This window comes from Streptomyces sp. NPDC054849, assembly GCF_053610945.1.
Window position 1 is genome coordinate 1 of record NZ_JBSGZI010000056.1, and the last position, 49,472, is coordinate 49,472.

43 protein-coding genes are annotated in these 49,472 nt (G+C 72.9%); 17 read left to right on the forward strand and 26 right to left on the reverse strand.

Translation table 11 applies throughout. The features are described 5' to 3' along the window. Together ACWGIF_RS23020 and ACWGIF_RS23025 are read right to left on the reverse strand one after the other, a co-directional pair. Positions 1-842, reverse strand: an 842-nt coding sequence (locus ACWGIF_RS23020; RefSeq protein WP_453500225.1) for an alpha/beta fold hydrolase, incomplete at its 3' end; no start/stop codon positions are given. A 330-nt stretch (positions 843-1,172) separates the two neighbouring features. Further along, the gene (locus ACWGIF_RS23025) at positions 1,173-1,865 is read right to left on the reverse strand and encodes a metal-dependent transcriptional regulator (protein ID WP_453500227.1); all 693 of its coding nucleotides are present in this window, start codon (positions 1,863-1,865) and stop codon (positions 1,173-1,175) included. Between the two features lie 245 nt (positions 1,866-2,110). Here ACWGIF_RS23025 and ACWGIF_RS23030 point away from each other — a divergent pair, with 245 nt between their 5' ends. Both ACWGIF_RS23030 and ACWGIF_RS23035 read left to right on the forward strand, forming a co-directional pair. After that, entirely contained in the window at positions 2,111-2,866 is a 756-nt protein-coding gene (locus tag ACWGIF_RS23030; RefSeq protein ID WP_453500229.1) for an SIS domain-containing protein, read from the forward strand. Between the two features lie 83 nt (positions 2,867-2,949). Next, positions 2,950-3,633: a serine hydrolase domain-containing protein gene (locus ACWGIF_RS23035; protein ID WP_453500231.1), complete on the forward strand. Its 684-nt coding sequence runs from the start codon at positions 2,950-2,952 to the stop codon at positions 3,631-3,633. 12 nt (positions 3,634-3,645) lie between these two features. On the opposite strand, the gene ACWGIF_RS23040 is transcribed toward ACWGIF_RS23035, so the two are convergent. The 3 genes from ACWGIF_RS23040 to pdxH all read right to left on the reverse strand — a co-directional run bounded on the left by ACWGIF_RS23040 (position 3,646) and on the right by pdxH (position 6,728). Next, the gene (locus ACWGIF_RS23040) at positions 3,646-4,959 is read right to left on the reverse strand and encodes a PAS domain-containing protein (RefSeq protein ID WP_453500233.1); all 1,314 of its coding nucleotides are present in this window, start codon (positions 4,957-4,959) and stop codon (positions 3,646-3,648) included. Between the two features lie 170 nt (positions 4,960-5,129). Continuing rightward, a complete protein-coding gene (locus tag ACWGIF_RS23045; RefSeq protein WP_453500235.1) occupies positions 5,130-5,741 on the reverse strand; it encodes a PH domain-containing protein in 612 nt (203 codons plus the stop codon). A gap of 324 nt (positions 5,742-6,065) precedes the next feature. Next, positions 6,066-6,728: a pyridoxamine 5'-phosphate oxidase gene (gene pdxH / locus ACWGIF_RS23050; protein WP_453500236.1), complete on the reverse strand. Its 663-nt coding sequence runs from the start codon at positions 6,726-6,728 to the stop codon at positions 6,066-6,068. Positions 6,729-6,928: 200 nt separating this feature from the next. Here pdxH and ACWGIF_RS23055 point away from each other — a divergent pair, with 200 nt between their 5' ends. Next, entirely contained in the window at positions 6,929-8,035 is a 1,107-nt protein-coding gene (locus ACWGIF_RS23055) for a citrate synthase 2 (RefSeq protein WP_453500238.1), read from the forward strand. A gap of 124 nt (positions 8,036-8,159) precedes the next feature. Here the strand turns inward: ACWGIF_RS23055 and ACWGIF_RS23060 are convergent, their stop codons facing one another. The 7 genes from ACWGIF_RS23060 to ACWGIF_RS23090 all read right to left on the reverse strand — a co-directional run bounded on the left by ACWGIF_RS23060 (position 8,160) and on the right by ACWGIF_RS23090 (position 17,109). Continuing rightward, positions 8,160-8,756 (reverse strand): TetR/AcrR family transcriptional regulator, encoded by a 597-nt coding sequence (locus ACWGIF_RS23060; protein WP_453500240.1) that lies wholly within the window; start codon positions 8,754-8,756, stop codon positions 8,160-8,162. Continuing rightward, a complete protein-coding gene (locus ACWGIF_RS23065; protein ID WP_453500242.1) occupies positions 8,744-9,481 on the reverse strand; it encodes an enoyl-CoA hydratase family protein in 738 nt (245 codons plus the stop codon). Before ACWGIF_RS23065 ends, ACWGIF_RS23060 begins: the two co-directional genes overlap by 13 nt. 297 nt (positions 9,482-9,778) lie before the next feature. Then, entirely contained in the window at positions 9,779-10,948 is a 1,170-nt protein-coding gene (locus ACWGIF_RS23070) for an acyl-CoA dehydrogenase family protein (protein ID WP_453500244.1), read from the reverse strand. Then, on the reverse strand, positions 10,945-12,900 hold the full coding sequence (locus ACWGIF_RS23075) for an ATP-binding protein (protein WP_453500246.1): 1,956 nt from the start codon (positions 12,898-12,900) through the stop codon (positions 10,945-10,947). The genes ACWGIF_RS23070 and ACWGIF_RS23075 overlap by 4 nt, the downstream gene beginning before the upstream one ends. Positions 12,901-12,908: 8 nt before the next feature. After that, positions 12,909-14,507 (reverse strand): acyl-CoA carboxylase subunit beta, encoded by a 1,599-nt coding sequence (locus tag ACWGIF_RS23080; RefSeq protein ID WP_453500248.1) that lies wholly within the window; start codon positions 14,505-14,507, stop codon positions 12,909-12,911. Then, complete coding sequence (locus ACWGIF_RS23085) at positions 14,504-16,228, reverse strand: acyclic terpene utilization AtuA family protein (RefSeq protein WP_453500307.1); 1,725 nt, start codon at positions 16,226-16,228, stop codon at positions 14,504-14,506. Before ACWGIF_RS23085 ends, ACWGIF_RS23080 begins: the two co-directional genes overlap by 4 nt. A 68-nt stretch (positions 16,229-16,296) precedes the next feature. Further along, a complete protein-coding gene (locus ACWGIF_RS23090) occupies positions 16,297-17,109 on the reverse strand; it encodes a TIGR03084 family metal-binding protein (RefSeq protein WP_453500250.1) in 813 nt (270 codons plus the stop codon). A 343-nt stretch (positions 17,110-17,452) separates the two neighbouring features. On the opposite strand from ACWGIF_RS23090, the gene ACWGIF_RS23095 reads away from it, so the two are divergent. Continuing rightward, the gene (locus ACWGIF_RS23095; protein WP_453500252.1) at positions 17,453-19,075 is read left to right on the forward strand and encodes a CocE/NonD family hydrolase; all 1,623 of its coding nucleotides are present in this window, start codon (positions 17,453-17,455) and stop codon (positions 19,073-19,075) included. A 180-nt stretch (positions 19,076-19,255) separates the two neighbouring features. Next, positions 19,256-19,780: a hypothetical protein gene (locus ACWGIF_RS23100; RefSeq protein WP_453500254.1), complete on the forward strand. Its 525-nt coding sequence runs from the start codon at positions 19,256-19,258 to the stop codon at positions 19,778-19,780. A gap of 9 nt (positions 19,781-19,789) precedes the next feature. Here ACWGIF_RS23100 and ACWGIF_RS23105 read toward each other — a convergent pair whose 3' ends face one another. From ACWGIF_RS23105 to ACWGIF_RS23130, 6 genes are all read right to left on the reverse strand, one after another. After that, positions 19,790-22,180, reverse strand: a complete 2,391-nt coding sequence (locus ACWGIF_RS23105) for an ATP-binding cassette domain-containing protein (protein WP_453500256.1) — start codon at positions 22,178-22,180, stop codon at positions 19,790-19,792. A 214-nt stretch (positions 22,181-22,394) separates the two neighbouring features. Continuing rightward, positions 22,395-22,811 (reverse strand): VOC family protein, encoded by a 417-nt coding sequence (locus ACWGIF_RS23110; protein ID WP_453500258.1) that lies wholly within the window; start codon positions 22,809-22,811, stop codon positions 22,395-22,397. A gap of 10 nt (positions 22,812-22,821) precedes the next feature. After that, on the reverse strand, positions 22,822-23,241 hold the full coding sequence (locus ACWGIF_RS23115) for a helix-turn-helix transcriptional regulator (protein WP_453500260.1): 420 nt from the start codon (positions 23,239-23,241) through the stop codon (positions 22,822-22,824). 91 nt (positions 23,242-23,332) lie between these two features. After that, positions 23,333-23,689, reverse strand: coding sequence for a DUF1801 domain-containing protein (locus ACWGIF_RS23120; RefSeq protein ID WP_453500262.1), 357 nt, complete (start codon positions 23,687-23,689; stop codon positions 23,333-23,335). Next, complete coding sequence (locus tag ACWGIF_RS23125; protein ID WP_453500264.1) at positions 23,689-24,648, reverse strand: EamA family transporter; 960 nt, start codon at positions 24,646-24,648, stop codon at positions 23,689-23,691. Before ACWGIF_RS23125 ends, ACWGIF_RS23120 begins: the two co-directional genes overlap by 1 nt. Before the next feature lie 73 nt (positions 24,649-24,721). Beyond that, entirely contained in the window at positions 24,722-27,598 is a 2,877-nt protein-coding gene (locus ACWGIF_RS23130; RefSeq protein ID WP_453500266.1) for an FAD-binding and (Fe-S)-binding domain-containing protein, read from the reverse strand. A 50-nt stretch (positions 27,599-27,648) separates the two neighbouring features. Here ACWGIF_RS23130 and serC point away from each other — a divergent pair, with 50 nt between their 5' ends. Together serC and ACWGIF_RS23140 are read left to right on the forward strand one after the other, a co-directional pair. After that, a complete protein-coding gene (gene serC / locus ACWGIF_RS23135) occupies positions 27,649-28,767 on the forward strand; it encodes a phosphoserine transaminase (protein WP_453500268.1) in 1,119 nt (372 codons plus the stop codon). Positions 28,768-28,856: 89 nt separating this feature from the next. Next, positions 28,857-32,054 carry a sacsin N-terminal ATP-binding-like domain-containing protein gene (locus ACWGIF_RS23140; RefSeq protein WP_453500270.1) on the forward strand — a complete coding sequence of 1,066 codons (3,198 nt, stop codon included), beginning with the start codon at positions 28,857-28,859 and terminating at the stop codon, positions 32,052-32,054. Here the strand turns inward: ACWGIF_RS23140 and ACWGIF_RS23145 are convergent. Next, complete coding sequence (locus ACWGIF_RS23145) at positions 32,051-32,845, reverse strand: SGNH/GDSL hydrolase family protein (protein ID WP_453500272.1); 795 nt, start codon at positions 32,843-32,845, stop codon at positions 32,051-32,053. The genes ACWGIF_RS23140 and ACWGIF_RS23145 overlap by 4 nt on opposite strands. Then, positions 32,832-33,401 carry a PadR family transcriptional regulator gene (locus ACWGIF_RS23150; RefSeq protein ID WP_453500274.1) on the reverse strand — a complete coding sequence of 190 codons (570 nt, stop codon included), beginning with the start codon at positions 33,399-33,401 and terminating at the stop codon, positions 32,832-32,834. The genes ACWGIF_RS23145 and ACWGIF_RS23150 overlap by 14 nt, the downstream gene beginning before the upstream one ends. A gap of 98 nt (positions 33,402-33,499) precedes the next feature. On the opposite strand from ACWGIF_RS23150, the gene ACWGIF_RS23155 reads away from it, so the two are divergent. After that, complete coding sequence (locus tag ACWGIF_RS23155) at positions 33,500-33,940, forward strand: nuclear transport factor 2 family protein (RefSeq protein ID WP_453500275.1); 441 nt, start codon at positions 33,500-33,502, stop codon at positions 33,938-33,940. Here the strand turns inward: ACWGIF_RS23155 and ACWGIF_RS23160 are convergent. Continuing rightward, on the reverse strand, positions 33,937-36,408 hold the full coding sequence (locus ACWGIF_RS23160) for an HAD-IC family P-type ATPase (RefSeq protein WP_453500277.1): 2,472 nt from the start codon (positions 36,406-36,408) through the stop codon (positions 33,937-33,939). The genes ACWGIF_RS23155 and ACWGIF_RS23160 overlap by 4 nt on opposite strands. A 207-nt stretch (positions 36,409-36,615) precedes the next feature. Continuing rightward, the gene (locus ACWGIF_RS23165) at positions 36,616-36,915 is read right to left on the reverse strand and encodes a DUF2530 domain-containing protein (RefSeq protein ID WP_453500279.1); all 300 of its coding nucleotides are present in this window, start codon (positions 36,913-36,915) and stop codon (positions 36,616-36,618) included. Between the two features lie 128 nt (positions 36,916-37,043). Between ACWGIF_RS23165 and ACWGIF_RS23170 the strand changes: the two genes are divergently transcribed. Beyond that, positions 37,044-38,504, forward strand: a complete 1,461-nt coding sequence (locus tag ACWGIF_RS23170) for an NCS2 family permease (RefSeq protein WP_453500281.1) — start codon at positions 37,044-37,046, stop codon at positions 38,502-38,504. A 76-nt stretch (positions 38,505-38,580) separates the two neighbouring features. On the opposite strand, the gene ACWGIF_RS23175 is transcribed toward ACWGIF_RS23170, so the two are convergent. Then, entirely contained in the window at positions 38,581-38,763 is a 183-nt protein-coding gene (locus ACWGIF_RS23175; protein WP_453500283.1) for a ribbon-helix-helix protein, CopG family, read from the reverse strand. A 129-nt stretch (positions 38,764-38,892) separates the two neighbouring features. Here ACWGIF_RS23175 and ACWGIF_RS23180 point away from each other — a divergent pair, with 129 nt between their 5' ends. The 3 genes from ACWGIF_RS23180 to thpR all read left to right on the forward strand — a co-directional run bounded on the left by ACWGIF_RS23180 (position 38,893) and on the right by thpR (position 41,444). Continuing rightward, positions 38,893-39,330 (forward strand): MarR family winged helix-turn-helix transcriptional regulator, encoded by a 438-nt coding sequence (locus ACWGIF_RS23180; protein WP_453500285.1) that lies wholly within the window; start codon positions 38,893-38,895, stop codon positions 39,328-39,330. Between the two features lie 25 nt (positions 39,331-39,355). Continuing rightward, positions 39,356-40,747 carry an MFS transporter gene (locus ACWGIF_RS23185; protein WP_453500287.1) on the forward strand — a complete coding sequence of 464 codons (1,392 nt, stop codon included), beginning with the start codon at positions 39,356-39,358 and terminating at the stop codon, positions 40,745-40,747. Between the two features lie 142 nt (positions 40,748-40,889). Next, complete coding sequence (gene thpR / locus ACWGIF_RS23190; RefSeq protein ID WP_453500289.1) at positions 40,890-41,444, forward strand: RNA 2',3'-cyclic phosphodiesterase; 555 nt, start codon at positions 40,890-40,892, stop codon at positions 41,442-41,444. A 137-nt stretch (positions 41,445-41,581) separates the two neighbouring features. Here the strand turns inward: thpR and ACWGIF_RS23195 are convergent, their stop codons facing one another. Beyond that, on the reverse strand, positions 41,582-42,571 hold the full coding sequence (locus ACWGIF_RS23195) for an aldo/keto reductase (protein WP_453500291.1): 990 nt from the start codon (positions 42,569-42,571) through the stop codon (positions 41,582-41,584). 59 nt (positions 42,572-42,630) lie between these two features. Further along, positions 42,631-43,323, reverse strand: a complete 693-nt coding sequence (locus ACWGIF_RS23200; RefSeq protein WP_453500293.1) for a GDSL-type esterase/lipase family protein — start codon at positions 43,321-43,323, stop codon at positions 42,631-42,633. A 76-nt stretch (positions 43,324-43,399) separates the two neighbouring features. Here ACWGIF_RS23200 and ACWGIF_RS23205 point away from each other — a divergent pair, with 76 nt between their 5' ends. After that, positions 43,400-44,410, forward strand: a complete 1,011-nt coding sequence (locus ACWGIF_RS23205; protein ID WP_453500295.1) for a WD40 repeat domain-containing protein — start codon at positions 43,400-43,402, stop codon at positions 44,408-44,410. A gap of 122 nt (positions 44,411-44,532) precedes the next feature. Here ACWGIF_RS23205 and ACWGIF_RS23210 read toward each other — a convergent pair whose 3' ends face one another. After that, entirely contained in the window at positions 44,533-45,456 is a 924-nt protein-coding gene (locus tag ACWGIF_RS23210) for a DUF3027 domain-containing protein (protein ID WP_453500297.1), read from the reverse strand. Between the two features lie 328 nt (positions 45,457-45,784). On the opposite strand from ACWGIF_RS23210, the gene ACWGIF_RS23215 reads away from it, so the two are divergent. From ACWGIF_RS23215 to ACWGIF_RS23230, 4 genes are all read left to right on the forward strand, one after another. Further along, positions 45,785-47,158 (forward strand): MFS transporter, encoded by a 1,374-nt coding sequence (locus ACWGIF_RS23215; protein ID WP_453500299.1) that lies wholly within the window; start codon positions 45,785-45,787, stop codon positions 47,156-47,158. A 193-nt stretch (positions 47,159-47,351) separates the two neighbouring features. Then, positions 47,352-47,843 carry a DUF2771 domain-containing protein gene (locus ACWGIF_RS23220; protein WP_453500301.1) on the forward strand — a complete coding sequence of 164 codons (492 nt, stop codon included), beginning with the start codon at positions 47,352-47,354 and terminating at the stop codon, positions 47,841-47,843. A 14-nt stretch (positions 47,844-47,857) separates the two neighbouring features. After that, positions 47,858-48,589, forward strand: a complete 732-nt coding sequence (locus ACWGIF_RS23225) for a futalosine hydrolase (RefSeq protein WP_453500303.1) — start codon at positions 47,858-47,860, stop codon at positions 48,587-48,589. Beyond that, positions 48,570-49,427 carry a 1,4-dihydroxy-6-naphthoate synthase gene (locus ACWGIF_RS23230; RefSeq protein WP_453500305.1) on the forward strand — a complete coding sequence of 286 codons (858 nt, stop codon included), beginning with the start codon at positions 48,570-48,572 and terminating at the stop codon, positions 49,425-49,427. The genes ACWGIF_RS23225 and ACWGIF_RS23230 overlap by 20 nt, the downstream gene beginning before the upstream one ends. Positions 49,428-49,472: the final 45 nt, after the last annotated feature.

Genomic DNA, 49,472 nt, shown 5'->3' on the forward strand with positions numbered 1-49,472 from the left:
GGTTCCACGGCCGCGCGCCAGGCCGTCGGCTGGTCGTAGTGGAGGTAGTGGCCGGCGTCGGGGATTTCCGCGTAGCGGCCGGCCGGGAGGACGCGGACCATTTCCTGCGCTTCGGCCCGGCCCAGTTCGCCGTCGAGGCCGCGGACCACCAGGGTCGGGCAGCGGACCTGGGCCAGTTCCTCCCAGTGGGCGTCGTAGACCCAGGTCTCACGGGCCGTCAGCATCTGGCGCCGGGAGAAGACCGGTCGCCAGCCGTCCTGGGCCTCGTGCATGACCTCGGCGAAGAAGGCGCCGCGGCCGGGGTCGGGCCGTTCCACCCGGGGGTCGTCCTCGCCGAACCAGCGGCGGGCCGCGTCCTGCGTGGGGAAGGGCAGGGGCCAGTGGTGGAACCAGTCCTCCCAGTCCTGCTGGGAGGCCGCACCGAGGGCCGAGGCGCGCATGTCGCAGATGACCAGGGCTGCGACCAGGTCCGGGCGGCGGGCCGCGAGCTGCCAGGCGGTGAGCGCGCCCATGGAGTGGCCGATCAACGTCACGGGGGCGAGGCCGAGCTGCTCGACGGCGGCCTCGGCGTCGGCCACGAAGGCCTCGCGCCCCAAGGAGGTGTGGACCTCGGGACCGGTGGACGGGCGGTCGCTCTGGCCGTGTCCGCGCTGGTCCAGGGCCACGACGCGGTGGCGCTCGCGGAGCCAGCGGGCGGTGCCGGTCCAGTGGAAGGCCCGGCCCATCAGACCGTGCAGTAACAGCACCCCGGGGCGTGGGTCGGCCTCTGCCGGTGCGTCGCGGAACTCCCAGGCGGCAAGGCGGACACCGTCGGCTCCCGTCACATCGATGCGCTGTACCACCGCAGATGCACCCCCTTCGCTCCCCGCCAGACTATCGAACCCGTATTCGAAAACGGGGTTCTCGCCCACAACACCGCTCTTTCGAGTGACCTTGCTCAAGGATTGGCCGCCGCTGCCGATGGAGATCCTTTCAACAGGGAGGCGGGCCGCTCGGGGAAGACGGTCCGAGGGGATGACCTTGAGAGCTCGGGGCTCCAGGTCGCAAAGGGGAGGACCGGTCCCGGCGCCGCAAGGCGCCGGGACCGCCCACACCACAACCGATCCGTAAGGCCCGCAGGGGTGAGGTCCCTTACGGACGGATCCACGCCGGCGCGAACGCCGACCGCAGGATCAGCGCTTCGCCACGAACACGTGCGAGGCGACCTCCGCATCCAGCTCGGCGGCCTCGCCGCCACTGCCGACCAGAACACCCCCCGGAGACTCGGTCACACTCACCACCGAGCCGGGCTGTACCCCGGCCCGCCGGAGCGTATACATCAGCTGCGCGTCCGTCTGGATCGGCTCACCGATCCGGCGCACGACCACGGTCTTGCCCTCGCTGCCCGCGTCGAGCTCGGACAGGCTGACCATGCCGTCCTCCAGGAAGGGGTCGGCCTCCGCCTTCTCCCCCAGCTCCTCCAGCCCGGGGATCGGATTCCCGTACGGCGACTCGGTCGGGTGGCGCAGCAGCTCCAGCACCCGCCGCTCCACCGCCTCGCTCATCACGTGCTCCCAGCGGCAGGCCTCGGCGTGCACCTGCTCCCACTCCAGGCCGATGACGTCGACGAGCAGGCACTCGGCGAGCCGGTGCTTGCGCATCACGCGCGTCGCCAGCCTCCGCCCCTCGTCCGTCAGCTCAAGGTGCCGGTCGCTGGCGACGGCCACCAGGCCGTCCCGCTCCATCCGCGCCACCGTCTGGCTCACCGTCGGACCGCTCTGGTCGAGCCGCTCCGCGATACGGGCGCGCATGGGGACCACACCTTCCTCTTCCAGCTCAAGGATGGTGCGGAGATACATCTCCGTGGTATCGATCAGTCCGGACATTCGTGCCCCTCGGATTGCGTGCGCTGGCCCTGCCCCCAATTCTGACGCATCGGACAGACAACCGTCCCGTGCCCGGGGTCAAGAGCGGCCCGGGACATCGGGGAGGAAGATCGCCCGGATGTCGCCGGCGGGCGCCGCCCGGACGTTTGACGCGGGATTGACGTTCGTATTGACACGCCCTTGGTCCAGACCGCACGGTGAGCGGCGGACACGGACGCACCCACCTCTGGAAGGGCCAACGGCGTATGAGCGAGAGCAAGCTGGCCGGTCAGTTCTTCGACGCCGCCATCGGCCTGCTGGAGCGGGTGCGGGACCAGGAGGCCGCGCACATCGCCGAGGCCGGCTCCCTCATCGCCGACGCCGTCGCCTCCGGCAACCGGCTCTTCGCCTTCGGCGCCGGGCACTCCTCGCTGCCCGCGCAGGACGTGGTCTACCGGGCCGGCGGCCTGGCCCTGATGAACTTCCTCGCCGTCCCGGGCACGGTCGGCATCGACGTCATGCCCGCGACGCTGGGCAGCGCCCTGGAACGGGTCGACGGCCTCGCCGGCGCCGTCCTGGACAGCAGCCCCGCCTCCGACGGCGACGTCCTCGTGATCATCTCCCTCTCCGGGCGCAACGCCCTGCCCGTCGAGATGGCCATGAACGCACGCGCCATCGGCCTCAAGGTCATCGGCGTGACCTCGGTGGCGTACGCGACGGAGACCAAGTCACGGCACGTCTCCGGCACCTTCCTCAAGGACCACTGCGACGTCGTCCTCGACAGCAAGATCGCGGTCGGCGACGCCGAGCTGAGCATCGACGGCATCGACGCGCCCTTCGCCCCCGCCTCCACCGTCGTGACCAGCGCGATCATGCAGGCGGTCATGGCGGCGGCGGCCGGCGAGCTCGCCGACCGAGGAGTGGAGCCGCCGCTGCTGCGCTCGGGCAACGTCGACGGCGGCCACGAGTGGAACGGCCGCGTGCTGCAAGAGTACGGCGACCGGATCTTCTTCCGGCACTGATCCCGGCCGGTCGCCGGGCGCGGGCCCCGTTCCTACGATGGGTGGGAAGAACTCGGGGCCCCGGAGATCAGAGGTGACCGGGTATGTCCGCCACTCCCGCCCCGAACCCGACACCCACCGCGTCGCACGCCTCCCGCCGGGCCCTGCGGGCCGGTGCGGCCTCGCTCCTGCTGCTCGTGACGGGCGGCGTGGCGGCCCCGGCCGCCGCGAGTACACCGGCGGCCCAGGCCGTCCAGGCCGCGGCCTTCTCCGCCGCCGGGCGTCAGGACGACGGTCGGCAGGACGCCCCCGACCGGGATCACGTCACGCAGGACCTCGACCCGGCCACCGTCGCCCGGCTCGACGCCGCGATCACCGCGGCGATGAAGAAGGACGCCATCCCCGGCGTGATCGTCGGCCTGTGGATGCCAGGCCGCGGCGACTACGTGAAGTCCTTCGGCGTGGCCGACCGGCAGTCCGGCACTCCCATGAAGTCCGACCTCCACATGCGCATCGGCAGCGTCACCAAGACGTTCACCGTCACCGCCGTCCTCCAACTCGTCGACCAGGGACGCCTCAAGCTCGACGACCCGATCTCGAACTACGTCGACAAAGTCCCGGGCGGCGACCGGATCACCCTGCGGCAGCTCGCCGCCATGCGCAGCGGCCTGTACGACTACACCGCCGACCCGACGTTCCTCGAAGCCCTGCGCAGCGACCCGCAGCGCGCCTACACCCCGCAGCAGCTGCTCGACCTCGCCTTCGCCCACCCGGCGGACCGCGACTAGGGCGACAGGCCCTCAGGGCGCGGAGCCTCCCGCCGCCAGGTCCAGGTCGGCCGCGACGCGGGCCGCGACCTCCTCCGCGTACGCCGCGTCCGCCCGCTCGAAGGCGACCCGCGACGGGCCGCGCAGGAACGTCAGCGCCCCCAGGGTCCGCCCCCGGCTCCGCAGCACCGTGCACAGCACGTGCGCCGCGCCCTCGGGCCACTGACGGGCCCGCGCCCACTGCGCGTCCGCCTCCCCGCGCGGGGCGCTGGTCCGCACCGAGCCGATCCGGTCCAGCGCCTGCAGCGCCGGATGTCCGGCCGCGTACCGCACCGGGATCGACCCGGGCCCCGACAGCGCCGGCGGCGACGCGACGGACCGTACGAGCCTTCGCCGCTCGGGACCGGCCGCCGGATCCAGTACGTCCAGCAGTACGTGCTCGGCGAAACCGGCGAGGGCGAAGTCCAGGCGTACGGCGGCCGCCTCGGCCGGGTCCTCGCACTCGGCGGCGGCCCGCCCCGCCCGGTGCAGCTGGTGCGACCGGAACCGCAGCTGCGCCGTGTCCAGCTGCTCCTGCCGGGCCTCGGTGACGTCCTGGAACAGCCAGCCGACACCCAGCGGCACCGGCTCCTCCGCGAGCGGCGAGGCCAGCCGCAGGAACCCGCACCGCCAGCACCTGCGGCGCACCCCCTCCGGCGTGCGCACCGCGACCCACATCTCCACCGGCGTGGGCGGCGCCCCCTCGGCGAGTACGTGCTGCAGAGCGCCTTCGAGTTCCTCCACGCCCTGGGTGAGCAGTTCTCCGAGCGGCCGCCCGAGCAGCGCGGTACGGCCGGTCCCGAAGGCGCGCGCGGCGTGTGCGTTGACCACGGCGGGCCGCAGGTCGACGTCGACGAGGACGACGCCCCACGAGGCGTCCTCCATCAGGGCCTCGCTCAGCGCGATCGACCGCTCCAGGTCGATCTGCGCGTGCACCTCGGTGAAGGCGCAGTACACCCCGGCCGGTTTCCCGTCCGCGCCCGGCACCCCGGCGGACTGGGTCCGTACGAGCACGCGCCCGCCGTTCTTGGTCAGCAGCGCGAACTCGTTGACCTGCCGGCCGGGCACGTGCTGGGCCGCCATGAGTCTGTCCTGCACGTCCTGCGCGTCGGCGGCCCGTACCGCCCACCCCGCGAACCCCTTGCGCCCCACGGCCTCACCGGCGGACCAGCCCAGGATCCGCTCGGCCTCACGGTTCCAGTGGGTGATCACACCGTCGGCGTCGAACGCGCACAAGGCGGCGTCCATCCCGTCCAGCAGCGCGGCGAGCAGATCGTCGGTGGTCTCGTTACGCCCGGAAGCAGTCACCTGGCACCCCCAGCAGGCGTTCGCGTGTGCGGCACGTCAGATCATTCAACTGGAACGTGACGCACCCCACACCGCTTTCCCCGGATTGGGTACGAGAAATCCGGTGACCCTCCGCCCCGCGTCCGGCCCGGGTCCGTTCCGAGTCTCACCGGGGTCCGGCCCGGCTCCGCTCAGGAGGGGCCGGGGAACGCGGCGTAGCCCAGGACGCCGGCCATGATCGCGACCACGATCCCGCCCCCGATCCACCACGCGGTGGACGGCCGGTACAGCCTCTCCCACCGCGCGTTCTGCCGGGCGATCCGCGCCTCGGCCTGCGCATCCGGTGTCCAGTCGGCCCCGCGCAGCTCCTCCAGGAGGGACCGCAGGACGAGGGCTTCCCGTTCGGCGTCCGGCAGCTCCTCGTCGTCCACGCACGGCAGCAGCAGCCGCCGGCCGTCGCCGAGGTAGGCGTAGGTGACGATCGAGGCCCCGGCGTTCGGCTGCGGAACGGTCACCGTACGGATGTCATGGAGCTCGCTCCAGGCCAGACGGCGCACGCCCAGCCCGTTGCAGCGGGTGACGCCCTGGCCGTCGACGCGCGTGAACTGGCGCGGTCTCGCGGCGATGGCCAATGCGACGAAGGCCGCGAACAGGGCCAGGATCAGCCCCTTCAGCCAGCCGGGCCAGGGCAGCTCCAGGGAGAGGATGCCGAGCAGGACGAGTTTGCCGACCAGCAGAACGATCACGGCGGTCGAATGGCGCCGGTCGTGCCGGTACTCGCGCGGCAGCGCGGCTTCTTGCATGGTTTCCCCCCACAGCTCCTGGACCCGTCGCGTCGCCGGCCCGCCGCGCACACGGCCGTCGGAGATAAACGGTTGTGGCTGCCGCGATGCCTGCCTAGGCTCGGACGTACACGAGAAGGGAGGTGGTTCCCGCAATGTACGGAAACCGGACGCGTGAGGTGGCTGCGGGCTAAGCGCCCGTCGTCGCACGCACCCAGTGCGGTGCCCGGCGGGATCGCCAGGCGCCAATCCACAGCAGTCACCCGACCCGCGGGCTCGCCGGTACGTCCGGCCGGCTTCTCCCACTGCAGGGGAGAGACCCGAGCCCGCGGGTCGTCTGCTTCCCTAGGGGCAGAGCCTCTCGATGCGCCACTTGTCCGCGTCCAGGACGTAGCGCAGGCGGTCGTGCAGGCGGTTCTCGTGGCCCTGCCAGAACTCCACCGCGTCCGGGACCACACGCAGACCGCCCCATTCCGGCGGGACCGGGACCTGCTCGCCCTCCGGGTACCGGGCGGCGAGCTCGGCGTAGCGGCGGTCCAGCTCCGCGCGGGAGCCGATCACGCTGGACTGCTCGCTCGCCCAGGCGCCCAGCTGGGAGCCGTGCGGGCGGGAGCGGAAGTACGCCGCCGTCTCGTCGCGGCCGATGCGGGTCGCCGTGCCGGTGACGACCACCTGGCGGGAGATCGGGTGCCAGGGGAAGAGCAGGGAGACGTACGGGTTCTCGGCGATCTCGCGGCCCTTGCGGGAGGCGTAGTTGGTGAAGAACACAAAGCCCCGCCCGTCGAACTGCTTCAGCAGCACCGTGCGCGAGCTGGGCCGTCCGTCCGCGGTGGCCGTCGACACGATCATGGCGTTCGGTTCGAAGAGGTGCGAGTCCGCGGCCTGCTGGAACCACAGGGCGAACTGGTCCATCGGGCCCTCGGCGAGGGTCTCCTCGTGGACGATCTCCGAGCGGTACTGCTTGCGCATCATGGCGGGGTCAATGTCCTGATCGGTCACGCGTGCCATCCTGCCGCAGCGGGACCGGTGACGGTGTGCCGTATGTCACGCTTCCGCAGTCGCGGCGGAGCGGCCAAAATCTTGGGGCCGGTCCGAAGGTGCCCAAGCGGGTGACCATCGGCCCTGCCGGGCATCAACGGGGATGACCGCGCCGGACCGCGAGTCACGCCGGGAGCCGCGCGTGTTCGCACTATCTGAGGAGCCGCCTGATGTCCGACTTCGTACCCGGGCTCGAAGGGGTCGTCGCGTTCGAGACGGAGATCGCCGAGCCCGACAAGGAAGGCGGATCGCTCCGCTACCGGGGCGTCGACATCGAAGACCTCGTGGGCCACGTCTCCTTCGGGAACGTCTGGGGTCTTCTGGTCGACGGTGCTTTCAACCCCGGCCTGCCGGCCGCCGAGCCCTTCCCGATCCCGGTCCACTCGGGTGACATCCGCGTGGACGTCCAGTCCGCGCTGGCCATGCTGGCCCCCGTGTGGGGTCTGAAACCGCTGCTGGACATCGACGCGCAGACCGCCCGCGACGACCTGGCGCGCGCGGCCGTGATGGCGCTGTCGTACGTCGCCCAGTCCGCCCGCGGCCAGGGCCTGCCCATGGTGCCGCAGCAGGAGATCGACAAGGCCGAGTCCGTGGTGGAGCGGTTCATGATCCGCTGGCGGGGCGAGCCGGACCCGAAGCACGTCAAGGCCGTCGACGCGTACTGGACCTCCGCCGCCGAGCACGGGATGAACGCCTCCACCTTCACGGCGCGGGTGATCGCCTCCACCGGTGCGGACGTCGCCGCGGCACTGTCCGGAGCCGTGGGCGCGATGTCGGGACCGCTGCACGGCGGGGCGCCGTCCCGCGTGCTCGGCATGATCGAGGAGATCGAGCGCACCGGCGACGCCGTCGCGTACGTGAAGAAGGCCTTGGACAAGGGCGAGCGCCTGATGGGCTTCGGGCACCGCGTCTACCGCGCCGAGGACCCGCGCGCCCGCGTGCTGCGGCGCACCGCCAAGGAGCTGGACGCCCCGCGCTACGAGGTGGCCGCCGCGCTGGAGAAGGCCGCGCTGGAAGAGCTGCACGCGCGCCGCCCCGACCGGGTGCTGGCCACCAACGTGGAGTTCTGGGCCGCGATCATGCTGGACTTCGCCGAGGTGCCGGCGCACATGTTCACGTCGATGTTCAGCTGCGCCCGTACCGCGGGCTGGTCGGCGCACATCCTGGAGCAGAAGCGCACCGGCCGCCTGGTGCGGCCGTCGGCCCGTTACACGGGGCCGGGCCGGCGCAACCCGCAGGAGATCGAGGGCTACGCGGACATCGCCGAGACCGCGTGATCCCGTAACGGGCAGCCGCTGGGCGCCGTATCCCGTACCGGGGGTGCGGCGCCCTGCCGTTTCGCCGGCCGTGCCCCCTGCCCGTTCCTCGGCGGGGGTCTCAGGCCAGGGCCCCGCCGGGGTCTCAGACCAGGGCCCCGTCGAGGATGCGGGACCACTGGGCCACCACGCGGGCCCGGCGGGCCGTGTCGTCGGTGAGGACGTTGGCCAGGCCCAGGCCGCGGGCCATGTCGAGGAGGCCTTGCACGGTCTCCCGTACCCCCGGCACGGACTCGTCCGCGCCCAGCAGCTCGACGGCGATGCGGTGGGTCTCGCGGCCGACCCTGGCCTCCAGTTCGGTGACCCGGGGGCGCAGCTGCTCCTCGTTGGATGCGGCGACCCACAGCTGCAGCGCGGCCCGGAAGAGAGTGCCCGTGTACAGGTCCACGAGTGCCTCCACCACGGCCGGGCGGGCCGCCGGGCCGGCGTGGAACAGGTCGCGCAGGGCCGTGGACCGCTCCTCGGCCACGTACTCGACGGCCGCGGTGAACAGGTCCTCACGGGTTGGGAAATGGTGCTGGGCGGCGCCGCGCGAGACGCCGGCCCGTTCGGCGACGACGGCGACGGTGGAACCCGCCCACCCGTGTTCCGCCAGGCAGGACACGGCCGCCTCCAGGAGGTGGCGGCGGGTGACGCGGCTGCGCGCCTGCTTGGGGCCGGTCGCGCCGGTCACAGTGCCCATGACGGTTCCCGGCGCTCGAAGCGGGCGGTGATGCCCTCGCGGCCTTCGGGGGAGGCGAACAGTCCCGCGGACAGCACCGTCAGGCGGGCGCCGTCGCGCTCCAGGGCCTCGCGCACGGCGGCGGCCGTCAGCGCCTTGGTCGCGGCCAGGCCCTGCGGGGAGGCCTTGCGCAGGCCGGCGAGTACGGGAGCCAGGGCCTCGTCCACGTCCTCCGCGTGCAGGGTGAGCAGGCCGATCCGGGCGGCTTCGGCGGCGTCGAAGGCCTCGGCGGTGAGGAAGTAACGGGCGGCGGCGCGCGGGTCGAGGCGCGGGAGCAGCGGGATGGAGATCACCGTGGGGGCGAGGCCGAGATGGGTCTCGGTGAAGGCGTACGAGGACTGCGGTCCGCCGGCGGCGATGTCGCAGACGCCGAGCAGGCCGAGGCCGCCGGCCCGGACGTGGCCGGTGACCCGGGCGATGACGGGCTTGGGCAGCCCGGCGATCTCACTGAGCAGGGCCACGAAGTCGGCCGGGTCGAAGGGGGCCTTGAGGTCGGCCCCGGAGCAGAAGGTGGTGCCGGTGTGGGTGAGGACGACGGCGCGGACCGCCGGATCCGCGCCCGCCGCGGCGAGGGCGGCCCGGAGGTCTGCGAGGAGCTCTGCGGAGAGGGCGTTGCGGTTGGCCGGGGAGTCCAGGGTGAGGGTGGTGACTCCGGCCGCGGTTGCGGTGTGTACGGGTGTGGCCATGTCTCCTCCGGAACGGTGTGCGGGGCGTACGAGATGGGCCGGTCCTCCCGGTGAGGGTATGCGGGCCGCCTGCGGCTCGGCCGCCTGGGCTCCGCCGAAGCCCGGCTCACCGGGGCCTGGGGCTCCGCCTCACCCCGCTCCTCGAACGCCGCCGGGCTGAGCGGCATTTGAGGCGCGGGGCTCGGGGCGGAGCCCCGGTCATTGAGCCCCGCCGGCGATTGAGGCGCGGAGCTCGGGGCGGAGCCCGGGGAACGGTCGAAGGGTGGGGCGGGGAGAGGCTCCGCGCAGCGGACCCGCCTAGTACGACTTCGGCAGGCCCAGGGTCTGGTGGGAGACGAAGTTGAGGATCATCTCCCGGCTGACGGGGGCGATCCGGGCGACTCGGGACGCGGTGATCAGCGAGGCCAGGCCGTATTCGCGGGTGAGTCCGTTGCCGCCGAGGGTGTGCACGGACTGGTCCACCGCCCGCACGCACGCCTCCCCCGCGGCGTACTTCGCCATGTTCGCGGCCTCCCCCGCCCCCATGTCGTCGCCCGCGTCGTACAGCCCGGCGGCCTTCTGCATCATCAGGCGGGCCAGTTCCAGCTCGATGTGTGCCTGGGCCAGCGGATGGGCCACGGCCTGGTGGGCGCCGATCGGCTCCCTCCACACCTGGCGGGTCTTCGCGTAGTCCACGGCCTTGGCGAGGGCGTAGCGGCCCATCCCGATGGCGAAGGCGGCGGTCATGATCCGCTCGGGGTTGAGTCCGGCGAACAGCTGGAGCAGGCCCGCGTCCTCGTCGCCCACGAGTGCGTCGGCGGGCAGGCGCACCTCGTCGAGGACGAGTTCGAACTGCTTCTCCGCGGCCTGGAGTTCCATGTCGATGACCGTGCGGGAGAAACCGGGGGTGTCGCGCGGGACGATGAAGAGGCAGGGCTTGAGGCGTCCGGACCGGGCGTCCTCGGTGCGGCCGACGACGAGGGTGGCGTCGGCGATGTCGACGCCGGAGATGAAGACCTTGCGGCCGGTGAGGACCCAGTCGTCGCCGTCGCGGCGGGCCGTGGTGGTGATCCGGTGGGAGTTGGATCCGGCGTCGGGTTCGGTGATGCCGAAGGCCATGGTTCGGCTGCCGTCGGCGAGGCCGGGGAGCCAGGCCTGCTTCTGGGCCTCGGTGCCGAAGCGGGCGATGACCGTGCCGCAGATGGCGGGCGACACGACCATCATGAGCAGCGGGCAGCCCGCGGCGCCGAGTTCTTCGAGGACGATGGACAGTTCGGCGATGCCGCCGCCTCCGCCGCCGTACTCCACGGGGAGGTTCACCCCGAGGTAGCCGAGTTTCGCGGCGTCGGCCCACAGCTCGTCGGGGTGGCCCCCCTCGCGGGCGACGCGGGCGAGGTACTCGCGGCCGTAGCGCTGCCCGAGGGCGGCGACGGCGGCGCGCAGGGCCTTGTGCTCTTGGGTCTCGACGGTGCTGGTGGCGGAGCTCATGACGGCGGTTCCTCCTGGACTACGGCGAGCAGGGCGCCGAATTCGACCTGTTGGCCGGTGACGGCGTGGAGCGCGGTGAGCGTGCCGGAGGCGGGAGCGACGATGCGGTGCTCCATCTTCATGGCCTCCAGCCAGAGCAGGGGCTGCCCGGCGGTGACGGGACGGCCGGGGGCGAGGCCCTCGGCGATGCGGACGACGGTGCCTGGCATGGGGGCGAGCAGGGAGCCCGGTTCGGTGCGGTCCTGGGGGTCGGGGAACCGGGGGACGGGGGTGAGGGTGTGGGCGCCGAGCGCGGAGTCCACGTAGATCTCGGTCCGGTCGGTCCTGCCGGGGTTGTTCGAATTACGTTTCACGTGGAACACCCGCCGGATGCCCTCGACTTCGAGGGTGACGAGGGTGGGGGTGGCGGCCAGGACCCGGATGCCGGGGTGGTCGACGAGGCGGGGCGGGAGACGGGGGCAGGAGCGGTAGCGGACCTCGTACTCGGTGCCGGCCGCGGTGTAGCGGCGGACCTGCGGCCGGGAGGGGACGTTGCGCCAGCCGCCGAGGCGGGAGGCGAGGGGGGCGTCCGGTGCCGGGGCCGCTTCGGCGAGGGCCGCGGCGAGGGCGGCCGGGGTGGCGTCCGGGGTGCCCTCGGTGAGCGTGGTGAGGTGGCGCTCGTAGAAGCCGGTGTCGGGCTGCCCGGTGGTGAACTCCGGGTGGCGCAGGGACCGTACGAGGAGCTCGCGGTTGGTGGTGAGTCCGTGGATGCGGGCTCCGGCGAGGGCGTGGGCGAGGGTGCGGACCGCCTCGGCGCGGGTGGGGGCGTGGGCGACGACCTTGGCGAGCATGGGGTCGTAGTGGATGCCGACGGTGTCCCCGTCGGTGAAGCCGGTGTCCACACGGACCTCGCCGGGGATGGCGAGGGTGTGCAGGACGCCGGTCTGCGGACGCCAGTCCTGGGCGGGGTCCTCGGCGTAGAGGCGGGCCTCGACGGCGTGGCCGGTGGGCTCCGGGGCCGCGGGAGGCAGTGCCTCGCCCTCGGCGACCCGCAGCTGGAGTGCCACGAGGTCGAGGCCGAAGACGGCTTCGGTGACGGGGTGTTCGACCTGGAGGCGGGTGTTCATCTCCAGGAAGTACGGGCGTCCGTCGGCGGTGACGAGGAACTCGACGGTACCGGCGCCCTGGTAGGAGACGGCGCGGGCGGCGGCGACGGCGGCGGAGTGGAGGTTCTCGCGCAGTTCTTCCGGCAGCCCGGGCGCGGGGGCCTCCTCGATGACCTTCTGGTGCCGGCGCTGGAGTGAGCAGTCGCGGGTGCCGAGTGCCCAGACGGTGCCGTGGGCGTCGGCGAGGATCTGCACCTCGACGTGGCGGCCCCGCTCGATGTAGGGCTCGGCGAACACCTCGCCGTCACCGAAGGCCGATCGGGCCTCGGCGCGGGCCCCGTCGAGGGCCTCTCCGAGGCGGTCGAGTTCGCGGACCACGCGCATCCCGCGACCACCGCCCCCGGCCGCGGCCTTGAGCAGGAGGGGCAGGTCGGCGGGGGTGGCGGCGGCCGGGTCGACAGGGTCGAGGAGCGGTACGCCGGCGGCGCGCATCAGCTCCTTGGCCCGGGTCTTGGAGGCCATGGCCTCGATGGCCTCGGGGGGCGGGCCGATCCAGGTGAGCCCGGAGGCCCGGACCTCGCGGGCGAAGTCGGCGTTCTCGGAGAGGAAGCCGTAGCCGGGGTGGACGGCGTCGGCGCCGGCGGCGAGGGCGGCCTTGATGATCAGGTCGCCGCGCAGGTAGGTGTCGGCGGGGGCCGCGCCGGGCAGGCGGACGGCCGCGTCGGCGTCGCGGACGTGCAGGGCGTCGGCGTCCGGGTCGGAATGGACGGCGACCGTGGCCAGGCCGAGGGCCCGGGCGGTGCGGAAGATCCGGGCGGCGATCTCGCCCCGGTTCGCGACGAGCAGGGAGGTGATCAGCTGAGTCATGTGCGGGCTCACATCCGGAAGACGCCGAAGCCGCCACGGGCGCCCTCGACGGGGGCGTTGTGGACGGCCGACAGGCACAGGCCGAGGACGGTGCGGGTGTCGCGGGGGTCGATGACCCCGTCGTCGTACAGCCGCCCGGACAGGAACATCGGCAGGGACTCCGACTCGATCTGCGCCTCCACGAAGGCGCGCATCCCGGCGTCGGCCTCCTCGTCGTACGGCTGCCCCTTCGCGGCGGCCGACTGCCGCGACACGATGGAGAGCACTCCGGCCAGCTGCTGGGGCCCCATGACGGCGGACTTGGCGCTGGGCCAGGCGAAGAGGAAGCGGGGCTCGTAGGCGCGGCCGCACATGCCGTAGTGGCCGGCGCCGTAGCTCGCCCCGATGAGCACGGACAGGTGCGGGACCTTCGAGTTGGAGACCGCGTTGATCATCATCGAGCCGTGTTTGATGATGCCGCCCTGCTCGTACTCCTTGCCGACCATGTAGCCGGTGGTGTTGTGGAGGAAGAGGAGGGGGATGTCGCGCTGGTTGGCGAGCTGGATGAACTGCGCGGCCTTCTGGGACTCGGAGCTGAACAGCACGCCCTGGGCGTTGGCGAGGATGCCGACCGGATAGCCGTGGAGGGTGGCCCAGCCGGTGACGAGGCTGGTGCCGTAGAGGGGCTTGAACTCGTCGAAGTCGGAGGCGTCGACGATCCGGGCGATGACCTCGCGCGGGTCGAAGGGCGTCTTCAGGTCGGGCGGGACGATGCCGAGGAGTTCCTCGGGGTCGTAGAGGGGTTCCTCGGCCTTCGGCGGGTCCTGGTACGGCTTGCGGTGGTTCAGGCGGGCCACGACGCGGCGGGCCTGGCGGATCGCGTCGTGCTCGTCGAGGGCGTAGTAGTCGGCGAGGCCGGAGGTGCGGGCGTGCATGTCGGCCCCGCCGAGGGACTCGTCGTCGCTCTCCTCGCCGGTGGCCATCTTGACCAGGGGCGGACCGCCGAGGAACACCTTGGAACGGTCCTTGATCATGATGGTGTGGTCGGACATGCCGGGGATGTACGCGCCGCCGGCGGTGGAATTGCCGAAGACGACGGCGACGGTCGGGATGCCGTCGGCCGAGAGCCGGGTCAGGTCGCGGAAGATCGCACCGCCCGGGATGAAGATCTCCTTCTGCGAGGGCAGGTCGGCGCCGCCGGACTCGACGAGGCTGATGCAGGGGAGGTGGTTCTGCCGGGCGATCTCGTTGGCCCGCAGCGCCTTCTTCAGCGTCCAGGGGTTGCTGGCGCCGCCGCGGACCGTGGGGTCGTTGGCGGTGACCAGGCACTCCACGCCCTCGACCGTGCCGATGCCGGTGACCATGGACGCCCCGACGGGGTAGTCGCTGCCCCAGGCGGCCAGCGGGGACAGCTCCAGGAACGGTGTGTCCGGGTCGATGAGCAGCTCGATGCGCTCGCGGGCCAGGAGCTTGCCGCGCGCCTGGTGGCGGGCCGTGTACTTCTCACCGCCGCCCTGCAGGGCCTTGGCGTGCTCGGCGTCGAGGGCGGCGAGGCGTTCCAGCGCGGCGGTACGGGCCTGCGCGTGCTCGGGGGCGTGCGGATCGACGGTGGTGCGGAGGCGGGTCATGGGCCGGTCCCCTCCGGGGCGGGTGCGGGGCCCTGGGCGGGCCGCAGCAGGTGGGTCGGGATGTCCAGGTGGCGGGCGCGGAGCCATTCGCCGAGGGCCTTCGCCTGGGGGTCGAAGCGGTGGCCGGAGGCGACGCCGTCGCCGAGGATGCCGGTGATGGTGAAGTTCAGCGCGCGGAGGTTGGGGAGCGGGTGGCGGTGCACTGCGTGCGCGCGGGTCTCGGGGAGCAGGTGCTGGAACAGCTCCGTGGTGAGGGTGTCGTGCAGCCAGGCCCAGGCTGCGTCGGACTCGACCCATACGCCGACGTTGGCGTCGCCGCCCTTGTCGCCGCTGCGGGCCCCGGCCAGTGTCCCGAGGGGCGCGCGGGTGGTGGGCCCTGCGGGGCTCTCCCCCACCCCGCCCCTTCCCGAACCGGGGCTGCGCCCCAGACCCCCGTCCCGTGGCTCCGCCCCGGACGCTTCGGGGGCTCCGCCCCAGGACCCCCGCGCCTCAAACGCCGGCGAGGCTGGATCTGCAGCGGTCATCTGCAGTCGGGTGCCGTCCGGGAGGGCCGCGGTGTGGGGGACCTCGGCGGCCGGGACGAGGGCCGACGTGAAGACCCCGTACGGCTGGGCCGGGCCCGGTGGGGCGGTGACGTGGAAGCCCGGGTAGCTGCCCAGGGCCAGCTCGATCGCCGTGGAGCTGAGGGCGCGGCCGACGCGGTCCGGGGAGGGGTCGCGGACCACCAGGCGCAGCAGTGCGCTCGCCGTCTCCTGTGTCGGGGCGTCCTCGTGGTCCGTGCGGGCCAGGGTCCAGTCGGCGGTGGCCACGCCGTCCAGGGCCTCGGACAGCTGCGCGCGGACCAGGGCCGCCTTGGCCTCGATGTCCAGGCCGGTCAGGACGAAGACGACCTCGTTGCGCCAGCCGCCGAGGCGGGTGACGCCCACCTTGAGGGTGGGCGGCGGGGGTTCGCCCTGTACTCCGGTGATGCGTACGCGGTCGGCGCCCTCGTCCGTCAGCCTGACGGTGTCCAGGCGGGCCGTGACGTCCGGGCCGAGGTAGCGCACGCCCTGGGTCTCGTAGAGGAGTTGGGCCGTGACGGTGCCTGCGGTGACGGCTCCGCCCGTGCCGGGGTGCTTGGTGATCACCGCTGAGCCGTCCGCGGAGATCTCCGCGAGGGGGAAGCCCGGGCGGCGGACGTCGTGCGCGGTGAAGAAGGCGTAGTTGCCTCCGGTGGCCTGGGTGCCGCACTCCAGGACGTGGCCCGCGACGACCGCCCCCGCCAGCCGGTCGTAGTCGTCCGGAGCCCAGTCGAACCACCAGGCCGCCGGGCCGCTCACCAGCGCCGCGTCCGTGACCCGGCCGGTCACGACCACGTCGGCGCCGGCCCGCAGGCAGGCCGTGATCCCCGCGCCCCCGAGGTAGGCGTTGGCGGTCAGTGCCCCGTCCTCGCCCGGTGTGAGGTCGTCGCCCTCGACGTGGGCCACGCGGACGGGGACACCGGTCTTGGCGGCCAAGGCCCTTACCGCGTCGGCGAGTCCGGCCGGATTGAGACCGCCGGCGTTCGCGACGATCCGTACGCCCCGCTCGTGCGCGAGCCCGAGCCCTTCCTCCAGCTGGCGCAGGAAGGTCTTGGCGTAGCCGAGGCCGGGGTTCTTCAGGCGGTCGCGGCCCAGGATCAGCATGGTCAGCTCGGCCAGGTAGTCCCCGGTCACCACGTCCAGGGGGCCGCCGGTGAGCATCTCGCGCAGGGCGCTGAAGCGGTCCCCGTAGAAGCCGGAGGCGTTGCCGATCAGGAGCGCCCGGCGCGTCACCGCGAGGTTCCCGGGGTGCGGCCGGGTCCCGACGGGCCCGCGAAGGCCTGGGCGATGTCCAGCCAGCGGTCCGCGTCGGCGCCGACGGCGGTCAGGGCCAGGTCGGCACGGTGCGCCCGCCGGGTCACCAGGAGGCAGAAGTCGAGCGCCGGGCCGGTGACGCGCTGCGGAGCGCCGGGCGGGCCGTACGCCCACACCTGCGCGCCGTCGGGGGCGGTCAGCTCCACCCGGAATTCCCCGACAGGCGCGGGCAGGCCGTGTACGGCGTAGGCGTAGTCGCGGGCCCGTACGCCGATCCGCGCCACGTGCCGCAGCCGCCCGGTCGGGGTGCGGCGCACTCCGAGGGCGTCGGCGATGTCCTGGCCGTGCGCCCAGGTCTCCATCAGCCGGGCGCCGGCCATCGAGGCGGCCTTCATCGGCGGGCCGTACCAGGGGAACCGGGTGTCGGGCGAGGCCGCGGCGAGTGCCTCGTCGAGGGCGGCGCGGGTGGCCCGCCAGCGGGCGAGCAGCTCGACGGGCGGCAGCGTCGCGCCCTCCTCCGCGCCCTCGTCGACGAAGGAGTCGGGGGCCTTCAGTGCCTGCTCGACCATGCTGCCGAAGCCGGTGGGGTCGGTGAGGGAGAGCAGCGAGGCCCGGTCGGTCCAGTGCAGGTGGGCGATCTGGTGGGCGACGGTCCAGCCGGGCGCGGGGGTGGGCCGGGCCCAGTCGGCGGCGGACAACTCCGCCACCAGGGCGTCGAGTTCACGGCCCTCCTCGCGCAGATCGGCAAAGACGGCGACGACGGCGTCGGCGGCGGACGGATCGGTCACGGTGCGCTCCCCTCTCGGCGTGAGGGGAAGACTGGCAGCACGCGAGAAAACAATCAAGCGTGCTTGCATGATTTTCTCGGGGGGCGGCGCCTTCCCGCCACGCCCGCCAAACCCCGGCGGGCTACGGGGAGTTGCCATGGGGTGCGCCGACCGCAGGTCCCGCCGCGCGGCGGCCGGCGGGAACGGAGGGCGCGATTCAGGCCGTAAGCCGGAAACTCGCGATACGTCACCGGATGTCCCGTCGATACTGAACGTTCCGCTCCGGGCCCCGCCACGCACCACTCCCCACGTTCGTGTCACTCGACGAAGACGACTCAGACGACGACGAAGAGGATGGACTGACGTGACTCCAGCCGCCCGAACCCCCTTCTCCCTCTATCCCGAACTCGACGGGACCGCCCTCCGCGCCTTCGTCACCGCCCTGGAGAGCGGCGACGTCACCGGCCTCGCCCCCGCCCGCGCCGCCGAGATCGCCGAAGTCCGCTCCCTCGCCGTCTTCACCCGCGGCAAGGTGACCGGCGCCGACGGCGACGTCCTGGACGCCGCGCTCTGGCGCCACACCGGGGCACAGCCGCGCCCGGTGGTCGTCATGCCCTCGCCCTGGACGAGCCTGGGCTGGCTCACGTACGCCGTCCAGGCCACCCGCTTCGCGACCCACGGCTACAACGTCCTGGCCTACTCCGCCCGTGGCTTTGCCGGCTCCGAGGGTCAGGTCGACGTGGCGGGCCCGCTCGACGTCGCCGACGGCAGCCGGGCCTTGGACCACATCATCGAGCGCAGCACCGGCCCCGTGACGAAGATCGGCTTCCTCGGGGACTCGTACGGCTCCGGCATCAGCCAACTGGTCGCCGCACACGACACCCGCATCGACGCCGTGGTCGCCCTCAGCACCTGGGGCGATCTCGGGGAGGCGTTCTACGAGAACTCCACGCGCCACATCGCAGCCGTACGGGCGCTGCTCACGGCCGCCGCGAAGGCGCGGCTGAGCCCGCAGACCCAGAGCGTCTTCGACAACATCCTTACCGGCCGCGACGTCCAGGGCACCCTGCGCTGGGCGGAGGCGCGTTCGCCCTTCGGTCACATCAAGGAGCTCAACCGCCGGCAGGTGCCGGTGTTCTTCTCGCACGCCTGGCACGAGACGCTCTTCCCGGCCAACCAGACCCTGAAGATGTTCAACGAGCTGACCGGCCCCAAGCGCCTCGCCCTCTCCATCGGCGACCACTCCGGCCCCGAGACGAGCGGCATGCTCGGTCTGCCCAACCGGATCTGGAGCGACGCCCACCGCTGGTTCGACCATCACCTCAAGGGGATCGACAACGGCATCGGCGACGAGGGGCAGGTGCTCGGCGAGGTCATGTGGAGCAAGACCCTCGAACCCCGTCCCACCTGGCCCTCCCTGACCGAACAGGTGTACCGGCTGCACCTGGCGGACGACGGCGAGCTCGGCGAGGATCCGCAGGCCGGCTGGACGGCGACCGTGCTGTGCGGGATGGACACCCCGGCGACCGTCGCCGACAGGATCGTCGAGTCGGGCCATGCGGAGATGGCCGGCCGCCCGAAGGTCTATCCGACCCACGACATCGACCGCACGGTCGCCGCGGTGTGGACCGCGGACCCGGCCGCGGAGACCGTGCGGCTGCGCGGCATACCGCGGCTGCGCGTGACGTACCGGGCGGCGAACCCCGGGTCCACCTTCGTCGCATACCTCCTCGACGTGGCGCCAGACGGCGACGCGCACCTCGTCACGCACGCCCCGTTCAGCGATCTCGACTCGCCGCCCGACAGCCTGATCAGCGCGGACATCGAACTCCAGGCGACGGCGTACGACGTGCCGCGCGACCACCGGCTGATGCTGGTGATCGACGCGCGCGACCCCTTCTACGGCGACGCCAACCTGCCGCGCGCGTCGCTGGCGTTCACGTCACCGGAGGCGACCCCCTCCTATCTGGACCTGCCACTCGGATAGGGACGCACACCCGCCCGCCCGGGCGCGGGACCCGCGGCCGGGCGGGACCCGCGGCCGACAGCCGCCCTCCGCGCCTGACTTCGGCGTATCGGGGGCACCGGCAGGCTCCGGGGAGCGCAGACTTGACGGCCGGGGCCGTGCGCGCTGGGCACACGGCCGGAGAAGTCACGGGGTGCGTCGGTGGAGCTCAGCTCGGTGGTCATCGCGGTGGCGGGTGTTGCAGGAACCCTGGGAGGAGCGCTCCTCACCCAACGCGGCTCCGAACGCGCCAAACGCCGGGAGATAGAACTCGTCCGCGGCCACGACGAGGTCCGCGAGAACCGCGCCCTGAGGCGCACGTGCTACGCGGAACTCAACCGGGACGCCAGGCAGTTCACCACGGCGCTCAACCGCCACCTGCACGTCCTGCGGGAACGCGGCGTGCAGGAGGCGGACGTCGACGCGCTCGAGGAGGCGAAGAACACCCACCGCGACCGCTACTCGGAAGCACAGATGATCGCCCCCGACGAGGTGCTCGTCCGGGCGAAGGACGTCAACCGGGCGCTGACCGCGGTCTACGGGCAGGTCAAACGCCTCGAACGCGGTGCCCCCGAACCGGGCGAGACCCTGGAGACGGCGGGCAGGGCCCAGTACGGCATCTGGGCGCTGCTCGCCGCCATGAGGACCGCCATGCGGGAGGACCTGGGTGTCTCACGGGCGGATTGAGGGGCTCGGTCAGGCGGTGACGTAGGCCGCGAGGTGTTCGCCCGTGAGGGTGGAGCGGGCGGTGACGAGGTCGGCGGGGGTGCCCTCGAAGACGATCTTTCCGCCGTCGTGGCCCGCGCCGGGGCCGAGGTCGATGATCCAGTCCGCGTGCGCCATGACCGCCTGGTGGTGCTCGACGACGATGACCGACTTGCCGGAGTCGACGAGCTGGTCGAGCAGGCCGAGCAGCTGCTCGACGTCGGCGAGGTGCAGGCCGTTGGTCGGCTCGTCGAGGACGTAGACGCCGCCCTTGTCCGCCATGTGCGTGGCCAGCTTGAGGCGCTGGCGCTCGCCGCCGGACAGGGTGGTCAGCGGCTGGCCGAGGGTGAGGTAGCCGAGCCCGACGTCGGCGAGCCGGCGCAGGATGCGCTGCGCGGCCGGAGTGTGCGCCTCGCCCGCGGAGAAGAACTCCTCGGCCTCGGCCACCGGCATCGCGAGGACCTCGCTGATGTCGCGCCCGCCGAGGCGGTAGTCCAGGACCGACGCCTCGAACCGCTTGCCCTCGCAGTCCTCACAGGTCGCGGAGACGCCCGCCATCATCCCCAGGTCGGTGTAGATGACGCCCGCGCCGTTGCAGGTGGGGCACGCCCCCTCGGAGTTGGCGCTGAACAGCGCCGGCTTGACACCGTTGACCTTCGCGAAGGCCTTGCGGATCGGGTCGAGCAGGCCGGTGTACGTCGCCGGGTTGCTGCGGCGCGAACCCTTGATCGGGGTCTGGTCGACCGACACCACACCCTCGCCCGCCGGGATCGACCCGTGCACGAGCGAGCTCTTGCCGGAGCCGGCGACTCCGGTGACGACGCACAGCACCCCGAGCGGGATGTCGACGTCGACGCCCTGCAGGTTGTTCGTCGTCGCGCCGCGGATCTCCAGCGTGCCGGTGGCGCTGCGCACCGTCTCCTTGAGGGAGGCCCGGTCGTCGAAGTGGCGGCCGGTGACGGTGCCGCCGCCCCGCAACTCCTCGACGGTCCCCTCGAAGCAGACGGTGCCGCCCGCGCTGCCGGCGCCGGGGCCGAGGTCGACGATGTGGTCGGCGATCGCGATCGTCTCCGGCTTGTGCTCCACGACGAGCACCGTGTTGCCCTTGTCCCGCAGCCGCCGCAGCAGGCCGTTCATGCGCTGGATGTCGTGGGGGTGCAGGCCCGCGGTGGGCTCGTCGAAGACGTAGGTGGTGTCGGTGAGCGAGGAGCCGAGGTGGCGGATCATCTTGACGCGCTGGGCCTCGCCGCCCGACAGCGTGCCCGACGGCCGGTCGAGCGCGAGGTAGCCGAGGCCGATCTCCACGAACGAGTCGAGGGTCTGCTGCAGCGCGGTGAGCAGCGGCGCCACCGAGGGCTCGTCGAGACCGCGGACCCACGTGGCCAGATCGCTGATCTGCAGCGCGCAGGCGTCGGCGATGCTGACCCGCTTGATCTTCGAGGACCGGGCCCCCTCGCTGAGCCGGGTGCCCTCGCACTCGGGGCAGGTGGTGAAGGTGACCGCCCGCTCCACGAACGCCCGGATGTGCGGCTGCATGGCGTCCTTGTCCTTGGACAGGAACGACTTCTGGATCTTCGGGATCAGCCCTTCGTAGGTGAGGTTCACGCCGTTGACCTTCACCTTGACCGGCTCCCCGTAGAGGAAGGCCTGCATCTCCTTCTTGGTGTACTTGCGGATCGGCTTGTCCGGGTCGACGAAGCCCGACTGGGCGTAGACCTGCACGGTCCACTGGCTGTCGGACTTCCAGCCGGGGATGGTGAACGCGCCCTCGGCGAGCGACTTGGAGTCGTCGTAGAGCTGGGTGAGGTCGATGTCGGAGACCGAGCCCCGGCCTTCGCAGCGCACACACATGCCGCCGGTGCGGTTGAAGGTCGCCTTCACCGCCTTCTGCGCCCCGCGCTCGACGGTGATCGCGCCGCTCGCCCGGACCGAGGGGACGTTGAAGGCGTACGCGCTGGGCGGGCCGATGTGGGGCTTGCCGAGCCGGCTGAAGAGGATGCGCAGCATGGCGTTGGCGTCGGTGGCGGTGCCGACCGTGGAGCGGGGGTCGGCGCCCATGCGCTGCTGGTCGACGATGATCGCCGTCGTCAGCCCCTCCATGACGTCGACCTCGGGCCGTCCCAGCGTCGGCATGAAGCCCTGGACGAACGCGCTGTAGGTCTCGTTGATCAGCCGCTGCGACTCCGCGGCGATCGTGTCGAACACCAGCGAACTCTTGCCCGAGCCGGAGACGCCGGTGAACACCGTCAGCCGGCGCTTCGGGATCTCGATGCTGACGTCCTTGAGGTTGTTCACGCGCGCGCCGTGCACGCGGATCAGGTCGTGGCTGTCGGCAGCGTGCGGCTCGGGCGCCTGCGTGCCCGTCCTCTTGGCCTTGCTCATCGTGTCTCCATCTGTGGGGCGGGCCGCCTCGGCGCTCGCCGTCGGCGTCGCCGGACCGGTCGGGGCCGCCCCGAGCCGTACGTCTGGTGTCTGGTTCGGATCGTCTTCGTGCCGCGGGGCGGTGCGGTGCCGCGCGGCGCGGTCGCAGCGACGCACGGTCGCAGCGGCGGCCCGGCCCACCATCCGTGGGCCGGGCCCCTGCCGTGGGCGGTGACTACCGCTTGCGCGGCTGGTTGAAACGCAGCATGTTGCCGGCCGGGTCACGGAACGCGCAGTCGCGGACGCCGTAGGGCTGGTCGATCGGCTCCTGCAGCACCTCGCCGCCGGCCGCCCGGATACGTTCGAAGGTGGCGTCGACGTCGTCGGTGGAGAAGATCACCCCGCGCAGCAGGCCCTTGGCCAGCAGTTCCGCCATCGCCTGCCGGTCGGCGGGGGAGGCGTTGGGGTCGGCGAGCGGCGGTTCGAGGACGATCTCCACGTCCGGCTGGCCGGGCGAGCCCACGGTCACCCAGCGCATCCCCTCGAAACCGACGTCGTTGCGGACCTCCAGGCCGAGGACGTCGCGGTAGAAGGCGAGCGCTTTGTCATGGTCGTCGACTGCGATGAAGCACTGTGCGAGCTTGATGTTCATGCCTTCGACGCTACGAGGCGACGCCGGTTTCCGCTCCTCCGTTCCTGACTGGTCTCGTGAAGATCTTGGCGACGCATGCCGGGATCGCGGCGCCGGCGTCGTGGCGGCGGGCCCGGTAGACGCTCGGGCTCTCGCCGACCAGCTCGGTGAAGCGGGTGCTGAACGACCCGAGCGAGGTACAGCCGACCGCGAAGCACACGTCCGTCACGCTCAAGTCGCCCCGCCGCAGCAGCGCTTTGGCCCGCTCGACGCGGCGGGTCATCAGGTAGCTGTACGGCGTCTCCCCGTAGGCGGCACGGAAGCTGCGGGAGAAGTGCCCCGGCGACATGAGGGCGACGTTCGCCAGCGCGGGAACGTTCAGGGGCTGGGCGTAGTCACGGTCCATCACGTCCCGGGCGCGGCGCAGCCGTACCAGGTCCTCCAGGGTCATGCGCCCAGCATCCCACGGCGTCCGGGGCGTGACCTGCGGGGGGACCGGGGACGGAGCCGGGGGGCGAACGCCGGGGGCAGGCCGGGGGCTCTCAGCAGATCCGGCCCGGTGCCGCCGCGGCCGTCGCCCGCAGGAGGTCGCGGACCAGGGTGAAGTCCATGGTGTCCGGGCGGCGGAAGCGGAGGCAGCCCTTGCCCATGTCGTGGACGGCCAGACGGTCCGCGAAGGCGTCCCGTACATCCGTGCGCAGCAGGTAGAAGGAGATGTACTGCTTCTGATTCGCCCAGGCGATCTCCCCGGCGGTCTCGCCCGGCCGTACGTACACGGGCATTCCGTACGCGATCGACTCCTCGAAGCCCGTCAGCTCCGCGAGGCACAGCTCCCGCAGGCGGACCAGGGCCGGGCGGCGGACCTCCGGGGTCCCGGCCAGGTAGGTGACGACGTCCATCAGGGGGCCTGCTTCCGGATCTGGGAGCGGACCGCGCCCATGCTGGCCGCGATCACGAGGGCGATGGCCAGGGCGTCCAGCGCGGACATGGCCTGGTGGAGGACGAGGAAGCCCGCACTGGCGGCGATGGCCGGCTCCAGGCTCATCAGGATCGCGAAGGTCGGGGCCGGAATCCGCCGCAGGGCGAGCATTTCCAGCGTGTAGGGCAGCACGGACGACAGTACGGCCACGCCGACGCCCAGCGCGAGGGTGCTCGGCACCAGCAGGTCGGAGCCGGCCTCGACGACGCCCAGCGGCAGCGAGAGGACAGCGGCCACCGCCATCGCCAGGGCCAGGCCGTCCGCCTGCGGGAAGCGGCGGCCCGTACGCGCGCTGAACACGATGTACGCCGCCCACATCGCGCCCGCCCCGAGCGCGTAGGCCGCGCCCAGCGGGTCGAGCGAGCCGAAACCGAGACCGCCCCCGCCGTGCCCGGACAGCAGCACCACACCGCCGAGGGCGAGGCCGGCCCACAGCACGTTCACCAGGCGCCGGGAGACGACGACGGAGAGGGCGAGGGGCCCGAGGACCTCCAGGGTGACGGCCGGGCCGAGGGGGATCCGGTCGATGGCCTGGTAGAAGAGCCCGTTCATCCCGGCCAGGGTGACGCCGAAGGCGAGCACCGTGCCCCAGTCGGAGCGTGAGTAGCCGCGGACCTTGGGACGGCACAGGAGCAGCAGCACGAGCGCGGCGGCCGCCAGGCGCAGCGTGACCACGCCCGCCGCGCCCGCCCTCGGCATGATCATGACCGCGAGGGCGGCGCCGAACTGCACCGAGATCCCCGCCGAGATCACCAGCGCGACGGGACCGAGGCCGCGGCCGCGGCCCTGGGCGGGCAGCGGGGCCGACCCCGAGGCGGGCGCGGAGGCGGAGGCGGTCTCGGCGGCCGGGGTGGAGGACGAGGAGGAAGGCGCGGGCATGTATCCAGGTTAAGGGGTCCGTAAGGAGTGTGACTGCATGTCTTGCCTTACAGATGCTCCTGGCAGCCCCTCCTCACAGGCCCTCCGCCAGCAGTTCCGCCAGGTGGCGGGCCCGGACTCCGCCCAGCTGGGCGATCTGCGTCCGGCACGAGAATCCGTCCGCCTGGACCAGGACGTCCCGCCCGGCCGCGCGCAGGGACGGCAGCAGCTGCTCTTCCGCGCAGGCCACCGCGACGTCGTGGTGGCCGGGCTCGAAGCCGAAGTTCCCCGCCAGGCCGCAGCAGCCGCCGCTGAGCTCGCCGACGAGCCCGGCCCGCTCGCGCAGCCGCCGGTCCGCCGCGTCACCGAGGACCGCGTGCTGGTGGCAGTGGGTCTGGCCGGCCACCGCCCGGTCGAGGCGGGGCGGCTGCCAGGTGGGCGCGTACTCCTCCAGGGTCTCGGCGAACGTGCGGACGGCTGCCGCGAGGCGGGCCGCGCGGGGGTCGTCGGGCAGAAGGGCGGGAAGGTCCGTGCGGAGGGCCGCGGCGCAGCTGGGCTCCAGGACGAGGACCGGCGCGCGCAGGTCTCCGACGGTGTCCAGGGTGCGGCGCAGGACCTTGCGGGCGCGGTCCAGGCGGCCCGTGGAGAGGTAGGTCAGGCCGCAGCAGACCGTGCCCCCGCGGGGGACGTCGACGTCCAGGCCGGCCGCCTCGAGGACCCTTGCCGCTGCGCGACCGGTCTCGGGGGCGAGGTATTCCGTGAAGGTGTCGGGCCAGAGGGTGACGAGGGGGGCGGGTGTGGGGGTGGGGGGAGTGGGCGCTGCCCCGACCCGCGCCTGACACGCCGGCGGGGCTGAGAGGGGGCCCGGCCCGGCGGGAAGGTGCGGCGAGCGCGGCGCAGCGTGCGGCGCCGCGCGCTGTGCGCGCCACCAGCGGGTGAACGGCTGGGTGGCCAAGGGCGGCAGGGGGCGTTCGCGGGTCAGGCCCGGGAGGGGGAAGAGGCGGGTCACCGCGTTCGCGGCGGAAGCCATCCGCAGCGCGGCGATCAGGCGGAGCCAGCCCGGCAGGCCACCCAGGGTGTAGTGGGCGAGCGGGCGGACGCGGCCCGCCCAGTGGCGGTGCAGGAACTCCGACTTGTACGCGGCCATGTCCACGCCCACCGGGCAGTCGCTGCGGCACCCCTTGCAGCCCAGGCACAGGTCCAGCGCCTCGGCGACCTCCGCCGAACGCCAGCCGTCCCGCACGATCTCGCCCGCCAGCATCTCGTGCAGCAGCCGGGCCCGGCCACGCGTGGAGTGCTGTTCCTCGCCCGTGGCCCGGTACGAGGGGCACATCACCCCCGGCCCGCCGCTCCCGCCCGCACCCCCGCCCACGGTCCGGCATTTCGCGACGCCGACGCACCGGGCGACCTCGCCCGCGAAGGTGGTGGCCGGCAGCACCGCGAAGCGGAGGTTCTCGTCCAGCCGCGCCGGCCGGACGAGCATCCCCGGGTTCATCCCGCCCGCCGGGTCCCACACGTCCTTGTACGCGCCGAAGAGCCGGATCACCTCCGGCCCGTACATCTTCGGCAGCAGTTCGGCCCGCGCCTGGCCGTCGCCGTGCTCACCCGACAGGGAGCCCCCGTGCGCGACGACCAGATCGGCCAGGTCGGTCGAGAAGGCGCGGAAGCGGGCCAGCCCGTCCGCCGAGACGAGGTCGAAGTCGATCCGCACGTGGACGCACCCCTCGCCGAAGTGCCCGTACGGCGTCCCGTGCAGCCCGTGCTGCGCCAGCAGCGCGCGGAACTCCCGCAGGTACGCGCCCAGCCGGGCCGGCGGCACCGCGCAGTCTTCCCACCCCGGCCAGGCCATCCCCCCTCCCGGCATCCGCGTCGCCGTGCCCGCCGCGTCCTCGCGGATCCGCCACAGCGCCCGCTGCCCCGCCGGGTCCGTGACCACGACCGCGTCGAGCGCGTCGGCGGCCCGTACGAGCGACCGCGCCCCGCCCTCGTCGCGCATCTCCACGAACAGCCAGGCCCGGCCGCGCGGCAGCCCGGCCCGGGCGGCCGCGTCCCCGACCAGGTCCTCGGCCATCCCCTCCACCGTCAGCGGCCCGTACGGGAGCAGACCCGCAGCCGCCTCCGCCGCCGCGCTCTCGTCCGTGTACCCGAGGACGGCCAGGGCCGGCGCGGCCGGCAGCTCCACCAGGCGCACCACCGCCTCCGTCACCACCCCGAGCGTGCCCTCGCTGCCGCAGAACGCCCGCGCGAGCCGCACCCCGCGCTCGGGCAGCAACACGTCCAGGCCGCCGTAGCCCGAGATGCGGCGCGAGAAGCCGGGCGGCATCCCGGTCCGCAGCAGGCCCAGGTGCCCGGCGACCAGTTCGGGCAGACCCTCGGGGGCGCCCGCCCAGCCGGTGGAGATCCGGTGGGAGGTGCCCCCGTAGGCGGTCACCGCCAGCTCGGCCACGTTGTCCGCCGTGGTGCCCCACGCCACCGAGTGGGCTCCGCACGCGTTGTTGCCGATCATGCCGCCGAGGGTGCAGCGGGAGTGCGTGGAGGGGTCCGGCCCGAAGGTCAGCCCGTACGGGCGCACCGCCTCCCGCAGGCGGTCGAGGACCAGACCCGGCTGGACCACGGCCGTGCGGGCGGCCGGATCCACCGAGACGAGGGCGTTCATGTGCCGGGTGAGGTCGAGGACGACCCCGGTCCCGGTGGCCTGCCCGGCGATGGAGGTGCCGCCGCCGCGCGGGACGACGGGGACCCCGGCCTCGGCGCACACGCGCAGCGCGGCCGCCACGTCCTCGTCGTCGCGCGGGGCCACCACGCCCAGAGGTACGCGGCGATAGTTCGAGGCGTCCATGGTCACCAGGGCCCGTGCCGCGGCGCCGAAGTCCACCTCCCCGCGCAGCTGCGCACGCAAGGTCCGCTCGACTTCCCCGGGTGACGTCACGGCTCCCAGCCTGCCACCGTCCACCGTCCCGGTGCGTCTCATCGGGTGGACGCGCTTCCAAGCCGCGGACCTGGACCCGATACGCTCCGCTCGTGGCTGAGATCCAGATTCCCGCTGACATCAAGCCCGCCGACGGACGCTTCGGCGCGGGCCCCTCCAAGGTGCGGACCGAGGCGCTGGACGCCCTCGCCGCCACCGGTACCTCCCTGCTCGGAACCTCACACCGCCAGGCTCCGGTCAAGAACCTGGTCGGCTCGGTCCGCCAGGGCATCCGGGACCTCTTCTCCCTCCCCGAGGGCTATGAGGTGATCCTGGGCAACGGCGGCTCCACCGCCTTCTGGGACATCGCGACCCACGGGCTGATCGAGCAGAAGTCCCAGCACCTGACCTTCGGCGAGTTCTCGTCCAAGTTCGCCAAGGCCGCGAAGCTCGCGCCGTGGCTGGACGCGCCGTCCGTGATCTCCTCCGAGCCGGGCACGCACCCCGAGCCGGTGGCCGAGGCGGGCGTGGACGTGTACGCGTACACCCACAACGAGACCTCGACGGGTGTCGCGGCGCCGGTCAAGCGCGTCGCGGGCGCGGACGCCGGGTCCCTCGTTCTGGTGGACGCGACGTCGGGCGCCGGCGGTCTGCCGGTGGACATCACCGAGTCGGACGTCTACTACTTCGCCCCGCAGAAGTCCTTCGCCTCGGACGGCGGCCTGTGGCTGGCGGCGTTCTCGCCGGCGGCCCTGGAGCGCGCGCAGCGCGTGCACGCCTCCGGCCGGCACATCCCGGAGTTCTTCTCGCTGCCGACGGCGATCGACAACTCGCTGAAGAACCAGACGTACAACACCCCGGCGCTGGCCACCCTCTTCCTGCTGAACCAGCAGCTGGAGTGGATGAACAGCCAGGGCGGCCTGGAGTTCACCACCGGCCGTACGGCGGCCAGCGCGCGCAATCTGTACGGCTGGGCGGAGGCGTCCAAGCACGCGACCCCGTTCGTCGTGGACGCCGACAAGCGCTCCGCCGTCATCGGCACGATCGACTTCTCGGACGACATCGACGCGGCGGCCGTCGCCAAGGTGCTGCGCGCCAACGGCATCGTGGACACCGAGCCGTACCGCAAGCTGGGCCGCAACCAGCTGCGCGTCGCGATGTTCCCGGCGGTCGACCCGGCGGACGTGCAGGCGCTGACGGCCTGCATCGACTACGTGATCGAGAAGCTCTAAGGGCCGGCCTTGGAGCCCTCGGTGACCTCGTGTCGCCGGGGGCTCCGTCGTTCCCGGCGCCGACGTCGTCGTGTTCGCCCACCTCACGGATGGGGCGTGGTCCGTCACGCGCTACCTTCAGGAGTTCGGGTACGGCAATTCTTGGAGGCAGCGGCGTGAGCGTGCGAGTGACGGCGGCCCAGAGCGGCGTGGACCCCTTCGGCACGGCCCGGCTGCGGCGCGGGGTGCTCGACGCCTGGGGTGCGGGTCCGGCCCGTTTCCGCGAGGACGCCAACGCCGAGGAGGACCTCGCGCTCGGCGGCTACCGGGACCGGCTCGTCGTCGAGCTGGCGCAGAACGCCGCCGACGCCGCGGCCCGGGCCAAGGTGCCCGGCCGGCTGCGGCTCACCCTGCACGAGGGCGTGAACGGGCACGCGCTGCTGGCCGTCGCCAACACCGGTGCCCCGCTGGACGCGACGGGCGTGGAGTCGCTGAGCACCCTGCGCGCCTCCGCCAAGCGGGAGTCCGCCGGAGACAGCGTCGGCCGCTTCGGCGTCGGCTTCGCGGCCGTGCTGGCCGTCTCCGACGAGCCCGCGGTGCTCGGCCGCCACGGCGGGGTCCGCTGGTCCCTGGCCGAGGCCCGCGAGCTGGCCCGGGAGGCCGCCGTCGGCAGCCCCGGCCTCGGCGACGAGCTGCGCCGCCGTGACGGGCACGTCCCGCTGCTGCGGCTCCCGCTGCCCGCCGAGGGCACCGCGCCCGAGGGCTACGACACCGTCGTGGTCCTCCCGCTGCGCGACGCCGCCGCTGAGGATCTGGCGGAGCGGCTGCTGACGGGCATCGACGACGCCCTGCTGCTCACCCTGCCCGGGCTGCAGGAGGTCGTCGTGGAGACCCCGGCCGGGGGCACCCGCACGCTGCAGCGCCGCGACGAGGGCCCGTACACCGTCATCGAGGACACCGCGGCGCCCGGCACGGTCGCGAACCGCTGGCGCACCGTGCGCCACGGCGGCCCCATCGAGCGCGCCCTGCTCGCCGACCGGCCCGTGGAGGAGCGGCTGCGGCCCGCCTGGGCGGTGTCCTGGGCCGTGCCCGTCGACGCCGAGGGCGCGCCGATGCGCCCGGCCACCTCGCCCGTCGTCCACGCGCCGACCCCCACCGACGAGCCGCTGGGCATCCCGGCGCTGCTCATCGCGACCCTGCCGCTGGACACCACTCGCCGGCACCCCGCGCCGGGACCGCTGACCGACTTCCTGGTGGAGCGCGCGGCCGACGCGTACGCCGAACTCCTCGGAGCCTGGGACCCGGTGACCACCGCCCTGGTGGACCTGGTCCCCGGCCCGCTCGGCAAGGGCGAGCTGGACGGCGCCCTGCGCGCCGCGATCCTCCGGCGGCTGCCCCGGACGGCCTTCCTCGAACCGGCAGCTCCGCCCGAGCACGCGGAGGAGCGGGGCGCCCTGCGTCCCTTCGAGGCCGAGGTGGTGGAGGGCGCGGGAACGGACACCGTACGCGTCCTCGCCGAGGTCCTGCCGACCCTGCTGCCGGCGGGCCTGGAGCGCCGCGCCGAGCTGCGCACCCTGGGTGTCGGCCGGCTCCCGCTGGGCGAGGCCATCGAGCGGATCGCCGGCATCGAGCGGAGCCCCGACTGGTGGCACCGCCTCTACGACTCCCTCGCCGGGGTCGACCCCGACCGGCTGTCCGGGCTCCCCGTGCCGCTCGCCGACGGCCGCACCGCGATCGGCCCGCGGCACATCCTGCTGCCCTCGGGGGACACGCCCGCGGACCTGGCGCGGCTGGGCCTCAAGGTGGCCCACCCGGACGCGGCGCACCCCCTGCTGGAGAAGCTCGGAGCCCTCCCGGCGACGGCACGGGCCGTCCTGACGACCCCGCAGGTGCGGGCGGCAGTCGCCGCCTCCCTCGACGCCGGGGAGATCTGGGACGAGGACGCGGACACCCTGGACGCCGACGAGCTGGCCGAGGTGGTCCTGGGACTGATCCGGGACGCGGACCTGGCGCCCGGCGACGAGCCGTGGCTGGGTGCGCTGGCCCTCCCGGACGAGGACGGGGAGCTGACCCCGGCGGGCGAACTGCTGCTGCCGGGCTCGCCGCTCGCCTCGGTCATCCGCGAGGACGAGGTCCCGTACGTGGACCTCGACCTGGCGCAGAGGTGGGGCGAGGGCCCGCTGACCGCCTGCGGGGTGCTGGCGGCCTTCCAGCTGGTGCGCGCCACCGATGTGGTCCTGGACCCGGACGAACTGGAGCCCCGCGAGGGGGACTTCGCCGAGCCCGACGACGCGGGCCTGCTGGACGCGGTCGACGTGTGGTGCGAGGACGTCCTGGACCAGCTGCCGGACCTGCCCGTGCCTCCGGTGGCGACCGAGCTGGTCGCCGTCCGCGACCTCGACCTGGTCGACGACGACTGCTGGCCGCAGGCGCTGGCGATGCTCGCGCAGCCGCCGCTGCGCGACGCGCTGACCCAGCCCGTACGCATCCTGCTGCCGGACGGCACCACGCAGTCGGTGCGCCCGTACACCGCCTGGTGGCTGCGCGACCACCCCGTGCTCGACGGCCGCCGCCCGGCGGGTCTGCGCGCGGCGGGCGGCGACCCGCTGCTGGCGGGCCTGTACACCTCGGCGGACGCCACGGGCTTCGAGGACGAGCAGGTCCTGCGGGCCCTGGGCGTACGGACCACCGTCCCGGCCCTCCTCGACGAGCCCGGCGGCGCCGCCGAGCTGCTGGGCCGTCTCGCCGACCCGGACCGCGAGGTGACGGGCCGCCAGCTGCACGGCCTGTACGGCGCGCTGGCCGATCTGGACCCCGAGCAGGTCACCCTCCCGGACGAGCTGCGCGCGGTGGTGGACGGCGAGGTCGTCGTGGTGGACGCGGCCGACGCCGTGATCGCGGACGCCCCGGACCTGCTGCCCCTCACGGCGGGACTGCCGCTGCTGCCGGTCCCCCCGTCCCGCGCGGCGGACCTCGCGGAACTGCTGCAGGTGCGCCGTCTCTCGGAGACGGTCCCGGCGGAGGTGACGACGCCGGGCGAGGAGCACGAGGTCCCGGAGTCGGTACGCGTCCTGCTGGGCCCGGCCACGCCGGCGACCTTCTTCGAGCACGAGGAGCTCGTCGCGGGCGGCACGGAACTCGACTGGCGCCGCACCCCCGACGGCACCCTCCACGCGTCCACCCTGGAGGGCGTGGCGGCCGGTCTCGCCTGGTCGGCGGGCCAGTGGCCGCGCCGCTTCGAGGTGGCGGCCCTGCTGGAGGACCCGTCCCGTACGGCGGAACTGGCGCGGGACCGCTGGTTCGACTAGAGGGTGTCGGAGGGCGTGGCGCTCAGCGGCAGCAGGGCGGGTCGCTTCGCGGTGCGGCCGTCCCCCGAGGAGCGGCCGCGCAGCCGGCGTCCCAGCCAGGGGCCGAGGAATGCGGCCGCCCAGCGCAGTTCGGCCGCCAGGGCCGTCCTGCCCGTGGCGGCCGCCTGCGGCGGCAGGGGATGCGTCCAGCTGTCGTCGCTGCCGGGCAGCCCCACGGCGTGGGCGAGGGCCGCGGCGATCCGTTCGTGGCCGAGGGCGCTGGCGTGGAGCCGGTCATCGGTCCACATCCGCGGGTCGGCCACGGCGGCCGGCCGGGCGGTCTCGGCGACGGTGACCCCGTGCCGGGCGGCCACGACGCGGATGCGGTCGTTGAGATCGGCGATGCGGAATCCGACGGGCCGGGCCAGGGGAACGATCTTCCCCAGGTCGGGGAAAGTCACGGTCACCACATGCGCCCCGGCGGCCGTGAGCGCGGCGAACATCTCCTCCAGGTGCCCGGCGACCTCCACGGCGTCGAACCGCGGCCGGAGCATGTCGTTGACCCCGGCGACGACGGTGGCCAGGTCGGGGCGCAGGGCCAGCGCGGGGCCCAGCTGTTCGGCGCGGACCTGCCCGGCGAGCCGTCCCCGGACGGCCAGATTGGCGTACTGCAGGCCGGGGTTGACGGCCGCGAGATGCCCGGCGAACCGGTCGGCGAAGCCGCGCAGGCCCACGGTGTCGTCCCCGTCTCCGAGGCCCTCGGTCTGGCTGTCCCCCAGCGCGACGTAGCGCAGGTACTCACCCTTCGGCACGGGTCTTCCGCCTTTCCCTGAGAATCGCCGCGCTCCGGCGGCACCAGTCCCGGTGACCCTGCTCGAAGGCCAGGCCGCGCAGGCAGGTCAGGTACCCGCCGATCCGCTCGCCCCGGAGCAGGAACTCCTCCTCGTCCAGGTCGCCGCGCATCTTGCGCGCCACCTTGCCGAGGAGTTCGATCTTGGCGTCGGCCGCCGACGCCCGCTCCTCGAGCTGTTCGATCACGGACGCGCTGCCGATCCGGTCGGCGGTCTGGACCTTGACGAGCAGGTCGTCACGGATGACGAGGGGCTTCGACGCGGCCGCCGCGAACTTCTCCAGCTCGTCGCGCCCGGCGTCGGTGACCTGGAACAGGCGCTTGTTGGGCCGGCCCTCCTGGACCACCTGGCGTCCCTCGACCAGTCCTTCCTTCTCCAGCTTGGCCAGCTCGGCGTAGAGCTGCTGGGGCAGCGCGTGCCAGAAGTTCGCGACGCCGATGCTGAAGGACTTCGCCAGTTCGTAGCCGCTGTACTCGGCGTCCAGCAGCGCCGCCAGTACGGCATGTCGCAAGGCCATCTCGGCAGCCCCTTCCCTTCGCCCGTCCGTGCCTGCATCATACTCATGAATATGACTAGTCAATTCCTTGAGTATGAGGAGGGGCCGTGGAGCCTGTCATGGGAACCGCCGAACGCTTCCGCGCCGCCGTGGAGAAGCGCGATCTCTCCGCACTGGAGGACCTGTTCACCGAGGACGTCCGGCTCTACAGCCCGGTGAAGTTCACCCCCTTCGAGGGCAGGCCCATGGTGCTGGGGCTCTTCGGAGTCCTGCTGCGCGTCTTCGAGGACCTGCGCTACATCGGCCGCTTCGAGGGTGCGGCCGAGACCAGTACCGACGGCGTGGAGGCCCCGTCGGTGATCCTGCCCTTCCGGGCCACCGTGGACGGCAGGCAGATCCACGGCATCGACCAGCTCCAGTTCGACGAGACGGGCCGCGTCAAGGAGTTCACGGTCATGGTCCGCCCCCAGTCCGCCGTCCACGCCCTGGGCCAGGCGGTGCTCGCCGGCCTGGTCGCCGACGGCCTCGCCCAGGGCGTCGAGGTCCCTCCCACGGCCTAGGCCGGGAACCTGCGGTCGACCCACCTGAAGGTGAATTCGATCAGCGTCGCGGCGCCCGCCGCGACCGCCACCGCGATCCACGGCATCGTGGTGCCCTCCAGTTTGAGCTGGAAGAAGTCCTGGAGCCACGGCACGACGAGAACAATCAGGAACGCCCCGCCCATCGCGCCGACCAGGGCCACCCGCCACCAGGTGTAGGGACGGGCGATGATCGCCAGCACCCACATGGAGGTCAGGAACAGCGTGAGCGTCGCCGCGCTGGTCTCGGCCTTCAGGGCGTCCGTGCCGGTGTAGTAGTGGCGGGCGATCAGGTACGTGACGAAGGTGGCCGTGGCCGCGATCACGCCGCCGGGGATCGCGTACCGCATCACCCGTTTCACGAAGTGCGGCTTCGCGCGTTCCTTGTTCGGGGCCAGGGCCAGGAAGAAGGCCGGGATGCCGATGGTGAGCGTGGACAGCAGCGTCAGGTGGCGGGGCAGGAAGGGGTACTCGACCTGCGAGCAGACCACCAGGATGGCCAGCAGCACCGAGTAGACCGTCTTCGTGAGGAAGAGGGTGGCCACGCGGGTGATGTTGCCGATGACCCGGCGGCCCTCGGCGACCACCGAGGGCAGGGTCGAGAAGCTGTTGTTCAGCAGCACGATCTGCGCGACGGCGCGGGTGGCCTCCGAGCCGGAGCCCATGCTCACGCCGATGTCCGCGTCCTTGAGGGCGAGCACGTCGTTGACGCCGTCTCCCGTCATGGCGACCGTGTGGCCCTTGGACTGCAGGGCTCCGACCATGTCCCGCTTCTGCCGAGGGGACACACGGCCGAAGACCGAGTGGGCCACGAGGACCTTCGCCATCTCGGCCTGCTCGGCGGGGAGCTTGCGGGCGTCGACGGTGTTCTCCGCGCCCGGCAGACCCAGCTTGCCGGCGACCGCGCCGACGGAGACCGCGTTGTCGCCGGAGATGACCTTCGCCTTGACGTCCTGGTCCTCGAAGTAGCGCAGCGTGTCGGCGGCGTCGGGGCGCAGCCGCTGGTCCAGGACGACCAGGGCGGTCGGCTTGACGCCGGTGGCGACGGCCTCGTCGTCCAGCTCGCGGCCGGAGCGGGCCAGCAGCAGGACCCGCAGGCCCTGCTCGTTGAGGTCGTCGATCTCCTGGAGGGCCGGGTCCCCGGCGGGCAGCAGCACGTCGGGGGCGCCGAGCAGCCAGGTGTTGTTCTCCCCGTCGCCCTCGCTGAAGCTGGCGCCGCTGTACTTGCGGGCGGAGGAGAAGGGCAGGGACTCGGTGCAGCGCCACTCCGCACTGTCGGGGTAGGCGTCGATGATCGCCTGGAGGCTGGCATTGGGGCGCGGGTCCGACTCGCCGAGGGCGCCGAGCACCTTCTTGACGTACTCCGTCTCCACGCCGCCGAGCGGGCGGAGCTCGGTGACGTCCATGCCGCCCTCGGTGAGGGTGCCGGTCTTGTCGAGGCAGACCACGTCGACCCGGGCGAGGCCCTCGATGGCGGGCAGTTCCTGGACCAGGCACTGCTTGCGGCCGAGCCGGATGACGCCGATCGCGAAGGCCACGGAGGTGAGCAGGACGAGACCCTCGGGGATCATCGGGACGATGCCGCCGACGGTCCGGGCGATGGAGTCCTTGAGGTTGGACTCCTTGACGATCAGCTGGCTGATGATGAGGCCGATGGAGGTCGGGATCATCATCCAGGTGACGTACTTGAGGATGGTGGAGATGCCGGAGCGCAGCTCGGAGTGGACCAGCGTGAAGCGGGAGGCCTCTTCGGCCAGCTGCGCGGCGTAGGCCTCGCGGCCGACCTTGGTGGCGGTGAAGGCGCCGCCGCCGGCCACGACGAAGGAGCCGGACATGACCTGGTCGCCGGGCTTCTTCAGGACGGGGTCGGCCTCGCCGGTCAGCAGGGACTCGTCGATCTCCAGACCGTCCGCCTCGCCGAGGGATCCGTCGACGACGACCTTGTCGCCGGGGCCGAGTTCGATCACGTCGCCCAGGACGATCTCGGAGGTGGAGATCTCCGCGGTCCTGCCGTCGCGGCGCACGCTCGGTTTGGCCTCGCCGATGACGGCGAGGCTGTCGAGGGTCTTCTTGGCGCGCAGTTCCTGGATGATGCCGATGCCGGTGTTCGCGATGATCACGAAGCCGAAGAGGCTGTCCTGGATCGGCGCGACGATGAGCATGATCACCCAGAGCACGCCGATGATCGCGTTGAACCGGGTGAAGACGTTGCCGCGGACGATGTCGACCGTGGAGCGCGAGGAGCGCACCGGGACGTCGTTGACGTCGCCGCGCGCCACGCGTTCGGCCACCTCGGCGGTGGTCAGCCCGCCGGGCTTGAAGCGGGGTGCGGGGGGCTGAACCGGGTGGACCGGGTCGAGCTCCGCGCCCGCGTCGATGGCGGTTCCGGAGGCGCCCGCCCCGCCGCCCGGCTCCGGCCCATCGGATTCGATCCTCGCCCGCTGCGTCATGCATTCGACGTTAAAGGGGGTTCGAACGGTTCACCCCCCGAGCGGCGGGAAGATCCGACCTCGGGATGACCCGGATCGTCCTCGGGTAGGGCACGGGGAGGTGCACCGCCCCACCTCGAAGCCGAGGCGCATGTCACGGCCGCCCCACCTCGAAGCCGAGGCGCATGTCACGGCCGGCCCCACCGGCGGCGCCCGGCGCATCGCCCCCTACGACTGCGGGGGCGGGCCCGCCTGCCGGTCCTGCTCGGCCCGCGCAGCGGCCTCCGCCGCGTGACGCGCAAGGGCGGCGTCGCGGCCGCGGACGTACCAGATGCCGATCAGGCCGAGGAAGCCGCCGGCCGCGCAGGTCCAGACCCACCACAACTGGCCGCGGTCGGCGAACCATCCGTAGAAGGGGAGCTGGACCAGGAAGAGGGCGAACCACAGGATGGTGCCACCCGTCACAGTCGCGACGACCGGGCCCTCCAGGGGCTCGGGTGCCTCGTGCTTCGCCATCCATTTCGCCATGCGGCAAGTCTAGGCGGGCGAAAGCGGGGTCTACGCGCGGAGATGGACGCCCTTTCGTTCATGTGTTCATACTGAAACGGTGTGGGCGCGGCCCATTTTCTTCGTATGAACCACCCAATGAGGACCGTATGAGCACCCCGGCCCCCGCCCCCGCAGCCACCGCCCCGGAGCCTTCCCCCCAGGAACCCTCCGGCGGACTGGACCGCTATTTCAAGATCTCCGAGCGGGGTTCCACCCTCGCCCGCGAGGTCCGCGGCGGCTTCGCGACCTTCTTCGCAATGGCGTACATCATCGTGCTCAACCCGATCATCCTGGGCAGCGCGAAGGACATGTACGGGCACCAGCTCGACGGCGAACAGCTCGTCACGGCCACCGTGCTGACGGCCGCCTTCTCCACCCTCCTCATGGGTGTCATCGGCAACGTCCCGATCGCGCTCGCCGCCGGCCTCGGCGTGAACACCGTCGTCGCCCTGCAGCTCGCCCCCCGCATGAGCTGGGCCGACGCCATGGGCATGGTGGTCCTGGCCGGCTTCGTGGTGATGCTGCTGGTCGCCACCGGCCTGCGCGAGCGGGTCATGAACGCCGTCCCGCTGGGCCTGCGCAAGGGCATCGCCATCGGCATCGGCCTGTTCATCATGCTGATCGGCCTGGTCGACTCCGGCTTCGTCTCCCGCATCCCGGACGCCGCGCACACCACGGTCCCGCTCCAGCTCGGAGGCAACGGCCACCTGGAGGGCTGGCCCGTCCTGATCTTCGCGATCGGCGTGCTGCTCACCCTCGCCCTGCTGATCCGCAAGACGCCGGGCGCGATCCTGATCTCCATCGTGGCCATGACCGTCGTCGCGGTCGCCGTCCAGATGGTCGCCGGCCTGCCCGACTCGGGCTGGGGCCTCACCGTCCCCGAATGGCCCGGCAACCCGGTGGCCGCCCCCGACTTCGGGCTCGTCGGCGAGGTCAGCCTCTTCGGCGGCTTCGAGAAGGTCGGGATGCTGACCGGCGTCCTCTTCGTCTTCACCGTGCTGCTGTCCTGCTTCTTCGACGCCATGGGCACGATCCTCGGCGTCGGCGACGAGGCGAAGCTGATCGACAAGAAGACCGGCGAGTTCCCCGGCATCAACAAGGTCCTGCTCGTCGACGGCCTGGCCGTCGCCTCGGGCGGCGCCACCTCCTCCTCGGCCACCACCTGCTTCGTGGAGTCCACGGCCGGGGTCGGCGAGGGCGCCCGTACGGGTCTGGCGAACGTCGTGACGGGCGGCCTCTTCGCCGTGGCGCTGTTCCTCACCCCGCTCGCCACCATGGTCCCGTCGCAGGCGGCCACCCCGGCGCTCGTGGCGGTCGGCTTCCTGATCCTGGCGGGCTCGGTCAAGGACATCGACTGGAGCGACTTCACCATCGCCGTCCCGGCCTTCCTGGCCATGGTGATGATGCCCTTCACCTACTCGATCACCAACGGCATCGGCATCGGCTTCGTGAGTTTCTGCGCGCTGCGCCTGGCGACCGGCCGGGGCCGTGGGGTCCCCGTGGCCATGTACGTCGTGTCGGCGGTGTTCGTCTTCTACTACGCGATGCCCGCCCTCGGCCTGGGGTGAGCCCCGCCCGGGCCTGCCTGAGCCCCCTGCAGGCCTGCCTGCGCCCTGCGCGGGCCGGCCGAGGCCCCGCCCGGGCTCACGTCAGCCCGTAGAACTTCTCCGTCTCGTCGACGGCCGCCTTGAAGCGCTCGTCGAAGTCGTCGCGAATGAGCGTCCGGACCACATAGTCCTGGACGCTCATTCCGCGTTTGGCGGCATGGATCCGGAGCCTGTCGAGGAGCTCCCCGTCTATGCGCATGCTCATCACATGTGTCCCCATGCCGAAAGAGTCGGGGCAGAGGGCGTGTACGCGTGTCACTTTCGGCCGCCGACTCACCCGTACGAGTGACCCGTGTGCGAGGCCGGGAAATGGTGTTCCTTAGGCAGAGTAATGAGTTACTCTAAATACATGCATGACCTTTCCCAAGGTGACGATGCCGCCGCCGTGAACGACCTCCGCTCCGCCGTCATGCGGCTGGGGCGGCGCCTGAAGCACCAGCGCGTCGACGAGTCGCTGAGCCCGACCGAGATGTCGGTCCTCGGCACCCTCGCCCGGTGCGGCCAGGCCACACCCGGCGAACTGGCCCGGCGGGAGCACGTCCAGCCGCCGTCGATGACGCGCATCGTCGCGTTGCTGGAAGCCAAGGGACTGGTCACGCTGGAACCGCACCCCGACGACCGCCGCCAGAAGGTGGTCCGCCAGACGGAGGAAGCCGAGGCGATGCTCGAAGAGAGCCGCCGCAAGCGCAACGCCTTCCTGGCCGGGCTCGCGGGCGAGCTGACCGAGGACGAATGGGCCAAGCTGCGCGAGGCCGCACCCGTCCTGGAGAAGCTCGCGCACTTGTAGGAACGACGCCAGGAGGCGAACGCTTTTGAGTACGGGAAACGGAGCAGACTCCGCACCCGGCCACATATCCACCCCCACTACCGCCGCGCGCACCGCGACCGCGGCACCCGCGGGCAGGAACCCGGGGGCACCTCCCGGCGACAGCCGGGGGACGTTCAGCTCGCTGAAGATCCGCAACTACCGGCTCTTCGCCACCGGCCAGGCCGTCTCGAACACGGGCACCTGGATGCAGCGCATCGCCCAGGACTGGCTGGTCCTCTCACTGACCGGCTCCGCCTCCGCCGTCGGCATCACCATCGCCCTGCAGTTCCTGCCGATGCTGATGTTCGGCCTCTACGGAGGCGTCCTCGCGGACCGGCTGCCGAAGCGGCCCCTGCTGCTCGCCACCCAGAGCGCGATGGGCCTGACCGGTATCGCGCTCGCCGTCCTCACCCTCGCGGGACACGTCCAGGTCTGGCACGTCTACCTCGCCGCGTTCCTGCTCGGCCTGGTCACCGTCGTGGACAACCCGGCCCGGCAGACCTTCGTCCCCGAGATGGTCGGCAAGGACCAGCTGGCCAACGCCGTCAGCCTGAACTCGGCCAACTTCCAGTCCGCGCGGCTGGTCGGCCCGGCGATCGCCGGTGTGCTGATCACCGCCGTCGGATCCGGCTGGGCCTTCCTGCTGAACGGGCTGTCCTTCGCCGCCCCCATCGCCGGACTGCTGCTGATGCGGACGCACGAACTGCACCCCGTGGAGCCCCGGCCCCGCGCGAAGGGCCAGCTGCGCGAGGGGCTGCGCTACGTCGCCGGCCGGCCCGAGCTGATCTGGCCGATCGCGCTCGTCGGCTTCATCGGCACGTTCGGATTCAACTTCCCGATCTGGCTGTCGGCGTTCGTGAGCGACGTCTTCCACGGGGACGCCGGCACCTACGGGCTCTTCAACACCCTGATCGCGGTCGGCTCCCTGGCGGGCGCCCTGCTCGCGGCCCGGCGCGGACACTCCCGCCTGCGGCTGCTGGTGACCGCGGCCGTGCTGTTCTCGGTCCTGCTGCTCGTGACGGCCTTCGCGCCCGGCTTCTGGCTGTTCGCCGCGCTGCTCGTACCCCTCGGGATCTTCGGCCTGACGGTCAACGTCGTGGCCAACTCCAGCGTGCAGATGGCGACCGACCCCGAGATGCGGGGGCGGGTCATGGCCCTGTTCATGATGGTCTTCACCGGCGGCACCCCCGTGGGAGCTCCGCTGCTGGGCTGGATCACGGACACCTACGGTGCGCGGATCGGCATGGCGGCGGGCGGTGTGATCTCCCTGGCCGCCTCCGTGACGATCGCGGTGGTCCTGGCGCGGGTCGGCAACCTCCGGCTGCGAGTCAGCCGGCGCGGGGTGACGTTCGTCCCCGCGGCCTCGCACCGCCGCGAACTGGTACCGGTCGCCTGACCCTGCGGCCCGTCCTGCCGGGGCTCCCCGCATCCCGCTCCTCGAACGCCGGAGGCTGAAAACCAGCCTCGCCGGCGTTTGAGGCGCGGAGGTTCGGGGGCGGAGCCCCCGCAGCGGCGGCGCACGCGGCTACGCTCGCCGCATGAGACTGTTCGCAGCCGTCCTGCCGCCGGACGCGGCCGTCGCCGAGCTCGCCGCCGCCGTGGACGGAGTCCGCGACGACCGGCTGACGTGGACGGGGCGAGCGGGCTGGCACTTCACACTCGCCTTCATGGGCGAGGTACGCGACGAGGTGCTCCCCGAACTCCACACCCGTCTGGAGCGCGCCGCCCACCGCACACCCCCCTTCGCCCTGCGCCTGCACGGCTGCGGGCACTTCGGGGACCGCGCCCTGTGGGTCGGCGCCGCCGGAGAGCTCCCCGCCCTGCGGATGCTCGCCGAGCGGGCCGACGCCGCGGCCCGGCGGGCCGGGGTGCCCATGGACCAGCACCGCCGGTACACCGCGCACCTCACCCTGGCCCGCAGCCGCAGCGCCGCCACCCCGCTGCGGCCGTACCTGGACGCCCTCGCGGACTTCGAGGGCACGCCCTGGCAGGTCGACACGCTCAGCCTCGTCCGCAGCAACCTGCCCGTCAGCGGGGTGCCCGGCGAGCAGCCCCGCTACGAGACCGTCCGGTCCTGGCCGCTCGCCGGCTGACCCCTACCGCGTGCGAGAGCGGCCGCGGGCCGCGTTAGGCTCGACGGGTGGATCCGAAGACCAGAAACCGTGTGATGGCCGGTGTGCTCGTGCTGATGTTCGTCGTCGTGGCCGTGGCGGCTGCCGTCGGCCAGTAGCTACCAGGCGAAGGCCTCCGGCGACGGCCCCGGCCCGGGGAAGATCTCGTCCAGGCCCGCCAGAACCTCCTCCGGGAGCTCGAGCTCCACCGCGCGCAGCGCCGAGTCGAGCTGCTCCTGCGTACGCGGCCCGACGATCGGCCCGGTGACCCCGGGACGCGTCAGCAGCCAGGCCAGCCCGGTCTCGCCGGGCTCCAGGCCGTGCTTGTCCAGCAGGTCCTCGTACGCCTGCACCTGCGCCCGTACCGTGCTGTCGGCCAGCGCGTCCGCCGACCGTCCGGAGGCGCGGCGGCCGCCCGCCGCCTCCTTCTTGATGACGCCGCCCAGCAGGCCGCCGTGGAGCGGGGACCACGGGATGACGCCGAGCCCGTACGCCTCGGCCGCCGGGATGACCTCCATCTCCGCGCGCCGCTCGGCGAGGTTGTAGAGGCACTGCTCGCTGACCAGGCCGAGCCGTCCGGTGCGCGCCGCGGTCTCGTTGGCCTGGGCGATCTTCCAGCCGGGGAAGTTGGAGGAGCCCGCGTAGAGGATCTTGCCCTGCTGGATCAGGACCTCGACGGCCTGCCAGATCTCCTCGAAGGGGGTCCGCCGGTCCACGTGGTGGAACTGATAGAGGTCGATGTAGTCGGTCTGGAGCCGCTTGAGGCTGGCGTCGACGGCCCGCCTGATGTTCAGCGCCGACAGGCGGTCGTGGTTGGGCCAGGTGTCGCCCTCGCGGGACATGGAGCCGTAGACCTTCGTCGCGAGCACCGTCTTCTCACGTCGTCCGCCGCCCTGGGCGAACCAGGTGCCGATGATCGCCTCGGTGCGGCCCTTGTTCTCGCCCCAGCCGTAGACGTTGGCGGTGTCGAGGAAGTTGATGCCCGCGTCGAGTGCGGAGTCCATGATCGAGTGACTCTCGGGCTCCCCTGTCTGGGGGCCGAAGTTCATGGTGCCGAGTACAAGTCGGCTGACCTTGAGGCCGGTGCGTCCGAGCTGTGTGTACTTCATGGGGCACTAGCCAACTGCTTGGAGTGCGCTCAAGGCAAGACCCCTTCGTGAAGGGCGTGTTACGGCCCCTGCACGGCCCGGTAGGGGCCGCCGATCCCCCACGCCTGGTGCAGGACGGCCGCGAACTCCCCCGCCAGCCGGTGCTCGCCGGAGGCGTTGGGGTGGGTGCCGTCGTAGGTGTCCCGGTGGATGTCGTAGGCCTCCGGGCGCGCGGCCAGCAGGATCGGCGAGGCGTCGGTCGTCAGGTCGGCGACCGCCTTCGCGAGCAGTTCGTTGAAGCGGGCCACCTCGGCCGCGAAGGGGGCGTCCTCCTCGGCCCGGCTGTTCGGGATGACGGGCAGCAGGACCATGCGGACGCCGGGGCGGGCGGCGCGGGCCTCGGCGACGAAGCGGCGGGCGTTGGCCGCGGTCTGCTCGGCGTCGGTGTAGAAGCCGAGGTCGATCAGCCCGAGGGAGACGAGCAGGACATCGGCCCCGGTGTCGCCGACGGCGGGGCCGATGAGCGGGGCCATGTGCTGCCAGCCCTCGCCCCAGCCGGCCAGGTGGCGGCGGGCGTGCTCCGGGAAGCCCGGGTCGGCATACGCGTGGCTGGTGGGCGCGTCGGCGTGGGTGTCGTACAGCGTGCAGCGGGGACCGACGATGCGGTAGGGGCCGCCGAAGGTCGAGTTGAGGTGCTGCCACATGCGGTAGCGCCAGGTGAAGTCGCCGGCGCGTCCGATGGTCATGGAGTCGCCGACGAACATGAAACGCATCCGGTCATCATCGCGGATCGCGCGACAGAAACGCCTGTGACGCCGGACACGGGGCACGTACTGGCAGGCTGGGGGGATGCGCCTGCCCTCGCCGTCCGCCGCCGCCTCCGCCGCCGTTGTCGTCGCCGCCGCCTCCGCCCTCGCCCTGCTGCCGAGCGCGGCCGGCGCGGCGGGGGCACCCGTGCCCTCCTCGTTCACGATCTCCGATCCGCGGATCAAGGAGTCCAGCGGGCTGGCGGCCAGCCGGACCCATCCGGGCGTGTACTGGACGCACAACGACAGCGACGACGGCCCGTACGTCTACGCGGTGGACTCGGCGTCGGGCAGGACGGTGGCCCGGGTGACGCTGACGGGCATCGGCAAGCCGCGCGACGTCGAGGCGATCTCGCTGGGGCCGGACGGGCAGCTGTACGTCGGCGACATCGGTGACAACAGGAACGGGACCTGGGACCACGTGTGGATCTACCGGTTCCCGGAACCGAAGGCCCTGGGGGACGTCACGGTCAAAGCCACGCAGTTCACGGTGCGGTACGCGGACGGGGCGCGCAACGCCGAGGCCCTGATGGTCCATCCGGTGACGGGCCGGGTCTACATCGCGAGCAAGGACGAGAACAGGGGCGGCCTGTACGAGGGTCCCGCGGAGCTGTCGACGGGCGGCGCGAACGTGTTCCGGCGGATCGCGGACGTGCCGTGGGTGACGGACGGCGCGTTCTCCCCCGACGGGAACCGGCTGACCCTGCGCGGCTACTTCACGGCCCGCACCTACCCGTGGACGGACGGCCGGCCGACGGGCGAGGGCGAGCGGGTGGACGCGCCGTGGCAGGGCCAGGCGGAGTCGGTGACGTACACGCCGGACGGCTCCACACTGATGTTCGGCGCGGAGGGGGAGGGCAGCCGGGTCATCGCGGTCCCGGTGGCCGCGGCCGCCCCGGCGTCCGGCTCCTCCGCCTCACCGCAGCCGGGCTCCCCCTCGGAAGCGGCGTCCACGCCGGAGCCGACGGGCGGCTTCGGCAAGGGAGCGCTCGTCCTGGCGGGGGGCCTGGTGCTGGTCTTCGCGGCGAAGCGACTGTTCCGGCGTCGCGGGTAACAGCCTCGCCGGCAAAACCCAGCCCCGCCGGCGTTTGAGGCGATCTTTCAGCCCCGCCGGCGTTTGAGGCGCGGGGGGGTACGGGGGGCGGAGCCCCCGAACGGTGCTGCGGGCCCGGCCCGTTACGAGTGGCCGAGGTCCGCGGCCGGGAAGTCCGAGACCGGGACCGAGCCCGTGTCCGCGGCGGTGGTCGGGCGCAGGATGAATTCGTCCGAGGCCATGGAGTCGAGCACCGGCGGAGCGGGCCGCAGCGGCGCCGGCATGACCGCGGCCTCCGAGTGGCCGCCGCAGCCGTACGCCAGCGACACCAGGCGGCCGTCGGCCGGGCTGAACTCGTTCGCGCAGACGCCGAAGGCCTGGCCGAGCGAGCCGCCGATGGCGACCAGGAAGCCGCAGGAGACGCAGGACGCCGGCGCGGCCTGCGCCATCGGGGTCTTCGCGCCGAAGGAGTCGTCCCAGCGGTCGGCCGCGCTGTGCAGCCCGTACCGCGACAGCACGCGCGCCCGGCGCATGCCGAGTTCCTCGGCGACCGACGTGATGGAGCCCCGTACGGGGACCACGGCGCGGTCGGTGACGTCGGCGTCCTCGGCCTCGACCAGTTCGGCCATCTCGGTGGAGACCACCGAGTTCGGCGGCGGGGTGTCCTCGCCCGACCAGCCCGGCTCCAGGCGCAGGTCCTCGGCGTCGGTGGGCAGCAGGTCGCCCGGGCCCATGTCGCCGGGGCGCAGCCGCTCGCTCCACGGCACCCACTCGGGGGCCAGCAGGGCGTCGTCGCCGGGCAGCAGCACCGTTTCGTCGAGCGTGACGTTCTTGGCGCGGGAGGCGCGGGTCACGGTGACGGCCCAGCGCCAGCCCCGGTAGCCCGGTTCCTTGGATTCGAAGAAGTGGGTGACGACCCGGTCGCCCTCCGCCACGGCGGAGACGTGCGCGCCCACCACTCCGGGGAAGGCGGCCTCCTCGGCCGCCGCGCGGGCGAGCTCTACCGCCTCGACGCACAGGCGGTCGGGGATACGCGGGGTACGGCTTCGCGTCGTCGCAGCACTCACTGGTCTCGTTCTCTCCTACGCCGTCTCACGTGTGCGCCGTCCGTACTGTCGTCCACAACGACCCGTCGGTGCTGTCCGTACGTGGCGCGGGCGGAGCGGACCAGAGGGCCGCGTCGACGTCCGCACCCGATCGGACTCCGGGCGCACCTCCACTGCGATCCATTCTGCGGGATCACGAAGAGGCGCGCGGCCAGGAGCAGCCGCCGGTGGCGCGCTACGCACGCTACCTCCTCTTAAGCCTCGGGCACACATGCAAGGTCCGATTCGCGGACATGGCACCGGCTCCGCGACGCGCCGGGAGGCGCCCGGCAGGGCCGGGTGGGGCACTATGTCGAGTGTGGCACCCGTTCGGTCGTCCGACGACGGCTCGGGACCGGCCAGGCGGGCCGGCCGGGCTCTGGGGCGTGCCCTGCACCTGCCCTTCACCGGTACGGCGCGGGGGATCCGGCGCGCCACGCACGCGCACGGGGCCGGCGAGTCGGGTCTCGGCAAGCTGATCGAGCTGCACGCCATCAACGGCGCCGGCGACATGATGATCACGGTGGCGCTGGCCTCGACGGTGTTCTTCTCCGTCCCCACGGACGAGGCGCGCGGCCGGGTGGCCCTGTACCTGGCGATCACGATGGCCCCCTTCACCCTGCTCGCCCCGGTGATCGGTCCGCTCCTGGACCGGCTGCCGCACGGCCGCCGGGCGTCGATGGCGGCCGCGATGCTGGCCCGGGCTCTGCTGGCGGTGATGATGTCGGGCGCGGTGGCGACCGGGGGGATCCAGCTGTATCCCGCGGCGCTGGGCGTACTGGTGGCCTCCAAGTCGTACGGGGTGGTGCGCAGCGCGGTGGTGCCCCGGCTGCTGCCTCCGAAATTCTCACTCGTCAAGGCGAACTCGCGGGTCACGCTGGCCGGCCTGCTGGCCACAGGCGTGGCGGCGCCGCTGGGTGCGGGACTGAACATGATCGGGCCGCAGTGGCCGCTGTACGGGGCGTCGCTCATCTTCGTGTGCGGTGCCTTCGCCGCGTTCACGCTGCCGCACAAGGTGGACGAGGCGAAGGGTGAGCGCCGGGCCAGGCTGTCCACCCACGAGGCGCACTCGAAGCGGCCGGGCCTGCGGACGGTGAGCCGTTCGGTGCTGTGCGGGCTGCTGGCGAACGCGGCGATGCGCGGGCTGTCAGGGTTCCTGATCTTCTTCCTGGCGTTCCTGCTGCGGGAGCATCCCCTGGCGGGGCAGAGCGCGGCCGTGTCGCTGGGGATCGTGGGCGTGTCGGCGGGCGTGGGCAACGCCTGCGGCACGGCGGTCGGCGCGTGGCTGCGGGCACGGGCCCCTGAGGCCATCATCGCGTCGGTGCTGTGCCTGACCCTGGGGGTCGCCGTGCTCGCGGCCGTCTTCTTCAGCGGGCTGTTCGTGGCCGTGCTGGGCGCGACGGCGGGCTTCTGCCAGGCGCTGGCGAAGCTCTCGCTGGACGCGATGATCCAGCGGGACGTCCCGGAGGCGGTGCGGACCTCCGCCTTCGCCCGTTCGGAGACGCTGCTCCAGGTGGCCTGGGTGCTGGGCGGCGCCATCGGCATCGCCCTGCCGCTGAACGGCGTACTGGGCATGTCGGTGGCCGCGGTCATCGTCGCCCTGGGCGCGACCATGGCCGTCCGCGGCGTCCTCTCGGCCCCGAGCCACCACTCGGGCGCCTCCTCCCGCCCGCGGGTGGCGTAGCGGTCGCCTCCCCCACCCGCGCGTGGCGTAGCCGGTCGCCGGATGTCCAGGCCCGCCGGCGTTCGAGGCACGGGGTCCGGGGGCGGCGACGCCGCACCCGTACCGCTACGGGGCGCCACGGCGCGCGCCGCGCCGCAGCCCCGGCGGGACCCCATGCAGCGGCGCAGCCCAGGGGCCCGATAGCCTTCGGCTCATGACCGCACCGCTTTTCTCGGGTAGGGCCCGCCGCAGCGTCGCGGCCCTCGGAGCCGTGTCCGCCGGCCTCCTCCTCCTCTCCGCCTGCGGCGAGAAGCCGACACCGCTGGCGACCGTGACGGTCGGCACCTCGTCGGTGTCCGCCGAAGCCTCCTGCCAGGGCGGCAAGGAGCCGCTCACCATGGACGAGGTGCAGGACTGCCTCACCAACCTCAAGGACGCCAAGTCCATCGAGTACGCCCGTGGCGACACCCTGCGTCTCGGGGTCGAGCCGGACGTCGTCGAGGACGGCAAGCGCTGGTCGGCGGTGCTGGACGGCCAGCCGATCACCGAGCCCTCCTCCAACACCTACCGCAGCTTCCCCGGCGCCGACGTCTTCGCGACCGGCGGCCAGGGCGAGGCCCCGGCCTCGAAGAAGCTGGCCTTCCTCCAGATCGGCGAGGACGGCAAGCCGCTCGCCGTCTGGTCCTTCAACCTCAAGCTCAAGTAACCGGACGGCCACCGGTGCGCGCGCTCGTCGTGGCCGCGGTGGCGGCGGAGGCAGACTCCGTCGTCACCGGCCTCACCCCTCATCCGGACACCCCCGGTCCTGAGCCGCGCACCCTTCCCGGGGGCTACCGCACCACCCGGCGGGACCTCCCGGGCATCGCCCTCGACGTGCTCGTCGGGGGCGTCGGTCCGGCGGCTGCCGCCGCCGGCACCGCCACCGCCCTGGCCCTCGCCGACTACCACCTCGTCGTCTCCGCCGGCATAGGCGGCGGGTTCGCGCCCGCCGCCCCGCTCGGCTCCCTCGTGGTCGCGGATGCGATCGTCGCCGCCGACCTGGGCGCCGAGACGCCCGAGGGCTTCCTCGACGTGACGGCGCTCGGCTTCGGGCACAGCGTGCACCTGCCGCCGCCCGAACTCGCGGCCCGCGCCGCCGAGGCGACCGGAGCGCTGCTCGCGCCCGTGCTGACCGTCTCCACCGTCACCGGCACCGCCGCCCGGGCCGCGGTGCTCGCCGCCCGGCATCCGATGGCCGGGGCCGAGGCCATGGAGGGCTTCGGGGTCGCGGAGGCGGCCGCCGCGCACGGGCTGCCCGTACTGGAGATCCGCGCCGTGTCCAACGCCGTGGGCCCGCGCGACCGTGCCGCGTGGCGGATCGGGGACGCGCTCGCCGCGCTCGCCGACGGCTTCCGCATGCTGGGGCCCGTACTCGCGAACTGGGGAGAACGCCATGAGCACCAGCACCGGTGACCCGCTGAAGATCGCCTACTCGCCCTGCCCGAACGACACGTTCGTCTTCGACGCCTGGGCGCACGGCCGCGTCCCGGGCGCGCCCGCCCTCGACGTCACCTTCGCGGACATCGACCTCACCAACGGCATGGCCGAGCGCGGCGAGCTGGACGTGCTGAAGGTGTCGTACGCCGTCCTGCCGTGGGTGCTGGAGGAGTACGCGCTGCTGCCCTGCGGCGGAGCCCTGGGGCGCGGCTGCGGCCCGCTGGTCCTCACCCGGGAGCCCGGCCTGGAGCTGGCCGGGAAGACGGTCGCGGTCCCGAGTGAACGCTCCACCGCCTACCTGCTGTTCCGGCTGTGGGCGGCGGACGTCCTGCCGGAGGGCGTCGGCGCGGTGGTCGTCCTGCCGTTCCACGAGATCATGCCGGCGGTCCGCGAAGGCCGGGTGGACGCCGGACTGGTCATCCACGAGGCCCGGTTCACCTATCAGGACTACGGGCTGCACTGCCTGGCCGACATGGGCGAGCACTGGGAGTCCACGACCGGCCTGCCGATCCCGCTCGGCGCGATCATCGCCAAGCGGTCGCTGGGTACGGAGCGGCTGCGCGCGCTGGCCGAGTCGGCCCGCGCGTCGGTGCGGATGGCCTGGGACGACCCGGAGGCCTCCCGTCCGTACGTCCGCGCGCACGCGCAGGAGCTGGACCCGGCCGTCGCCGACCAGCACATCGGGCTGTACGTCAACGAATTCACCGCCGGTCTCGGCGACTCCGGCTACGCGGCGGTGCGCGGGCTGCTGACGCGGGCGGCGGCCGAGGGGCTGGTACCGGCCATCGCGCCCGGCGCGCTCGACTTCCCGTAGGCCTCGCGCGTCCGCGTACGACGGCGCCCCGCCGCTCTTGCGAGT

Excerpts from the sequence above, each read along its gene's own strand:
- ACWGIF_RS23115 (WP_453500260.1), bottom strand. The coding sequence starts at position 23,241 with ATGACCCTGGAGGACCTGGTACGGCTGCGCCGCGCCCGGGACGTGATG.
- ACWGIF_RS23055 (WP_453500238.1), top strand. The coding sequence starts at position 6,929 with ATGTCCGACTTCGTACCCGGGCTCGAAGGGGTCGTCGCGTTCGAGACG.
- ACWGIF_RS23035 (WP_453500231.1), top strand. The coding sequence starts at position 2,950 with ATGTCCGCCACTCCCGCCCCGAACCCGACACCCACCGCGTCGCACGCC.
- ACWGIF_RS23160 (WP_453500277.1), bottom strand. The coding sequence starts at position 36,408 with ATGACGCAGCGGGCGAGGATCGAATCCGATGGGCCGGAGCCGGGCGGC.
- ACWGIF_RS23180 (WP_453500285.1), top strand. The coding sequence starts at position 38,893 with ATGCATGACCTTTCCCAAGGTGACGATGCCGCCGCCGTGAACGACCTC.
- ACWGIF_RS23150 (WP_453500274.1), bottom strand. The coding sequence starts at position 33,401 with ATGGCCTTGCGACATGCCGTACTGGCGGCGCTGCTGGACGCCGAGTAC.
- ACWGIF_RS23085 (WP_453500307.1), bottom strand. The coding sequence starts at position 16,228 with ATGCTCACCGGCGGCCCCCTGGACGTGGTGACCGGGGACTACCTGGCC.
- ACWGIF_RS23205 (WP_453500295.1), top strand. The coding sequence starts at position 43,400 with ATGCGCCTGCCCTCGCCGTCCGCCGCCGCCTCCGCCGCCGTTGTCGTC.
- thpR (WP_453500289.1), top strand. The coding sequence starts at position 40,890 with ATGAGACTGTTCGCAGCCGTCCTGCCGCCGGACGCGGCCGTCGCCGAG.
- ACWGIF_RS23170 (WP_453500281.1), top strand. The coding sequence starts at position 37,044 with ATGAGCACCCCGGCCCCCGCCCCCGCAGCCACCGCCCCGGAGCCTTCC.
- ACWGIF_RS23230 (WP_453500305.1), top strand. The coding sequence starts at position 48,570 with ATGAGCACCAGCACCGGTGACCCGCTGAAGATCGCCTACTCGCCCTGC.
- ACWGIF_RS23080 (WP_453500248.1), bottom strand. The coding sequence starts at position 14,507 with ATGACCCGCCTCCGCACCACCGTCGATCCGCACGCCCCCGAGCACGCG.
- ACWGIF_RS23025 (WP_453500227.1), bottom strand. The coding sequence starts at position 1,865 with ATGTCCGGACTGATCGATACCACGGAGATGTATCTCCGCACCATCCTT.
- ACWGIF_RS23030 (WP_453500229.1), top strand. The coding sequence starts at position 2,111 with ATGAGCGAGAGCAAGCTGGCCGGTCAGTTCTTCGACGCCGCCATCGGC.
- ACWGIF_RS23155 (WP_453500275.1), top strand. The coding sequence starts at position 33,500 with ATGGGAACCGCCGAACGCTTCCGCGCCGCCGTGGAGAAGCGCGATCTC.
- ACWGIF_RS23110 (WP_453500258.1), bottom strand. The coding sequence starts at position 22,811 with ATGAACATCAAGCTCGCACAGTGCTTCATCGCAGTCGACGACCATGAC.
- ACWGIF_RS23215 (WP_453500299.1), top strand. The coding sequence starts at position 45,785 with ATGTCGAGTGTGGCACCCGTTCGGTCGTCCGACGACGGCTCGGGACCG.
- ACWGIF_RS23045 (WP_453500235.1), bottom strand. The coding sequence starts at position 5,741 with ATGCAAGAAGCCGCGCTGCCGCGCGAGTACCGGCACGACCGGCGCCAT.
- ACWGIF_RS23195 (WP_453500291.1), bottom strand. The coding sequence starts at position 42,571 with ATGAAGTACACACAGCTCGGACGCACCGGCCTCAAGGTCAGCCGACTT.
- ACWGIF_RS23105 (WP_453500256.1), bottom strand. The coding sequence starts at position 22,180 with ATGAGCAAGGCCAAGAGGACGGGCACGCAGGCGCCCGAGCCGCACGCT.
- ACWGIF_RS23060 (WP_453500240.1), bottom strand. The coding sequence starts at position 8,756 with ATGGGCACTGTGACCGGCGCGACCGGCCCCAAGCAGGCGCGCAGCCGC.
- ACWGIF_RS23070 (WP_453500244.1), bottom strand. The coding sequence starts at position 10,948 with ATGAGCTCCGCCACCAGCACCGTCGAGACCCAAGAGCACAAGGCCCTG.
- ACWGIF_RS23120 (WP_453500262.1), bottom strand. The coding sequence starts at position 23,689 with ATGGACGTCGTCACCTACCTGGCCGGGACCCCGGAGGTCCGCCGCCCG.
- ACWGIF_RS23125 (WP_453500264.1), bottom strand. The coding sequence starts at position 24,648 with ATGCCCGCGCCTTCCTCCTCGTCCTCCACCCCGGCCGCCGAGACCGCC.
- ACWGIF_RS23165 (WP_453500279.1), bottom strand. The coding sequence starts at position 36,915 with ATGGCGAAATGGATGGCGAAGCACGAGGCACCCGAGCCCCTGGAGGGC.
- ACWGIF_RS23200 (WP_453500293.1), bottom strand. The coding sequence starts at position 43,323 with ATGCGTTTCATGTTCGTCGGCGACTCCATGACCATCGGACGCGCCGGC.
- ACWGIF_RS23220 (WP_453500301.1), top strand. The coding sequence starts at position 47,352 with ATGACCGCACCGCTTTTCTCGGGTAGGGCCCGCCGCAGCGTCGCGGCC.
- ACWGIF_RS23065 (WP_453500242.1), bottom strand. The coding sequence starts at position 9,481 with ATGGCCACACCCGTACACACCGCAACCGCGGCCGGAGTCACCACCCTC.
- ACWGIF_RS23075 (WP_453500246.1), bottom strand. The coding sequence starts at position 12,900 with ATGACTCAGCTGATCACCTCCCTGCTCGTCGCGAACCGGGGCGAGATC.
- ACWGIF_RS23140 (WP_453500270.1), top strand. The coding sequence starts at position 28,857 with ATGGGGCGTGGTCCGTCACGCGCTACCTTCAGGAGTTCGGGTACGGCA.
- ACWGIF_RS23130 (WP_453500266.1), bottom strand. The coding sequence starts at position 27,598 with ATGAGACGCACCGGGACGGTGGACGGTGGCAGGCTGGGAGCCGTGACG.
- ACWGIF_RS23175 (WP_453500283.1), bottom strand. The coding sequence starts at position 38,763 with ATGGGGACACATGTGATGAGCATGCGCATAGACGGGGAGCTCCTCGAC.
- pdxH (WP_453500236.1), bottom strand. The coding sequence starts at position 6,728 with ATGGCACGCGTGACCGATCAGGACATTGACCCCGCCATGATGCGCAAG.